The organism is Pantoea sp. XY16, from assembly GCF_025153065.1.
GTDB classification, from domain to species: Bacteria; Pseudomonadota; Gammaproteobacteria; order Enterobacterales; family Enterobacteriaceae; genus Pantoea; species Pantoea alfalfae.
On sequence record NZ_JANZNP010000005.1, the window covers coordinates 287,168 to 343,715 of the forward strand.

56 protein-coding genes and 2 pseudogenes (2 of these 58 cut by a window edge) are annotated in these 56,548 nt (G+C 52.8%); 25 read left to right on the forward strand and 33 right to left on the reverse strand.

Annotated features, from left to right (window positions below):
- Positions 1–52, reverse strand: the beginning of a protein-coding gene (locus N1689_RS09100) for a metal ABC transporter substrate-binding protein (protein ID WP_222925605.1). Its footprint begins 863 nt before the window's first position; 52 of the gene's 915 nt are visible here — the first part of the coding sequence; the start codon lies at positions 50–52; its stop codon lies beyond the left edge, outside the window.
- 458 nt (positions 53–510) lie between these two features.
- On the opposite strand from N1689_RS09100, the gene N1689_RS09105 reads away from it, so the two are divergent.
- From N1689_RS09105 to N1689_RS09120, 4 genes are all read left to right on the forward strand, one after another.
- A complete protein-coding gene (locus N1689_RS09105; RefSeq protein ID WP_161736760.1) occupies positions 511–804 on the forward strand; it encodes a hypothetical protein in 294 nt (97 codons plus the stop codon).
- Positions 805–1,050: 246 nt separating this feature from the next.
- Positions 1,051–1,296: a regulatory protein YcgZ gene (ycgZ, locus tag N1689_RS09110; RefSeq protein ID WP_033735314.1), complete on the forward strand. Its 246-nt coding sequence runs from the start codon at positions 1,051–1,053 to the stop codon at positions 1,294–1,296.
- 177 nt (positions 1,297–1,473) lie between these two features.
- A complete protein-coding gene (locus N1689_RS09115) occupies positions 1,474–1,767 on the forward strand; it encodes a hypothetical protein (RefSeq protein ID WP_150011759.1) in 294 nt (97 codons plus the stop codon).
- A 162-nt stretch (positions 1,768–1,929) separates the two neighbouring features.
- A complete protein-coding gene (locus N1689_RS09120; RefSeq protein ID WP_061060655.1) occupies positions 1,930–2,184 on the forward strand; it encodes a biofilm/acid-resistance regulator YmgB/AriR in 255 nt (84 codons plus the stop codon).
- A gap of 318 nt (positions 2,185–2,502) precedes the next feature.
- Here the strand turns inward: N1689_RS09120 and N1689_RS09125 are convergent, their stop codons facing one another.
- The 4 genes and pseudogenes from N1689_RS09125 to N1689_RS22100 all read right to left on the reverse strand — a co-directional run bounded on the left by N1689_RS09125 (position 2,503) and on the right by N1689_RS22100 (position 5,757).
- Positions 2,503–3,093, reverse strand: a complete 591-nt coding sequence (locus N1689_RS09125) for a TetR/AcrR family transcriptional regulator (RefSeq protein WP_161736761.1) — start codon at positions 3,091–3,093, stop codon at positions 2,503–2,505.
- 55 nt (positions 3,094–3,148) lie between these two features.
- A complete protein-coding gene (locus tag N1689_RS09130) occupies positions 3,149–3,724 on the reverse strand; it encodes a cytochrome b (protein ID WP_161736762.1) in 576 nt (191 codons plus the stop codon).
- Positions 3,724–4,766, reverse strand: a pseudogene (locus N1689_RS09135) (catalase family peroxidase). The gene N1689_RS09130 and the pseudogene N1689_RS09135 overlap by 1 nt, the downstream one beginning before the upstream one ends.
- Positions 4,767–5,451: 685 nt before the next feature.
- Positions 5,452–5,757 (reverse strand): SAF domain-containing protein, encoded by a 306-nt coding sequence (locus N1689_RS22100; RefSeq protein WP_371876256.1) that lies wholly within the window; start codon positions 5,755–5,757, stop codon positions 5,452–5,454.
- Positions 5,758–6,058: 301 nt separating this feature from the next.
- Here N1689_RS22100 and N1689_RS09145 point away from each other — a divergent pair, with 301 nt between their 5' ends.
- Positions 6,059–7,075: a substrate-binding domain-containing protein gene (locus tag N1689_RS09145; protein ID WP_260058653.1), complete on the forward strand. Its 1,017-nt coding sequence runs from the start codon at positions 6,059–6,061 to the stop codon at positions 7,073–7,075.
- Between the two features lie 140 nt (positions 7,076–7,215).
- Here N1689_RS09145 and N1689_RS09150 read toward each other — a convergent pair whose 3' ends face one another.
- Entirely contained in the window at positions 7,216–8,100 is an 885-nt protein-coding gene (locus tag N1689_RS09150; protein ID WP_253417952.1) for a LysR family transcriptional regulator, read from the reverse strand.
- Positions 8,101–8,199: 99 nt separating this feature from the next.
- Here N1689_RS09150 and N1689_RS09155 point away from each other — a divergent pair, with 99 nt between their 5' ends.
- Entirely contained in the window at positions 8,200–8,925 is a 726-nt protein-coding gene (locus N1689_RS09155; protein WP_260058655.1) for an SDR family oxidoreductase, read from the forward strand.
- A 39-nt stretch (positions 8,926–8,964) separates the two neighbouring features.
- On the opposite strand, the gene N1689_RS09160 is transcribed toward N1689_RS09155, so the two are convergent.
- The 4 genes from N1689_RS09160 to N1689_RS09175 all read right to left on the reverse strand — a co-directional run bounded on the left by N1689_RS09160 (position 8,965) and on the right by N1689_RS09175 (position 12,189).
- Positions 8,965–9,705 carry a YoaK family protein gene (locus N1689_RS09160; protein ID WP_161736545.1) on the reverse strand — a complete coding sequence of 247 codons (741 nt, stop codon included), beginning with the start codon at positions 9,703–9,705 and terminating at the stop codon, positions 8,965–8,967.
- 211 nt (positions 9,706–9,916) lie between these two features.
- The gene (locus tag N1689_RS09165; protein WP_135911024.1) at positions 9,917–10,246 is read right to left on the reverse strand and encodes a DHCW motif cupin fold protein; all 330 of its coding nucleotides are present in this window, start codon (positions 10,244–10,246) and stop codon (positions 9,917–9,919) included.
- Positions 10,247–10,271: 25 nt separating this feature from the next.
- A complete protein-coding gene (locus N1689_RS09170) occupies positions 10,272–10,964 on the reverse strand; it encodes an aspartate/glutamate racemase family protein (RefSeq protein WP_260058656.1) in 693 nt (230 codons plus the stop codon).
- 67 nt (positions 10,965–11,031) lie between these two features.
- On the reverse strand, positions 11,032–12,189 hold the full coding sequence (locus N1689_RS09175; protein WP_260058766.1) for an MFS transporter: 1,158 nt from the start codon (positions 12,187–12,189) through the stop codon (positions 11,032–11,034).
- Positions 12,190–12,326: 137 nt separating this feature from the next.
- Here N1689_RS09175 and N1689_RS09180 point away from each other — a divergent pair, with 137 nt between their 5' ends.
- The gene (locus tag N1689_RS09180; RefSeq protein ID WP_161736543.1) at positions 12,327–12,830 is read left to right on the forward strand and encodes a MarR family winged helix-turn-helix transcriptional regulator; all 504 of its coding nucleotides are present in this window, start codon (positions 12,327–12,329) and stop codon (positions 12,828–12,830) included.
- Positions 12,831–12,838: 8 nt separating this feature from the next.
- Here N1689_RS09180 and N1689_RS09185 read toward each other — a convergent pair whose 3' ends face one another.
- A complete protein-coding gene (locus N1689_RS09185; protein WP_161736542.1) occupies positions 12,839–13,441 on the reverse strand; it encodes a helix-turn-helix transcriptional regulator in 603 nt (200 codons plus the stop codon).
- 43 nt (positions 13,442–13,484) lie between these two features.
- On the opposite strand from N1689_RS09185, the gene N1689_RS09190 reads away from it, so the two are divergent.
- The 5 genes from N1689_RS09190 to N1689_RS09210 all read left to right on the forward strand — a co-directional run bounded on the left by N1689_RS09190 (position 13,485) and on the right by N1689_RS09210 (position 16,483).
- On the forward strand, positions 13,485–14,180 hold the full coding sequence (locus N1689_RS09190) for a B3/4 domain-containing protein (RefSeq protein ID WP_260058657.1): 696 nt from the start codon (positions 13,485–13,487) through the stop codon (positions 14,178–14,180).
- A gap of 115 nt (positions 14,181–14,295) precedes the next feature.
- Entirely contained in the window at positions 14,296–14,616 is a 321-nt protein-coding gene (locus tag N1689_RS09195) for a hypothetical protein (RefSeq protein WP_260058658.1), read from the forward strand.
- 374 nt (positions 14,617–14,990) lie between these two features.
- Positions 14,991–15,590, forward strand: coding sequence for a DUF1173 family protein (locus N1689_RS09200; protein WP_161736539.1), 600 nt, complete (start codon positions 14,991–14,993; stop codon positions 15,588–15,590).
- A gap of 147 nt (positions 15,591–15,737) precedes the next feature.
- Positions 15,738–16,196 carry an STM2901 family protein gene (locus N1689_RS09205; RefSeq protein ID WP_161736550.1) on the forward strand — a complete coding sequence of 153 codons (459 nt, stop codon included), beginning with the start codon at positions 15,738–15,740 and terminating at the stop codon, positions 16,194–16,196.
- Positions 16,190–16,483 carry a DUF1493 family protein gene (locus N1689_RS09210; RefSeq protein ID WP_161736538.1) on the forward strand — a complete coding sequence of 98 codons (294 nt, stop codon included), beginning with the start codon at positions 16,190–16,192 and terminating at the stop codon, positions 16,481–16,483. Before N1689_RS09205 ends, N1689_RS09210 begins: the two co-directional genes overlap by 7 nt.
- Positions 16,484–17,438: 955 nt before the next feature.
- On the opposite strand, the gene N1689_RS09215 is transcribed toward N1689_RS09210, so the two are convergent.
- Both N1689_RS09215 and vapB read right to left on the reverse strand, forming a co-directional pair.
- Entirely contained in the window at positions 17,439–17,855 is a 417-nt protein-coding gene (locus N1689_RS09215) for a type II toxin-antitoxin system VapC family toxin (RefSeq protein ID WP_161736537.1), read from the reverse strand.
- Entirely contained in the window at positions 17,852–18,082 is a 231-nt protein-coding gene (vapB, locus tag N1689_RS09220; protein ID WP_110332107.1) for a type II toxin-antitoxin system VapB family antitoxin, read from the reverse strand. Before vapB ends, N1689_RS09215 begins: the two co-directional genes overlap by 4 nt.
- Positions 18,083–18,390: 308 nt before the next feature.
- Between vapB and N1689_RS09225 the strand changes: the two genes are divergently transcribed.
- Positions 18,391–22,218: a pcar gene (locus N1689_RS09225; protein WP_260058659.1), complete on the forward strand. Its 3,828-nt coding sequence runs from the start codon at positions 18,391–18,393 to the stop codon at positions 22,216–22,218.
- A 500-nt stretch (positions 22,219–22,718) separates the two neighbouring features.
- On the opposite strand, the gene N1689_RS09230 is transcribed toward N1689_RS09225, so the two are convergent.
- Complete coding sequence (locus N1689_RS09230) at positions 22,719–23,042, reverse strand: hypothetical protein (RefSeq protein ID WP_260058660.1); 324 nt, start codon at positions 23,040–23,042, stop codon at positions 22,719–22,721.
- Positions 23,043–23,455: 413 nt separating this feature from the next.
- Between N1689_RS09230 and N1689_RS09240 the strand changes: the two are divergent.
- Together N1689_RS09240 and N1689_RS09245 are read left to right on the forward strand one after the other, a co-directional pair.
- A pseudogene (locus N1689_RS09240) lies at positions 23,456–23,754 on the forward strand (hypothetical protein).
- 49 nt (positions 23,755–23,803) lie between these two features.
- Positions 23,804–24,181, forward strand: coding sequence for a RidA family protein (locus N1689_RS09245; protein WP_161736867.1), 378 nt, complete (start codon positions 23,804–23,806; stop codon positions 24,179–24,181).
- A 25-nt stretch (positions 24,182–24,206) separates the two neighbouring features.
- Here the strand turns inward: N1689_RS09245 and N1689_RS09250 are convergent, their stop codons facing one another.
- From N1689_RS09250 to N1689_RS09260, 3 genes are read right to left on the reverse strand one after another with little or no spacing between them, the layout of a single operon-like run.
- Positions 24,207–24,734 carry a DUF4865 family protein gene (locus N1689_RS09250; protein ID WP_260058661.1) on the reverse strand — a complete coding sequence of 176 codons (528 nt, stop codon included), beginning with the start codon at positions 24,732–24,734 and terminating at the stop codon, positions 24,207–24,209.
- Positions 24,731–25,120, reverse strand: a complete 390-nt coding sequence (locus N1689_RS09255) for a tautomerase family protein (RefSeq protein ID WP_260058662.1) — start codon at positions 25,118–25,120, stop codon at positions 24,731–24,733. Before N1689_RS09255 ends, N1689_RS09250 begins: the two co-directional genes overlap by 4 nt.
- On the reverse strand, positions 25,120–25,425 hold the full coding sequence (locus N1689_RS09260) for a carboxymuconolactone decarboxylase family protein (RefSeq protein ID WP_161736861.1): 306 nt from the start codon (positions 25,423–25,425) through the stop codon (positions 25,120–25,122). The genes N1689_RS09255 and N1689_RS09260 overlap by 1 nt, the downstream gene beginning before the upstream one ends.
- A 96-nt stretch (positions 25,426–25,521) precedes the next feature.
- Between N1689_RS09260 and N1689_RS09265 the strand changes: the two genes are divergently transcribed.
- Complete coding sequence (locus tag N1689_RS09265; protein ID WP_260058663.1) at positions 25,522–26,403, forward strand: LysR substrate-binding domain-containing protein; 882 nt, start codon at positions 25,522–25,524, stop codon at positions 26,401–26,403.
- A 1-nt stretch (position 26,404) separates the two neighbouring features.
- On the opposite strand, the gene N1689_RS09270 is transcribed toward N1689_RS09265, so the two are convergent.
- The 3 genes from N1689_RS09270 to N1689_RS09280 all read right to left on the reverse strand — a co-directional run bounded on the left by N1689_RS09270 (position 26,405) and on the right by N1689_RS09280 (position 27,892).
- Complete coding sequence (locus N1689_RS09270) at positions 26,405–26,950, reverse strand: TetR/AcrR family transcriptional regulator (protein ID WP_253417926.1); 546 nt, start codon at positions 26,948–26,950, stop codon at positions 26,405–26,407.
- A 126-nt stretch (positions 26,951–27,076) separates the two neighbouring features.
- Positions 27,077–27,208, reverse strand: a complete 132-nt coding sequence (locus N1689_RS09275) for a hypothetical protein (RefSeq protein WP_255467310.1) — start codon at positions 27,206–27,208, stop codon at positions 27,077–27,079.
- A gap of 135 nt (positions 27,209–27,343) precedes the next feature.
- Entirely contained in the window at positions 27,344–27,892 is a 549-nt protein-coding gene (locus N1689_RS09280; protein ID WP_260058664.1) for a GNAT family N-acetyltransferase, read from the reverse strand.
- Between the two features lie 272 nt (positions 27,893–28,164).
- On the opposite strand from N1689_RS09280, the gene N1689_RS09285 reads away from it, so the two are divergent.
- Positions 28,165–28,782 (forward strand): pyridoxamine 5'-phosphate oxidase family protein, encoded by a 618-nt coding sequence (locus tag N1689_RS09285; protein ID WP_222925626.1) that lies wholly within the window; start codon positions 28,165–28,167, stop codon positions 28,780–28,782.
- 40 nt (positions 28,783–28,822) lie between these two features.
- Here the strand turns inward: N1689_RS09285 and N1689_RS09290 are convergent, their stop codons facing one another.
- The 3 genes from N1689_RS09290 to N1689_RS09300 all read right to left on the reverse strand — a co-directional run bounded on the left by N1689_RS09290 (position 28,823) and on the right by N1689_RS09300 (position 30,139).
- A complete protein-coding gene (locus N1689_RS09290) occupies positions 28,823–29,215 on the reverse strand; it encodes a VOC family protein (RefSeq protein WP_253418323.1) in 393 nt (130 codons plus the stop codon).
- Positions 29,216–29,501: 286 nt separating this feature from the next.
- Positions 29,502–29,867: a type II toxin-antitoxin system PemK/MazF family toxin gene (locus N1689_RS09295; RefSeq protein WP_253417922.1), complete on the reverse strand. Its 366-nt coding sequence runs from the start codon at positions 29,865–29,867 to the stop codon at positions 29,502–29,504.
- Complete coding sequence (locus tag N1689_RS09300; protein WP_260058666.1) at positions 29,867–30,139, reverse strand: antitoxin; 273 nt, start codon at positions 30,137–30,139, stop codon at positions 29,867–29,869. The genes N1689_RS09295 and N1689_RS09300 overlap by 1 nt, the downstream gene beginning before the upstream one ends.
- A 152-nt stretch (positions 30,140–30,291) precedes the next feature.
- Between N1689_RS09300 and N1689_RS09305 the strand changes: the two genes are divergently transcribed.
- Positions 30,292–31,485, forward strand: coding sequence for an MFS transporter (locus tag N1689_RS09305; protein WP_222925628.1), 1,194 nt, complete (start codon positions 30,292–30,294; stop codon positions 31,483–31,485).
- Between the two features lie 106 nt (positions 31,486–31,591).
- On the forward strand, positions 31,592–36,106 hold the full coding sequence (locus N1689_RS09310) for an ATP-dependent helicase (RefSeq protein ID WP_260058668.1): 4,515 nt from the start codon (positions 31,592–31,594) through the stop codon (positions 36,104–36,106).
- Here N1689_RS09310 and N1689_RS09315 read toward each other — a convergent pair.
- Entirely contained in the window at positions 36,090–37,019 is a 930-nt protein-coding gene (locus N1689_RS09315; protein WP_260058670.1) for a LysR family transcriptional regulator, read from the reverse strand. The two genes, N1689_RS09310 and N1689_RS09315, sit on opposite strands and share 17 nt — an antisense overlap.
- Positions 37,020–37,114: 95 nt before the next feature.
- Between N1689_RS09315 and N1689_RS09320 the strand changes: the two genes are divergently transcribed.
- Positions 37,115–37,969 (forward strand): aldo/keto reductase family oxidoreductase, encoded by an 855-nt coding sequence (locus N1689_RS09320; RefSeq protein ID WP_253417902.1) that lies wholly within the window; start codon positions 37,115–37,117, stop codon positions 37,967–37,969.
- A 39-nt stretch (positions 37,970–38,008) separates the two neighbouring features.
- On the opposite strand, the gene N1689_RS09325 is transcribed toward N1689_RS09320, so the two are convergent.
- From N1689_RS09325 to N1689_RS09340, 4 genes are all read right to left on the reverse strand, one after another.
- Positions 38,009–39,508, reverse strand: coding sequence for a carboxylesterase (locus N1689_RS09325; protein ID WP_222925632.1), 1,500 nt, complete (start codon positions 39,506–39,508; stop codon positions 38,009–38,011).
- Between the two features lie 18 nt (positions 39,509–39,526).
- A complete protein-coding gene (gene pagP / locus N1689_RS09330; protein WP_222925633.1) occupies positions 39,527–40,087 on the reverse strand; it encodes a lipid IV(A) palmitoyltransferase PagP in 561 nt (186 codons plus the stop codon).
- A gap of 303 nt (positions 40,088–40,390) precedes the next feature.
- The gene (locus tag N1689_RS09335) at positions 40,391–41,842 is read right to left on the reverse strand and encodes a sugar porter family MFS transporter (protein WP_161736873.1); all 1,452 of its coding nucleotides are present in this window, start codon (positions 41,840–41,842) and stop codon (positions 40,391–40,393) included.
- A gap of 199 nt (positions 41,843–42,041) precedes the next feature.
- Positions 42,042–42,944 carry a LysR substrate-binding domain-containing protein gene (locus N1689_RS09340; protein WP_161736872.1) on the reverse strand — a complete coding sequence of 301 codons (903 nt, stop codon included), beginning with the start codon at positions 42,942–42,944 and terminating at the stop codon, positions 42,042–42,044.
- 197 nt (positions 42,945–43,141) lie between these two features.
- Between N1689_RS09340 and N1689_RS09345 the strand changes: the two genes are divergently transcribed.
- The 4 genes from N1689_RS09345 to N1689_RS09360 are packed head-to-tail and all read left to right on the forward strand — an operon-like array spanning position 43,142 to position 47,111.
- Positions 43,142–43,891, forward strand: coding sequence for an SDR family NAD(P)-dependent oxidoreductase (locus tag N1689_RS09345; protein WP_161736871.1), 750 nt, complete (start codon positions 43,142–43,144; stop codon positions 43,889–43,891).
- Positions 43,892–43,945: 54 nt separating this feature from the next.
- Positions 43,946–45,244 carry an MFS transporter gene (locus N1689_RS09350; RefSeq protein ID WP_161736870.1) on the forward strand — a complete coding sequence of 433 codons (1,299 nt, stop codon included), beginning with the start codon at positions 43,946–43,948 and terminating at the stop codon, positions 45,242–45,244.
- Between the two features lie 12 nt (positions 45,245–45,256).
- Positions 45,257–46,099, forward strand: coding sequence for a transketolase (locus N1689_RS09355; protein WP_260058673.1), 843 nt, complete (start codon positions 45,257–45,259; stop codon positions 46,097–46,099).
- A 1-nt stretch (position 46,100) separates the two neighbouring features.
- Positions 46,101–47,111 carry a transketolase family protein gene (locus N1689_RS09360; RefSeq protein ID WP_260058675.1) on the forward strand — a complete coding sequence of 337 codons (1,011 nt, stop codon included), beginning with the start codon at positions 46,101–46,103 and terminating at the stop codon, positions 47,109–47,111.
- 1,090 nt (positions 47,112–48,201) lie between these two features.
- On the opposite strand, the gene N1689_RS09365 is transcribed toward N1689_RS09360, so the two are convergent.
- The 3 genes from N1689_RS09365 to N1689_RS09375 form a co-directional block, all read right to left on the reverse strand.
- On the reverse strand, positions 48,202–49,173 hold the full coding sequence (locus N1689_RS09365; RefSeq protein ID WP_161736379.1) for a ParB family protein: 972 nt from the start codon (positions 49,171–49,173) through the stop codon (positions 48,202–48,204).
- A gap of 7 nt (positions 49,174–49,180) precedes the next feature.
- Positions 49,181–50,380, reverse strand: coding sequence for an AAA family ATPase (locus tag N1689_RS09370; protein WP_033735792.1), 1,200 nt, complete (start codon positions 50,378–50,380; stop codon positions 49,181–49,183).
- 1,557 nt (positions 50,381–51,937) lie between these two features.
- Positions 51,938–52,867 (reverse strand): RepB family plasmid replication initiator protein, encoded by a 930-nt coding sequence (locus N1689_RS09375; RefSeq protein ID WP_003855845.1) that lies wholly within the window; start codon positions 52,865–52,867, stop codon positions 51,938–51,940.
- A 462-nt stretch (positions 52,868–53,329) separates the two neighbouring features.
- On the opposite strand from N1689_RS09375, the gene N1689_RS09380 reads away from it, so the two are divergent.
- Positions 53,330–54,700, forward strand: coding sequence for an aldehyde dehydrogenase family protein (locus N1689_RS09380; protein WP_260058678.1), 1,371 nt, complete (start codon positions 53,330–53,332; stop codon positions 54,698–54,700).
- A 3-nt stretch (positions 54,701–54,703) separates the two neighbouring features.
- Here N1689_RS09380 and N1689_RS09385 read toward each other — a convergent pair whose 3' ends face one another.
- Entirely contained in the window at positions 54,704–55,882 is a 1,179-nt protein-coding gene (locus N1689_RS09385; RefSeq protein WP_161736382.1) for an FAD-binding oxidoreductase, read from the reverse strand.
- A 92-nt stretch (positions 55,883–55,974) separates the two neighbouring features.
- On the reverse strand, positions 55,975–56,548 hold the 3' end of the coding sequence (gene zigA / locus N1689_RS09390) for a zinc metallochaperone GTPase ZigA (RefSeq protein WP_161736383.1). 656 nt of this gene lie beyond the right edge of the window; the window shows 574 of its 1,230 coding nt (coding positions 657–1,230); its start codon lies beyond the right edge, outside the window; it ends in the stop codon at positions 55,975–55,977.

A 56,548-nucleotide genomic window follows, 5' to 3' on the forward strand; every position in this document is an offset into this window, starting at 1 on the left:
TTGAGAGCAGCGCACTCAGTAACAGCGTGGTGATCTTTTTTATCGGGACCATTAGGCGGGCTCCAGAGGTGATTAAAAACAGAACATAATTAGCATAGGCTATTTTTTATAGCACAGGCTATAACTCTCGACCAGCAGTGAGATGTTAAGTTTCTTCAGCATTCAGGTTCAGGTGTCAGCTTTTGTAAAGCAGATCGGTTAGCCTCTGATATAAATAGGAATATTTTAGATAATGCGTGGCATTCAGCAGGCTTATAGTTTCGGGACAGGCGGATTTCTCTTCTGCCTGATTCCGTGCCACAAAATGAGAAAAGAGGTAATGGCATAGAAAAAGCGTTCAACTACGCTTTGCCATTCACAAAATGAAGTCGCATTACCGGATGACATGCTCGCAACAGACGCAGTAATTCCACAATTAAAATAATCTAATTGATAGGCCGAATTGATTAAGCCTGATGAATTTTTTTGCTACAGTTAATGTTACTTACCGCAATCACCCAGGAGGATATTTTGTATTTTTCCAGCGACGAAAAAGCGAATGTCATCATTGGCGAAGCCGCAATGAACCTGTTTAATGCTGGTCAGGAAGTGAACGTTGAACTGCTGATTCAAGAACTCCAGGTAATGGCTGACTCAGAAGTGAATGAGTATCGCCTTGAGCAGATGCAAACTGCGCGTCAATGGCTGACGGGATTCAAAACAATTGGTTCACGCACTACCCGTCCGGCAAACTGGTTATCCAGAAATGCGGGTATCGAACCGGCTATCAGCGCCTCTGCTGATGACATCTTCTTTAAGCATTAACACTCTTTCTTACCTTTGCCGGCCTGAACAATCAGGTCGGAACACCAGAGGGCTTGTTCCTGTACAAGAATATGGTACAATTTTCACTTCTTCACCACCTCCTCGTAACACCCTGTTTTTAAACAAATAGCACTTTTTGCACAAAAAAAATCATTCCAAAAATCCAAAATCCTGTACAAGTTTTAAAAAGATGTATAACTTGCGCATCAGGAATGCTATACATTTTCACCATCTGAGGAAATCATCATGCGTCAGAACGGACAAGGCCCGGAAACGATCAGCGATATTGCCCGTTACTTCAATCAGGCCAGCTCACCTTCGCAACAGGAAACATTGGGTTCGGTTGTAGTCGAAATTCTGCGCGCAGGTCATAGCCTCAGCCGTAAAGCAATTTGCAGTAAATTATTGAGCCGCCTTGAACTGGCTGCGACGCCAGAAGAAGAGAGCCATTTGCATGAATTAATCGCGATGCTCTTTCGTCGCGAAGATTAATACCCGCTTACGGCTTCAGATATTTCTATCGTCGCCTGCTCTTAGCCAACATTCAGGAAGATTTACCCATAGGACCGAAGCCCAGTACTGCTTAGCCGTATCTGGTGCAACAAGTTGCACCCGCTGACGTATACGGACCCGCAGCATGGCCATTGATTCGTAATCAGAGAAGCCAGTATGTACAGAAGTGAAGATGAGAAACTGACAGATGTCATGATCGGCGAAGCCGTCCTGACATTACTTAAGTCAGACAAACCGGTGTCGAGTAACGCCTTAATCGCGCAGCTTGAACTCATGGCTGCTAATGCCGATGACGACACTAAAGTGTCTGTGATTCGCAAAGCTATCACTGAAGTTCGAAACGGTATGGTTACCGCGCGTAAACGTGTGCAGGGCGACGGTGCTGAACGTGATAAGACCACGCATCGTATGAACAGCGATGGCCCACCTGATGGGTCTAAAAAGCACTGATAAAGGGTATTGTGTGCCTGTTACACACGGCTAGCGATAAGCGAAGCGGCAGCCTTAAAGCGAAATTTTTATTGGCTGGCTGGGCAAAACGAATACAGCGTCTACACTCGTTTTGTTTTCACCCATTGCGTATAACGAATTTTCCTCAGAGAAAGAAAAATCATGCAACACTCTTCATCAGATTTATCCATTATTGACTATTTTCGTAGTGAAGGCGATTTGCTGGCACCGGAAACCGAACTGCTGGGCGCAGTGATTCGTGACATTGTGGCTGATCAGGGACGTGTGACCAACAAAGCGATAATTCTTTATCTGATTGCCGAACTGGAATGTACTTCCGACGTTATCAGACTGGATGTGTTGCGCAGAACGCTGGAAATTGTGGTTGGCCGTACACCTGACGATACTGATATCTGATTACCTGTCCTGCGTTGTCGGCGATAACGCAGGTTCAGTGAGATTAATACTCCGCTTTTGAGGCAATTTTTGACGAATAACTAAAACCAATCCACCTACTATGTACAAAACGCCCAACCGTAGCTGCAAATCGTAAAGCAGGCCGCAACGGCCATAGGTCATAGACAGCCCTGACGTAGTTGTGCTTTCTCGCGCAAAATATCCCTCTCTGTTTTCCCAAAACACTCGTATCACTCTGCTGGGTGATAATCCGCGCCAATTTTATTTATTTACTGGTAACAGGCAAAAAATCACATAAAACTTATCATCTTCAAGGCATCATGGGGCTTTCACTAATCGTCCGATGACCGGTTCAACAATTTGCAGGAATACATCAGCGTTATTAAAAGCACGCGCAGAAATAATCGCACCATGCACCGTTGCCATTAGTGATTTTGCCTCTGTAGCGGCACTTTCTCGCAGGGAAAAGACGCCGTTCTTCTCGCCCCTGACCAGCACGTCAGTGAGCCAGTCAGTGAGATCGGAAAAATGAGCACTGACTTCCTGAGCCACTTCTTTGGGTAATACTGGCAATTCGACCGCCAGCATCACGCAAATACAGAAAGGCGAATTGTTCTCTTTTATGCAGGTCGCCCAGAAGTTCACATAGCTATTAATTTCGCCCAGTACATCACCGGCGAAGTGCTGGCTGGTGGCCGCCATTCCTGCGCGCGCTTGATGACGATAATCACTCACAACCGCCTGAACCAGATCCGCTTTGCCTGGGAAATGGTGGTGAATACTGGACTTGCGAATCTGCACCCGCTCGGCTAAATCGGCATAGCTGAAGCTGTTGTAACCGCCAGAGGTGAGCAGCACGCGGGTGTGATGCATAATTTCTTCGGCTTTCTGTGAACGTTCTGTACTCATGCATGCTCCCGGCAGCAACAATTAAATAACGTCAAATCTGTAAACGGCCCTGAACCTACTGACCGTCAGCCGGGTTGTCAAGCGCACCAGGGGCGAGGCGTTTGCGTGAAACCGTCATACTGCTGAATACACCATCGCGCAGAATCAACGCATGGAACAAGGCTGCGGCAAGATGCAACATGACGGTCATGAACAACGCCAGGGCCACCCAGCTGTGAAGCGGTCGCAAAACCGCAAACGCGTCGTTGCTGACCGGAACAATGGGCGGCAGTACCAGATGACCCAGCGTAACGGGATAGCCGCCCGCCGACAGCATCGCCCAGCCGATGAGCGGCTGAGCCAGCATCATGGCATACAGTGCCCAGTGTGAAAGATGTGCTGACAATTTCTGCCAGGCAGGGAGCGTGGCCGGCAGTGCTGGTGTAGCGGTGGTGAAGCGCAGCCAGAGCCGCACAATGACCAGCAACAGAATCATCAGACCCAGCGGCTTATGGATGGCCACCAGCAGGCCGTGCAATGTCGAAACCGTGGATACCATCGCGACGCCAATAAACAGCATGGCCATAATCGCCGCCGCCATCAGCCAGTGGATGATGCGCAGTGCCGGGTGAAAAGTGGTGATCTGTTTCATCAAGGGGCCACTGCCTGTTCATGGGTGCGGGCATTATAAGATTTGGCGTACGCTGACGAACGGGCATTCAGAAGCGGATCGTCCGATGCGGTTATGCCATCCGGCAAAATCAGCGGGTCATAATTAATGTCGTTACAGGCACCCTGCTGCTGTGGCGTCATTTTAGTGATGGTCAGCGTTCCGGCATTGATCTTCTGACGATCGGCAGGCCAGTCAATCGTTGCGTCATTGCTTTTATCACCCCCCCCGCGACGGTAATAATCACGTCCCATTTCTGCGGCCCCTGCGCCAGCCGCTGCTGCAGATCGCGTTGCAGGAAATCAGTGTGCTCTTTTTCTTTTTCATCCATCGGCTGATAGTCAGCGTGCGGCACCATACTCCAGCGCACCAGGTGTGGATGACCTTGTGAATCAATGAAATCAAAGGCGTTCAGGCTGTTAAATCGATCGCGAGTCCAGCTGGAAGCGGGCATATATTGTTTAGCCCAGGCAAAAAAGGGTTTGATCTCACGTTGCTGCCGTACAAAAGCCTGCATTTTGGCGGGGTCAGGTTTACCGGTTTTAGCATCCGGCAACGTGGCGCTTTGCAGATCGTAAAAGCCCTGAACGCTTTTCACCGGGAAAAACGGCATTGCATTCATGCCGGTGCGCCACTGCTCACCATTTTTCTGATTAAACGCCAGCGCCATACTGCGAACCGGTACCGCATAATCAGGCGCATTCGGATTACCGCCTGCGATAGCGAAACGGCCCACCACCGGCGTAACGCCGGGGGCGAACAGCGCCGCGCGTGACAGGCTACTGGCGTTACCGTTAGCCGAAAAGTCGCCTATGATACAGACGCCTTTAGCATGATTACGGCGATAGCCAGGGTGGTAACCGCCAGATTTTTCCAGAGCCGCCACCAGCTTGTCCGATGTCAGCCTGCTGGTCTCCAGCCACTCGCCTGCCCACAGGATCAGTGCGGTCAGCAGCAAAGGGACCCCCGCAATAAGCGCCAGTCGCATGATTTTCTGACGTGCAGCAAGAGAAGGTTTATTCATCAATACACTCTATATTGCAGAAGCTGAAGTCCACGCGCATTCCGTACCCTTTGCCTGCGATAACAGAAAAGCATTTATAATTACGACTGACACTTCCACTGAATCTACTAGTAGGTAGACAGGCAAGTTAAAGGAATGTCTTCCTTTTTTTTAACCTGCGGTGCTCTTGTTGCAAGTCTGATGAAAAGTGCTCACCCACAACAGGCCTTTGCCGTTTACAGATATCAAAGTGACCTACAAAACGCTGCCTGAGCGACTCGTTATGTTCGTCTTTGCCATTCCGGCGATTACGCAGGACATTCTCCCGGTCATAATCATTTCTCAAATCATACATAGTCAGAACAGTATGAGTAACACTTGAAACAGAAGAAAACGCTGCCACAGCCCGCTGAAATTAAAAATATTTTTCCTGGAAAGTTATAGAATAAAAACTTCCCAAACGCTTTTTTGTGAATAATGATTGCAGCCGATGAAATTAATTATTATGTTTTCATTTCAGGCCAACAGAAGATTATTCTGACTGAACTGACAAACCAAAAATATAACAGGGCTTAAAATGAATTTCTTTAATTCGCATATTTTATCAGCGCTGTTTACTGCGTCTTATTCTCAGTTAAAGTGGTGCTGCGGAGTTATGGCAGGAAGGGAAGGTTCTGGATGGCGCCCGCCATCGACGCCATCAACCTTAATGCATCTTGCGGGTAAAAAAGCCAATCGCTTCCTGGCACAATGCTTTCAGTTTACTGTCACGCGTCTCTTCGCTCAGGCGAAACAGAGCGTCCGTAATGTCGTGAAAATGAACAGGCTCCCCCGCCTTGATCAAATCACTGACGACCGCGCCAACCAGCGCACGGATCTCTTTTTCATTATCGTACTTCACACGACCTCCCGATGGTGTATGCATATACAGTCTAACATTATCGGGTGTCAAAAAACAAAAAAGCCATTTTAACGGAAATATAAGCGAAGCGGTAAACCGGTTATAAATCATCCAGCTTAAGACTTGCTCTGGAATTATCTAAGCCAGCACTATGCCCTTGCCAGTAAATAGTCAAAAGAGTGTCATCACTGCCTGGATCTGACTTTACCAATACCGGAAGTGGGGCGATTAAATATGTCGTTTGAGCGTAACGCTGAGTTTCAGGTTTATACAAACTGTTATTCCTGTCCCCGATGCCGCATTTTCTCTCTGCCGACCAGTCATACTTTGAAGAACGTGTTTCAGTTGAACCCCAGTTGTTAGCCGGTATTATGATAAAACTCTGGTTATCCTCTGCTGTCGTGAGTCCTGCATGGCTAAATACACCCTCAAACAAATCGCTGTCCAGTCGGGGCTTAGCCTTGCCACCATTGATCGTGCCCTGCATCAGCGTGGCAACGTTCATGCGCGCACTCAGCATCGGATTCAGCAGGCGATAGCGGACCTGGAACTGATGCAAAAAGCCGGGCTCGCCAAAGGCAGAACGATCTACTTCGACGTCATCATGCATACCCCTGACCGCTTTCAGCCACTGATTCGTGAGGCGCTCAGCAGTCAGATCGCCAGCTTTGCTGCTTTCAGACTTCAGCTGCGTTTCCACTTTGGCGCGAATCTCACAGCAGAAGCCATTAACGCGCTGCTGAACAAAAAGGCGCTTCACAGTCACGGTGTCATTCTGAAAGCGGCCTGCTCCGATGAGCTGAATCCCACTATTGAATCGCTGCTGAAACATCGCGTTCCGGTGGTCACCATGATGAGCGATTTACCCGACAGCGCGCGCCTGCGCTATATCGGCATGGATAACTTTGATGCCGGTAAGTTGGCGGCTTTTCTGATGTCAAAATGGCTGCGAGTCAGCCGTTCACATATTGTGGCGGTGACAGGCAGTCGCGATTTCATGGGTGAACAGGAGAGAATCCAGGGGTTTCAGCGTGCGATGCAGCAGTTTGCGCCTCAGCATCAGGTTAGCGTGGTGGCGGGCGGGTATGGCATCGATGCACGGATGCATCAGTCGATGACGCAATTCTTGCAGAGCCATCCGGACACGGATGCGGTCTATACGGTCGGAGGCGGCAATCCCGGCATCCTGCGTGCGTTTGCCGAACAAAAGCGGCATGTGAACGCCTGTATCGGTCACGATCTCGATCAGGAGAATTGTGCCCTGCTGCAGGCCGGTAAAATAGATGCGCTGATTGAGCACAATTTACAGCTCGACGCATTGCACGCCTTCAGAACGTTGCTGGAGTTCCACGGTTTCCTGCCCGCGTCTGAACCGCCCGTGCCCTACTCTAAAATCAATATCATCACCCGATACAACATGACAGCCTGAAGCACTGACACGCCGTAACCCCGTATAACGTCAAGACGTGCATTGCAATTTCGGGCTCTCTGAATGGCTCACCGTTTGACTGGCTGGAGCCGGTCAGTGTCTGCAATTTTAGCGCTGCTTAACAGGCATTTCTGCTCTCTTCATAGCCTGACATGATCGATCAATGCCCTGAGTTTAGGGGCCAGATTTTTACGGCTGGGAAAATAGAGATAGAACCCCGCAAAGGCAGGTAACCACCCATCGAGTATCGTCACCAGTTCACCGCATGCAATGTAAGGCTGAAAGGTCTCCTCCATGCCAAAGCTGATGCCGCCCCCGGCGCGGGCGGTGCGGATCATCACCCCCATATCATTGGTTGTGAGCTGCGGATTGACGGCGACATCAAACTCCCGTCCCTGCTCAGCAAACTCCCAGCGATAAGGCGCCATGCCTGGTCCTTTACGCCAGCCGATGCAGCGATGACTGACCAGTTCTTCGGGATGTTGCGGCGTGCCTGCACGCGCCAGATAAGAGGGTGACGCTACTGCTACCTGACGCTGCGCAGTGGAAACCGGCACCGCAATCATATCCTGCGCGATCACTTCTCCCAGCCGCACGCCTGCATCATAGCCCTGCCCGACAATATCAAACTCGTCATCGGTCACGGTAATATCCAGCTCAATCTGCGGGTAAGCAGTAATAAAGCTCGCCAGCAGTTCGCCTCCCAGCATCCGTTCAGCAATTGAGGAGATCGCCAGCCGTAACTGGCCACGTGGCTCAGCCGCCAGTTCGGCAATATCAGTGACGGCGCGGTTAAGCTGGTTAATCGCCGGAGCCACCTCCGCATAGAGCCGCTGTCCGGCTTCTGTTAGCTGAACTGAACGCGTGGTGCGCTGCATCAGCGTAATGTTGAGCCGGTTTTCCAGACGCCGCAGACTCTGGCTAATCGCCGGACGGGTCACGCCTAGCTGTTCCGCTGCCAGCCGGAAATTTCGGGTCTGTGCCACAATCACAAAAACTTCGAGGGCATTCTTGTCCGCATTCATTGGTCAGATTTAGTTACCAGTCTGTAAAACGTTTGGTGGATTATCTTTATAATGCAGCCGCCGTATGATCGCCAGTGACAACCTCACTGGAGAGACAAAATGACGAAGAAAGTGATTTTAATTACCGGTGCCTCAAGCGGCATCGGTGCAGGCATCGCGCGTGAACTGGCAAAAACCGATGCCATTTTGTTACTGGGCGCGCGGCGCGAAAGCCGTCTGGCCGCCCTGGCTGAGGAGCTGCGGTTTAGTGGTTCAGAGGTGGCGATCAAAGCGCTGGACGTTACGCGCCGCGAACAGGTGGCGCAGTTCGTGGCGTTTGCGCTGGAGAAGTGGGGACGGGTTGATGTGATGATCAATAATGCCGGTATTATGCCGCTATCACCGATGGCATCGCTCAGGGTCGAAGAGTGGGATCAGATGGTCGATGTAAACATCAAAGGGGTACTCTATGGCATCGCGGCGGTGCTGCCGACCATGCTGGGCCACCAGCGCGGACACATCATCAATATCGCATCAATTGGTGCGCTGGCCGTGTCACCTACTGCGGCAGTTTACTGTGCCACCAAGTTTGCGGTGCGGGCGATTTCTGACGGTTTACGGCAGGAGAATAGTCAGCTGCGGGTGACCTGTGTCCATCCCGGTGTGGTCGAGAGCGAGCTGACCTCAACCATTACCGACCCGACAGCTGCCGAGGCGATGCAGCATTATCGCGCTATCGCGCTACAACCGGATGCCATTGGCCGCGCCGTGCGCTATGCGATTGAGCAACCTGAAGAGGTGGATGTAAACGAGATTGTCGTGCGGCCAACCCGCACACAGCAGTAAACAACCGGCCCGCTGCGCGATGTGCAGCGGGCCGGAATATCAGTAAAGGCTTCTGCGGGTGCGCTGGACGGTGACGGCGATAGCCGTCAGTGCTACCAGCATCAGAAACACGCCCAGTCCCACCATCGCGTTAAACCCATAGCTTTTAAACAGCAGCAATCCGGCAATACAGCCGCTAAGGAAGGAGAACACCGTCGTCAGATGGGTGTGAAGAACCTTCTGGAAGAAGCGACGGTCGTCGGTTTCCAGATGCACAGCATGAGACGTATGCGCAAAAATCCACGACCCCAGCGCTATGCCTGCATCGGTCAGCGTACCGGTAATGTGGGTCGATCTGACGCGGCCATTGGAGAGCTGTGTCGAGGTTGCATTATGCACTCCCATCAAAAAGCCCAGCATTATCAGAACTTCCCCGTTAAAGCTTGGCCGGTAGAACATCAGCTCAAAGATCGACGCCGCCGTCAGCGCCGCACCTTCCGCCAGAATAATCAGACAGAAAATGGTGCGTAACTTATGCCTGATCCCCACCACTACCGCCAGCCGGGCAACGGTACAGCCCAGTACAAAGGCAATAATCAGCGCCATCAAAAACAGCATAGTGTGAAGATCGCTGGTGGTGACTTCCTGAGATATCTGCGAAGTGTTACCGGTCATATGCGATGGGAAAAATCCAAACGCCCCCAGCGCCATGGCATTAAGGATGCCGGCGGTGGTCGCCAGCACCAGCGCCAGCAGTCGGTCTTCAGTATGTGAACGAACTTTCTTCTTTTTTATCAGCACAGGCTTCCCCACATCAGGTGAATGCAAAACGTTCTTATAAGGCTTCAAGCATACAACCTGATGGAAATAATTCCTGTCAGAACCAGATAACTCTGATGAAATAAGCCATTAATTTTGCTGATTTTTATAAAGCAGATTCAGTTTACTTTTAAAAGTGTCAACGGCGCGATGATCCACCAGCGGGCAAGCCTTGCAAAAGCGGATTGCTAATTCAGTCGACGATAAAGAGTTGCGCACCTGTCGTTGTAAAAGAACGATGCGGTTCAGCCTCATCCGCGACCTGATAGCTGACGCCCGGAGTCAGCACGAAACGGCGGCCATCAGCCAGTTCAGTATGCAACTCACCCGCCATGCAGAGCAGAATATGACCTTTGGTGCACCAGTGGTCGGCGACATAACCTGGCGAGTAGTCGACCATGCGAACCCGGATGTCGTTAAATTTCATGGTTCGCCACGTCGCCTGTCCCTGTTCGCCGGGATGAATTGTCTCTTCCACCTGATCCCACTGCGTCAGGCCAAACGGCAGATTGTCTATTTTCATGCGATTCCCCTATTGAGGATAAGCGTTAAGTCAGAGCCTGGATAACGGCCTCTTCCGCGTGGATTAGGGTGGTATCAAACAGCGGCACGCTGGCATCGGTGGCATCAACCAGCAGAGTAATTTCAGTGCAGCCCAGAATAATGGCCTCAGCCCCCTGCGCCACCAGTGACTGCATAATCTCCCTGTAGCGACGACGCGACGAGGGATTGATTTCGCCCAGGCACAGCTCATGGTAGATCACCTTATGCACAAACAGACGATCCGCTTCATTGGGTGTCATCACCTCAAGACCGAACTGCTGTTGAAGACGCCCGCGATAAAAATCCTGCTCCATAGTGAAGCGCGTCGCCAGTAATCCGACCTTACGTATACCGGCCTGCTGAATGCGACGTCCGGTGGCATCGGCAATATGCAGCAGCGGTATATCTGTTGCGGCACTGATTTGCGCCGCCACTTTATGCATGGTGTTGGTACAGAGCACGATGAACTGCGCACCAGCGCGTTCCAGATTACGAGCCGCTTCAGCCAGAATCTCGCCCGCCTGCTGCCATTCGCCCGCAGCCTGAAGTTGCTCTATGCGCTGAAAGTCGACGCTCCAGAGCACCAGCTCCGCTGAGTGCAGGCCACCCAATTGCTGTTTAACCTGCTGATTGAGAATGCGGTAATAGAGCGCGGTAGACTCCCACGACATGCCGCCTAACAGACCAATCACTTTCACAATGCACTCCGGGTTCAGGGATTTTATTCCAGCATGCCAGATCGCCATTGATCGGCAACGGCTTTATTCAGGCTGCGCGGTTCTGCGGTCTGAAGCGCCAGGCAATCACCATCAGTACCACCACGCCAGCGCTCATGATCAGCCTGGCCTGAGTCATTGACGTTCCGCTATCACGCACCCAGCCTGCCAGCAGCGGCATCAGAGCCGCAATCAGGTATCCGCCACCCTGTACACGTGACAGCAGAATGCCCGCTTCTCTGGCACTGCGTGCATGATCCAGCGTAACGATCAGCGACAGCGGAAAGAGCGCACCGATGCCCGTACCCAGTAACAGTGAAGAGAGTATCGGCATCGTACCCGGGTAAAAGACCAGACTCAGCAGCCCCAGCAGCAACAGGCCCAGCACGCCGAGCAGCAGCGGACGGCGATCGGGAAAGCGATGTAACATCGCCGAGATGATGAATCCTGCCACCACTTCGGTTAACGTCAGGGCCGCGAGCAGATAGCCACTGTGGCGAGCACTCCAGCCCAGTTGAATATAGAATGGCGGCAGCCAGGCCAGCACTAACGTATAAGCACCCGTGCCAATGCCGAAAAAGAGCATCAGCAACAGGGTAAGCCGCACGGACATCGTCGCTGCATCAGAGGCCACGCTCACCTGCGGCGATCGCCTGACTAAAGTCAGCCAGATCAGCAGTGTTGCCAGCGTTAATCCGCCGGAAAGGGCCAGCGCGGGTTGCAGGCCCAGCCATGAAAACAGCGGGTCAGCACCGGCTGCAGTCAGTGCCGCGCCCGCCATAATGCCCGTGCTGAACAGCGCCATCAGCGTCGCCGCTGCTTCAGCAAAGCGTTGCCGGATAAGAGCGGGCATCAGCGCCTGTATCACGCCAATGCCTGCGCCCCCCGCCAGCGCGGTGAGCAGCAGTTGAGAGGGAGTAAGCGTAACGCCGCGCCACAGGCAAGCGACAGTCAGACAGAGCAAACCGGCGGCGATTCCCCTTACCGGCCCGATGCGGGCAATCAGCCACGGGCCAGAGAGTGCGGCCAGACCCATCATCGCCACCGGCAACGTGGTCAGCAGACTGAACGTCGTCGCCGACAGCCCGGCCTGCAGTTGCAACACCGGGAACAGCGGGCCGATAATCGCCAGCATTGGGCGCAGGTTCAGCCCGATAAGAAAAGCGATCACGGCAAACAGAATGGGGAACAACACCTTATTTTTCATCATTGACGCCTTAACAGAGGATTGACGACGACAGCAACGGGCTGTCATCATTTATCTTAACGTTAAGATAAATTCCCCCTGGTGTTAAGAGGCTGCGCACAACCCGACAAAATAACCACAGTATTTAAAGGTGATTTATGCATGACCATATTGATTTCGTTGTCAGCCAGTGGGACGACGCGATGCCCGACCTGGATACCGCTTCCATGCGTATTTTCGGCAGAGTGCTGCGGCTGATGAAACATCTGGCTAAAGCGCGCAGTGAGGCACTGGCGCCGTTTGGTTTTCAGGAGGGGGAATTTGATGTGCTGGCGACACTGCGACGGGCGGGATCCCCTTATCGGCTGTCACCCACGCAGCTCTACCAGTCACTGCTGGTGACCTCCGGCGCAATGACAAATCGCCTGAACCGGCTGGAGCAGCAGCACCTGATTGAACGTGTTGCTGCGCCAGAGGATAAGCGCAGCATGCTGGTCGGGCTGACACCACACGGGCAGCAACAGATTGAGCAGGCACTTCGTGCACATACCGCAATTCAGGAGGCGGTGCTGGCACCGCTGGCCGCATCAGAGCGCGCCGAACTGGAGGGGTTGCTGAAAACGCTGCTGCTTGCCTTTCCCGGCGAAGCGACAGCCGAATAAAAACGCCGTCAGCGCTGCAGTTCCGCCACCGTCATGGTGAAGATAACGGGCTGGTCATCGGCACTGGCATAGGCATGGGGCATATCGGTACGGGCCACCGCCGCACAGCCCTGCTGAACCATCAGCGTCTGCTCACCCACGGTTAGAGCCAGCATGCCCTGCTCGACGTGCAGCAATTCCAGCGTGCCCGACGAGTGCCCGGTGGAACTGAACACCTCGTCTGCAAACATCTGCCAGCGCCATAGCTCGATCATATCCGGCCCACGGGTGCCGGCCAGCAGCTGCGCACTCCCGCCCTGCTCACCGTGCCACAGCACGGGCATTTCGCTGTTTTCAATCAGCCAGACGTCAGGTGCATGCGAGATACTAACGATATCCGCTACCGAGACGCCCAGTGCGGCAGCCACCTTACACAAAATGGCGATGCTGGGATTGGCGGCACCCTTTTCGATCTCCACCAGCATCCCTTTACTGACACCTGCCCGGCGGGATAACTCATCCAGCGAGAGTTTCTGGCTTTTGCGCCAGCTTTTTATGCGGTCTGAAACAGCCTGATTGACAGTGGCGACATCAGCTCCGGCATCGGTCGTTATATTGACTTTTTTGGTCATCGGTCATTACTATGAAATAAATTAGTCACTGAGAGAGTATTCAATGTTATCTGTTCATCCGTCAATCGATCCGGCTATTTTCACACTCGCTCCTGGCTTTCGTGCCATGAGCATTGCGGTGGAAGCCACACCGATTACCCGACCAGAAGTTGCCAGCGAAGCACTGAGGAGCGCATGCCAGCAGGTATTAAATGATGATGCGCCGTGGGCAGACGCACATCTCGCCGCCTGGGCTGAGGTGTTTAAAGCCTTTGGTGCCAAAGCGAAACGTACGCCCTGTTCGGCTGAAGCATTGCGTAAGCGCGTGCTGCGGGATGGCACACTGCCCGCTATCGATCCGGTTGTCGATCTCTATAACGCCATCAGCATTCGTTATGCGCTGCCGGTCGGGGGTGAAAATATCGCGGCCTATGCTGGCAAGCCACGTCTGGTGATTGCTGACGGCAGTGAACGTTTCGATACCGTTAAAGAGGGCGAAGTCGTTTATGAGTTACCGGAACCAGGCGAAGTGATCTGGCGCGACGATCAGGGCGTAACCTGTCGCCGCTGGAACTGGCGTCAGGGCGTGCGCACCCGACTGGATGCCAGCGCGCAGCAGATGTGGTTCATTCTGGAAAGTCTGCCCGCTATGCCGCTTTCCGCGCTGCAACAGGCCAGCAACGATCTGGTTTCGGGATTACAGCAGATGATGCCGGGTGCGCAAATCAGTACGACGCTGATTGAAGCGCCAGCAAACTGAACATTGCCTCAACAGGGGCTGAACAAGGTTAACGGTGAGCAGAAATTGTGGCAGGATACGCGCCCTGCGTCTGGCCATACCCGGCTGACTTAACGGCACTCAACCGGTAACTAAAATGGCTAAAGTAAAATATATCCTGCCCCTGCTGCTGATCCTCGCCCTGGCCGCCTGGTGGTTTATCCCACACGACAGCGAGGAAGATAAGGCGTATTACGTCGCGGTGTTGTGCGCGATTGATCATGATAGTAAGCAGCCCCTCGACCAGCAGATGCGAAATGTTATTGAAGGCGGTAATTCTGACTATGCGCTGCAGAAATTAGCCTATAAACCGCGGCTGGGGCGCAGTGTGATTGGCCGCTGGGAGCAACTGAAGGCCGATGAGCAACAGCGCGCCGCGCAGGATAATCTTCTCTGCCAGCAGTTGCTGAAACGCTGATTTCTGGTGAGCGTGTTTATCTTATTATTCGAATAATTTCGCGCTGGTCATCATTATTGCTGCGCCCGCCTTGCCTTATTCCTCAGCACCTGAAATCAGCGTGGGTTTACCGTTTACGGCTGAAAAAGATGCATTAAAAATAGTGTCTGAACCTATTGATGGTGCTGAAAGAAGTCTCATTATGACAGCATACAGTTTCACCAATAAGCCGACTGCGGCGGCACTGGCTGGGTGAGCTGGCGCCTGCAGCAGACGGCTGCCCGGATTCGCATTGGTCGCGTTCAGCTGGAAGAATCTCTGCTGCTCATGGTCATGAAAGATACACCGCAGGTTATCGCTAACCGGGAACACCTGAGAGCGACCGGAAAGAACAAATGGCGACGTATCATCGTTTCTGTGCAGGCTGGAGTGAAGCCGGTGAAGCACGACGGAAGACTATACTGCCGCTGGGACTGTTTTCTGGTTTTCCAGATTTGGTTCTGCCTGAAGACGTTCGTCACCGCCTGGAGCGTAGCTTTAGCCGCGAGCCTGGCGACTGGCGCAGGGGGATGAAAGTCGTGATTATCGCTGAAACAGAGCCGCCGGAAACATCGTTCAGGCAAACAGACGGGCGTAGCCGGCCGACCAGCTGCATTATCGTGATTGATGTGGCGCTGATGACGGTCAGCCCACGCTTTATTCAGCTGGATTCCGGCTATGAGGGGGCTGTGGAAGAAAAACTGTGGCAGGAAAAACGCGCCTTTATCAAGCCTCTGCGCTACGACGGTGAAGAAGATGTGTTTCCGGATTTTGTGCTCAAGGACGTTCCTGGCGTGGATGCGCTTCCGATGGAAGTGTTCGGCATGAACTTGCCAGAGTACCTGCAGCGCAGGCAGGTAAAAACCTCTCACTATGATGCGGAATTTGGGCCCGGCCGTTGGTGGTACTGGGATGCTGCTGCGAAGTCAGACATGCCTGCATTTCCCTGCGCCTGACACTGGTGTCTTTTAACTGCAGGGAGATATGGCTGAAGTACCGTATCTGTTTATCCTGTGCCTGACTGGTTGTCAGGCCTGAACGCGGAAGGTATTGTTCAAGAAGCGTCAGGACGATAAATGAAGCTGAACCTGCAGGAGCTGGCAGTGGACACGACTGAAGAACTCAATAACACCTATTTCTACGCAGGCAGACCCAACCTCACCGCCGGTGAGCTATTTATCATGATTTTCTGTGAAGAAGTCGCCGAACAGCTGAGGATTGATGATTTCGGCGCGATCGTGGCCATTTTGTCCGGACGTAATGTCCTGACTACCCGCACCAAACCGCGCGATGCTCTCAAGGGAACCTCCTATGCCTCACGGGCAGCACGCAGGGTGTTCCCTAAAGCCAAGTTTCCCTTCGGCATTCAGCTGCCAACCATCGTAGGGGGATACCCGCCCCGGACCGCGCGTATTCTTTTTACGCATAAGCTCAGCACCTTTGTCGGACGGGCGATACACGTAGTGGGCTGGGTGATTCTGGCCAAAGACGTTGCCAATATCAGTTTCAATTCAGTCAGACTGAATAATGCCGTCGCCCGCGGGGAGGATAAGTTATGGTAGATGACACCCAGACATGCGTAATGGCACTCATTGAGCCGTGGAACGGTCGCTCACTGCTGACGTTCCGGAAAAAAACACTCACGCCAGAGACGTCGCTCAATCTGGACATGAAGCTGGACCCTGAAGATGCTGCGGAATGCCTTCAGAACGTCTTCGATGCGTTTGCAATGGATTCTGACCAGGTGAATTTTAGCCTCTACTATCCAGAAAACCCGCGCGAGGCCATCCCTCTTACTATCGAAATGTTGATCGAGTCAGTCCGGGCCAGGATATGGTGCTATGACTGATACATAAGATGTCAGAGACAGTTATTATTGTTAAGGAGCAAAAACCATCCACAATTACGTGCGCGAAGTGCAACGTGAGTTGAGGGCCCTTATTTCCACTTTTTAGCTGGAAATAGAACAGCTTGCCCGCTTCAAAATCAAAATCCTTCGACAGTATACTTGTTGAAGAATCTTCCAATTCATAGTGATCTACTTCGTCCAGAGCGGGGGCATCGTATTGCCAGAATTCACCATCCTGCTCCCGGATTTTGAGATACAGTGAAGGAACAAAGCAGAGCAAGTCCCTTATGCCTTTTCTCAGCGATTCTATGAGATATCCCTCTGGAAACTGTAGCGTCACGGACACCGCATCCCGACGTATCTGGTATCTGAAATAATTGTCACAGTAGTATCCCTGCGAGGGTAGTGTGCGGCTGAAAGTCGGTAATAGAGGGCTTCCTGCAGAGTGCGCAACGGCAGTGGTGGGTAATGTTTCACACTCTTTAGCCAGGGTATGCAGCAATTGTTTTTTATCCGGTGCAGGTAACCTGACCGCATAGGCCATTTCGAGCTCAATTATCAGTTCAACAATTTCCAGGGATGTGAGATGCAGGTCTCCAAGTGTGTAGTGTGACGGAAACGCGTAAGCTTTGATGCGTCTGGCCAGCAGGCGCAGGTTTTTCTCTTCGAGCGCAAATTCATAATGCTTACGTAGTGCATGCTCATCAGTCTTTCCGTTCGGGTTTAACGGAAGGTTATCGACCTGACAGATGTGATTAGGCAGAGCATAGCCAGGCGGGAAAGAAGATGCTGCTCATTATTTTTCTGAGCCTGCAGCAGAAAGACCCATACCAAGCGACAGTTTTGGTCCCGTTTTTGTGTTTTTCCTGCTTAAAGAATATCCAGTAATCGTTGAGCCGGATTGTCAATTTTCAGTTCATTCATTCTTTTAATATCCTGCAATTCATACCCGGGTTTAATATACCCAGTCTTCCAGAGCCAGATCCGGAACACGCGCAAATTCCCGCGTATTGTTCGTCACCAGCACGGCGCCAGCCGAGATGGCGTGCCCGGCAATCGCCGTATCGTTCGGGCCGATCGATGTCCCGGCCTGGCGCAGCGCCACTTTAATCTCCGTGGTGGCATCCACCGCGGCGCGATCCCAGGGCAGGACGGCATCGAGCCGGGCGCAGAACGCGTCAACCAGCTGTGCGTGTCGCGGCGAGGCCTTCGGGCCGGTGGCGCCGAAGCGCATCTCTGAGTAGGTGATGGCCGACACCACGATGCGGTGGCCGCGCATCACTGCCTGCTCCAGGCGCTTCAGTACGGCTTCCGGCTGCTCGCGCATGATGAACGAGCAGATACAGGTATCCAGCATATAGGTTGTGTTCACAGGTTAAATCGTCCTTCGTCGCTGACAACGTCTTCGCGCTCTGCCATAAAGTCCGGATCGGCCTTTTCGAGTTCAAGGTATGAGCCCCAGGTCGGCCGGGCGGGACGCAGGATGATGCTGTCCCCTTCCCGGATGATTTCGAGTTCGCTCACTCCTTCAAAATCCATGTCACGAGGAAGACGAATGGCGCGATTGTTGCCGTTTTTAAAAATGGATACGGTTCTCATGGTTACTCCTTCCGGTCGGATTTCCGACACTGTGCCGATACCGGCTATTTTTTGTGGCAGAACAGCGCTGCATAGATAAAGCATATGCAATGTATATGCAGATGTAAAGCATATGCATCTGTTAAGTATATGCATCACATATCCTGATTTGTCTCTTTTTATCGAAGATCCGAAAAAGGGCAGAACAGGAAAACCAATATGAGATTTGTTAAGCCTTGAATACCGGTGTCCAGACCTTCTAATCACGTTTAAATCATGAGCATTCAGCAGATATACTGAAGCAAACTTATTGAACTCTGGTACTCGATATGATGAAGACGCCAAGGCTGGCGGGGCTTCTGGCCCTCCTTAAGGCTGAAAATGAAAAAAAAAATGTGGAAACCTATGATTATGACGCGTTGACGCCGTCATTAATGGATGAAGAGGATGCGCAGCATTACGTGAATGCGCTGAACTATGCATGTCATCAGCAAGATATTAAAAACATCGCAGTTACCGGTCCTTACGGCGCAGGGAAAAGTTCTGTGCTTCTTACTTGGTCAAAATGTCGTGAGAACGACCTGAAAATTATGACGGTTTCTCTCGCCGATTTTGACATGATCCGGGCGACGGCTGAGACGGAAGAAAAGTCGGAAGAATCCGGCGCCAAGTCAGAGAAAAAGGCAAAACAACAAGAAAAATCAATAGAGTACAGTATCCTTCAGCAGATACTGTACAAAGCCCGCAAAAGCGAGCTTCCATACTCCCGCATCGAACGGATTGCGGACGTTACGCCTTCGCAGACACGCAAAATGGCCTGGGACCTGCTGACAACGGTAGGATCTGGTCTGTCCGGCCTTGTACTCCTTTTCCCAGCTTATTACGGGAAAAAACTTTCGCTTCCTGCGGGCTTTAGCGAGACAATCCTTCAGATACCGTCTGTCATACGTATCGGCCTTTTAGCCAGTAGCGCGTTTTTCATCACTTTTTATCTTGTTCTCAGTAAACTCCATAGAATTGGCATATTTGACCGACGCGTCAGCATAGATAAGATTGACCTCTCCAAAGGCGCCACTATATCGACCCGTCCTTCAGATCCTTCGCTGCTCAATGTGTTTATTGATGAAATTGTCTATTTTTTTGAAAAGCAAAAATACAATGTGGTTATTTTTGAAGATCTTGATCGTCATAATGACGGTGCTATTTTCATCAAGCTTCGTGAAATTAACCAGATCATCAATAACTGTAGGCCTGTAGAAAATCCTGTGCGTTTTATCTATGCTGTAAGGGATGATATATTCAACTCACCTGAGGCCCGTACTAAATTCTTTGATTTTGTCATGCCCGTTATCCCTGTTATGGATAGTCAGAACGCTACAGATCATTTCTCAGGGAAATTTCAAAAAAATGAACTTGAAGTGCCTGGTTTTGAACAGTGCATTGCGCGCCTCGCCATTTTTATTCCTGACATGCGCGTGCTAAACAGTATCTCCAATGAGTTCCGGCTTTACAGGAATTTGGTCAATAATGGTGAAAATATTATACGGCTTATTTCGCTCATTGCTTACAAAAATATTTGTTCTCGAGATTATCATTTAATAGATTCAAAGCAGGGTGTTTTATATGGTGTTATGAATGCACATATATCAGGAGAACTTTCTTCCATTTTTGAAGCTAGAATTAATGAGGAAATTAAAACCCTGAACCTTCAGGCTTCTGAAATAAATGATGAGCTTGCAAGCGATAAACCCGAAGTGATTCGAGATATATTACAGGTTTATATCAGTGAAAAAACACATCGACAGGCATATTTCAGCAATCATAACAATGCTCATTATACTCTTCATAGTGTCATTAATAATGAAGAGACCTTCTTATCCATGCTTAAAACTCCTGGGCTACATGTAAGAGCTTCTACATATAACATACAATTAGCTGGCATAGATACTTCGGAAGCTAGTGAAATTCTGAGAGAATATGAACGTCGCTGTAATATTCTTAGCTCAAAGGCAGACGGGAAGCTTTCTGCTCTTGAAGAAAGAGTGGAACATCTTCGCCAGCGTAGGCGCAGACTCCAAGCCAGCCGACCAGGAACGTTGATCGAAAGAATGGGAAGTGAAGGCTTCAGAACTTGGGTCTGTGACAATCTCCGCATCGAGTGCGGCCCTGACAACAGCGAAGGGTATAATGCTTCACAGTTGGATTTTATCTACTCTCTTCTGCGCTGGGGATACCTTTCGACGGACTATATGGCATACCGGTCGGTATTCATTCCAGGCAGCCTCAGCAGCAACGACAATGAGTTTATCCGTGCCGTCAGCGCTGGCATGGATCATACTCTCACAGTTGCGATGCCGCTGGAAAAAACCGCTAATGTCATTGCAAAACTGAAGGAGCTGGGGCTTCTTCTGCAGGACAATGCTTGGCACGCCGGTGTGCTTCGTTATCTGCATAAACACGACCAGCGTAAGCTACAGGAAGTTATTCAAATCCAGCTTGAAGAAGGTGAAGAACACCGGCTTGAGCAGCTTTACAAGCAAGTCTTCAGTAGCTGGCCTGCGTCAGAGAGCATCGCATACACACAGCTCATGGCTTCGGGTACGAATGCTGCTGCTGAATTTTTAAATCGTCTCCTGAAAATGTGCGATAAAAAATTGGCGATGAATTTGTTAGTGCTACTTTTTTGTTCCTCAGAGCCGAGCTGGATAAAGGAAGCAGTCGAAATACGGTATATGGCAGATAGAATATTCTCTGAGCATGACGACATCCCTGACGTAGTTCCGGACAATTATGCAAGCTCGTTCACTGAAAATCTCATGCGGACGCACGTTATGCTTTCCAGGATAGGAGACTGCAAATCCGAGCAAGGGAGGGAGATTGTTTCCATATTAGCAAATATTGATTTGTGGAAATATTCCAAAGACAATCTTTTAAACATGGTCAGCATACTCTCCGGTCATGATGAAACTGTTCATCGACAGTTCATGAAAGAGCCTTTTAGCACGCTTGAGACCTTTAATATTCCTCGGCTGAATAAAAAGATAAAGCAATATATCAATAATTTTATTACTGATTTTTTTATCTCTTCAGATGAGTTCGGCAGGGTGTCTGCTATATTAAACGATCCGAACCTGTCAGTTAATAACATCGAGAAGCTGGCGCGTGAAATGATTTTTTTAATTCCCGATGTCAGTAAGATCAATGAAAGAAGTGATGTTTTTCTTAAGTACAAAAATATTTCGGCCGAAACAAGTATCTATACACTGCTGCTTGAAAATAACCGTATTGAGTCCACCTGGCGGAATGTCTGTTATCTGCTTAAATTCAGTGATGAACTCAATCCATGGTTAGCCATATGGTTCGAAAATAATTACGATACGATAGCCGATATTCCTGCAGCATTGTCTTCTATTGATATCTATGAAAATTTAATAGAAAAAATTTATGCTTCGGGGGCTTTAAGCGACCAGGCCCGCATTAAAATTCTTTCTGCCATCCAGCTGACGCTGCTGTCGCTGCCTGAAACTCTGAACGCTGATCAGGCCGGTCTGCTGATTGATTACGGAAGACTCGCCCCTATCCGCAGCGTTTACCAGCAGCTGTACACGGCCTTTCATGAGGAAAATCACAACGCTGATACATTGCTTGCGGGGCTGGTCCTGCAGCACCCGAAGATGCTTGAAAAAGAGCCCGACTTCATTCTGATTCACGGCGGTGATTTAGACTATATGTTGGCAAGACAGCTGCTGACGAGCAAAGACCTGCCGGAATCCGTCCTCACTTCTACCCTGCAGTGGCTGTGGGGATATGACGTGGAGCTGTTTGAAGGGCCTCTGTTTATCAACTCTTCTACGCTGCTGCGGCTATCAACCCTTTTAAGGGATGAAAACATACTGCGTGCGCTACTGTTGCAGTCCCTGAAAGCGGGAGACGTTACGCACAATGTCATTGTGCAGGTTCTCGGCGCGTTAAGCGACCCCGTCGCCAGAGCTTTCATCAGCGACCTCAATCACCGGAGTATTGACATGAGTGAGGAAGATCTGGAGCTGGCACAGCGGCTGGAGTCAGCTGGCTTTATTCGGGCGCTTAAGGAGGAGAGTAAAGAAGGGCGGTTCCGTTTCGTTCCGCATAACAGTTCCGCATTCCGGCGAGAATAACGCATTCTGGATACAGTTCTGCAGGAAGCAAGGATTAATGCATTCCTGCAGAGTTTTAGGTTTTATCCATTAAAGTTGCCTGAAAACATAATACTGTACCACCAGATCAATTCCTGATTTATTCTCCGCACTTTGCATTCATCTCTTTTGTTAAAACCCCTGGATCCGAAAAAGGGCAGCACCGGATCTTTCTTCCCTGGTGTCGGTTTTTTGCGCATGGCACTACATATCGTGTCTCTGTCAGCTGCATTAACCACTACATATGGTGTAATGACGCGAGCCAGGGCCGTCTGCGCCGGGCTTTTCCCCGCCCCGCCGCCGTGTTACGCTTCCGGTTAATGCTATAAATTGAAAAAGTCGGATCATGACAGGATGGGCATCAGGTAATTTCGAGTGGTTTATTTAAGCAAACTATTGGTAACCAGGAATAAAATAAGCACACTCATATTATCTTTGATTAATTTTTACATATTGAGTAAATCAGCCCTTCTGTAAGAACGCTATGAATCCTCCGGAAAACTGTTACGTTCGAATCCATGAAAGCCCATGATGATTTCAGCTACGCCTTCGAGAAAATCCTGTACGGAATTACTTCCTCTGAAAAGAGAGACGCAGACTTCGCGAACGGAACCGCGCTGAAAATATTCAGCAGAAAATATGCGGAGTTCCGTCAGGTGCTGAGCGACGCAGGTGAACTCGGTGACCACGAGTGCGATCTGGACACGTTTGCGCATGGCATTGACGTTCTGCAGGGCTATTTTGACGGCACTACCGGCGGCCTGACCGAGCGCCTGCCGGTATAGTATTGCATCGTCTGATTTCACTGTCCGACCCGCAGTACGTGGACCAGCAAGAGCTGATGGTCTCCACACCGAAATTTTTGCTTAGGCGCTGTCATGCTGAGACCGACCGTACCGAGAAAAGTCAGGCTCTGGGCCGTGACAGACATCGCAGTGTGCATCTGGCTGAACGAGGCTGGACGGGATTACATTTTGATTACTTTTCAGCAGTAGCTACGCCATACATATGCTCTATGCGGACATTCCAATGAGGATGCTGCAGAGCATGATGTGGCACAAAAGCGTTAATTCGACAAATGTCTATAAGAAGGTATTTGCGTTGGCGGCAGGGTGCAGGGTGCAGGGTGCAGGGTGCAGGTTCAGATACTATCGCCATACTGAAAAGGGTATGAGGCTGTTAATCATACGAAAACAAGTGTTATAAATGGCTAAAATATATTCTTCCGCTGCTGCTTATCCTCGCCCTGGCTGGCTTTTAATCCCGCACGACAGTGAGGAAGACAAAGCGTATTACGTCGCGGTGTTCTGCGCAATTGATCACCAAGGTCAGCAGCCGTTCGACCAGCAGATGCGAAATGTTATTGAAGGCGGCAATTCTGACTATGCGCTGCAGAAAATAGCCTATAAACCGCGGCTGGGACGCAGCGTGATTGGCCGCTGGGAGCAACTGAAAGCCGATGAGCAACAGCGCGCCGCGCAGGATAATGTTGTCTGCCAGCAACTGCTGATGCGCTAAGTGGTGGCGGAGAGTAATGTCTGATGATTCACATGATGAAGGAGAAAATATGACCCTGCCAGAACGCAAAAATTATCCGCAACTGGACGAAGTAAAAGCGCCTTATGTCCACGCAGTGAAACATGGCGAGACGCTGTATGTCTCAGGGCTGACCGCTTTCGGTACGGCGGCTCAGCAGGGAGATATGGTTGAACAGGCAGAAGCCATTTTTGATCAACTCAGGGCAGTTGCCGTAGCTGAGAATACGTCGCTCGCAGCGCTGCTGAAAGTCACGATATTTATCACCTCTTTCACAGAGATCACCGCGCTGCGGGAAGTGCTTTATCGCAACTACGGCGAACATCTGCCCGCCAGCTCGCTGGTACAGGTCAGCGGACTGTTCTCCGCTGACCTGCGCATAGAGATTGAAGCCATTTTTGCCCTCTGAATGGCACTCCGCATCAACGCCGCTGCTACAGCCGCAGATCTGCAGCGGCAGCGCCTCGCGCCAGATAACCGATGCGATAGACCTCCGGACCGGACGCTGGTCGCTGCTGAGATGCGTTAACCGTTAATCCCTGCCAGCGGGTCACATCCCAGGCGCTGAAGCCTGCTTTCACCGGCAGTGCTGCCAGGTTCGTATGTGGCGAAATCGTCCAGCGGTTTAGTGTCATAAAACGGGCTTCAGCCAGATTAGTGGTGAAAGTCGGTTCCTCAAACGCCAGCCAGCTTTCGATGATCGGCCAGCCAAAATCCCTGACCAGCGTCGCAAAGCCCGGGCTTTGCAGGAAACGCTGCATGCCACTCGCCTCCCGCCAGAAATAGAGCGGCGCATAGCGATTTTCATTGAGTACTCCATCCTCACGGCAGGCGTAAAGATACGCTTTTGCCACCAGCCCTGGAAAGCCATCCAGCCGGGCTCCGTTCAGACTGATGCGCTGTTCGATGATGCCCATGTCATAGTCAGCGGGCAGCGTAAAGCGATAGTGCATGATAATCATAACGCCGCCTGTGCCAGCATCCGGCCGCCGCTAAAGCTCCACTCTTCGGTGCTGTTAAACTGAATGATGATCATCACATCATCAGGATCGATTGCCATCTTTGTCTGAAGTGCCGCGCAAAGTGCGTGATAAAAGCGTTGCTTCTGTTGCCGGGAACGCGAACGGCCTGCCGTCACCTGAAACAGCACGAAATTTTCGCTGCGGCCTCCGCTGAGATAACGGCGATCAAACACACGCTGAGAGCCAGGCAGCATCTCAATGATCTGAAAACAGTCCTGCTCTGGAACGTCAAATTCTGCGACCAGCGCCTGCTGCAGCAGCGTGGAGAGAAGATGAAGATCTGCATCGCTGTAACCTTGCCGCAAGGTGATCCGGGTGAAGGGCATCAGTGATTATCCTCCAGATAGCTCAGCGCGGTAACGGCAGCAGGCCAGCCTGCATAAAATGCCAGATGCGTGAAGCTCTCCACCAGTTCATCCAGCGTCAGTCCATTTTGCCGGGCGTAGTTAATGTGCCACGGCAACTGCTGGACGCGCCCCAGCGCAGTTAGGGTTGCCAGCGTCAGCAGGCTGCGCTCACGTGATGACAGCAGGCCGCGCTGCCAGATATCATCAAACAGCACCTGCTGCGTCAGTTCAGCCAGTTTTGGCGCGCGCTGCGCCAGTGTTTCCCGATCCAGTGATTTTTTCATTGCACGCTCCTCGTTGGTCAGAGAGAGTGTCACTCAGTCCGTTAATCCTGAAAATCAAATTAATCAGCATCCACTATCCTCATTTTAAGGACAATGATGAACAAAGTACCCGAATCGCTCGATATGGATGCGCTGCGCAGTTTCGTGGCGGGTATTGATGCGGGCAGCTTTGCTCTTGCGGCACAGCACCTCTGCCGGTCAACCTCAGCCGTCAGTGCGCAGCTTAAAAAACTCGAGCAGCAATGCGGTACCGCGCTGGTGATGAAAAAAGGGCGGCATCTGCAATTAACCCGCAGTGGCGAGCAGTTGATGAGTTACGCAAGACGTCTGTTGTCACTGAACGATGAGACCTTGCGGGCCGTGAAAGGCGAAGCATTGCAGGGCGAAATTCGCATCGGCATGCAGGAGGATTTTGGCGAGGCGCTGATGCCTGCCATTCTCGGCGCGTTTAACCGGCAGCATCCGGGCGTGATGCTGACCGCTCGCGTCGACAGAAATCTGGCGATCTTAACGGCACTGGCTCGTCATGAGCTGGATTTAGCGCTCCTGTGGCAGGCGGAACAGCAATCCGGCACGCAGGTGATCGGTCAGTGTCCGTTAGTCTGGATACAGCATCCGGCATTTGATCTGGCGGGGATTCTGCAGCGTGGCGAACCGCTGCCGCTGGTGGCATTTGAGGCGCCTTGTGTGATGCGATCCCGCGCTACCGGGGCGCTGGATAAGGCAGGCATTCCGTGGCGCGTGGTGTTTACCAGTCACAGTCTTAGCGGCATCTGGGCCGCGCTGCAGGCCGGGCTGGGTATCACCCTGCGCACCCGCGCGGGGTTGCCGGAGGGGCTGGTGACAGAATCACAGCGACTGCCGCAGCCTGGCCATCTGGGTATTGCGCTGGCCCGCTCAGACCAGAGTGACGATCCCGCTCGTGCGCTGTTGCAGCACCTGATCACCGAAGCCGCCCTGCCCTACGTTCAGGGCTGAGTTAAAATGCCTGCTGAATCAGCAACGAACAGTATTCCGCTGAAACGTCACGATCACCAAACAGTATGTGGAACATCACGGGCGCGACAGCGACATCGACGAGGCGATCAACGTCAAAACCCGCTTCGTCGCGCGCGATGGCCCGGTTATTCAGGGTTTCAAGATGCTGATAGGTGAATCCACAGCATTTATGGCTGGCCGCTTCAGCATGACTGCCAATCACATCGGCAAGCAGTTCACGACCCACTTTCGAGGACATCTCTTCAGCATACTGCTGAAGGAACGCGGTGAGATCGCCGATCATCGAGCCGGTATCTTCCGGATCGGCAATCGGTCGCATCCTCGCCACGGCCACATCCGCCAGCAACTGGGCCAGATCGCCCCAGCGTCGATAAATCGTGGAGGGTGTTACACCTGCCTGTTCGGCGATCATCGGTACGGTAATGGCGGAACGATCCCGCGTTTCCAGTAGCCGGTTAACGGTATCATGCACTTCCGCCTGAATACGGGCGCTGCGCCCACCCTGCCGAATCATCTCCCTCGCCATCTCGTTCTCCTGCTTTTTCAGCGTCAACGTTTTGGTTAACGCAACGATGTTGCATTAACAGATAGCGGCAGTGTACCGCATCTCTGGCTGAGCAGGCGCTAAAGTGTGCTATTGGGCGTGTGACACTCAGGGCTGAAGTTTACTCAGGCCTGCTTTGACTGGCTCTCCGCTGAAATGAGACGAACGGTTGTCTGATGCGCCTATCCACAACAAACTGACTGCCATTACCGCTGAAATAAAAATCGTACGAATATCCATAAATCCTCCCCTAATTAAGGCGGTTAAGGTAATCCAGTGAGCAGGAAAGTAATCGCGGGATAAGAGAGGGTTTCTCAGAGGTTTAAGGCAGTAAGAGGACGCAGACAAAACTGCGCCCGACTGGCAAAGAGGAAATCAGACGTTAAGCGCGTTACCAGCGTCAAGCCATTCACGTCGGCTGAGGGCATACATCAGGCTGGGAGGCAGCCCTTCGAGATCGTTAACCTTTTTCAAAAACGTTAAGCCTGCTTTTTCCAGCACCCGGCGCGAAGCCAGATGGTTTTCACGCACCACGCCCGTGATGACGCTGAGTCCGGCCTCCTCAAATCCGTAGCGAATGGCTCTGCGTGAAAGCTCAGTGGCATATCCTTTACCCCAGGCATCTGGCTCAAACCGGTAGCCGAGATTATTAGTCTGACGGCCGTCAAACTGGCTTCTGAAGACGCCACCAAAGCCGATAATTTTTTCCGGATGGGCTTTCTTGAATATTGTCCAGTCGCCGAAACCCTGATTCCGGTAGCTATCCTGTATGCGCTCCATGGCCTGAACAGCATATTCCCTGTCAGGCCACGGGCCTCGCGGGTTAAATTTATGCGTTTCCGGGTCGCCATAAATTCTGAAAAGGTCGTCAAGATCCTCACGAAGGGTAAATCTGTAGAGCAACCGCTCTGATTCCCAAAACATCCTTTGCTCCTTTTGGATACTGATCAGGTTAATCCTTTATATCAGCAGGTTGTTCTGATACCAACACCTGGGTTTAACAGGTCTGGCCCGGTAATCCCTTTCTGTCTAGCCGGGATTGACGGATCACAGTGAATAGTGATCACAAAGGACGACGCAGTGGCTCTGACTCTGCAGTTATTGGTGTTAAAGTCCTGGTTAAACCTGCGCGTCGGATCTGTGGTGTCTTATCGTCAGCGTCCTGAGGATCTGATCAATAAAAGGAAAGTGCAAACATGCCTGAACAGAACAGCTTAGTGACGGAACTGACCGAACTTGAACGTCTTTACGGCACTGTCGCCCGGCCTTCTGTGGCTAAGGTGACCGATCATATTCATCCCGCCTATCGTCCGTTTATAGCCGCCTCGCCTTTTGTGGCGCTGGCAACATCGGGACCGGAGGGGCTGGATGTTTCACCGCGCGGCGATCCGGCCGGATTTATCGAAATCGAAGATGATTACACCCTGCTGCTGCCGGACAGACGTGGCAATAATCGCATCGACAGCCTGCGTAATATTTTAAATGACAATCGGGTTGCGCTACTTTTTCTCATCCCCGGCATCGGCGAAACGCTACGTGTGAACGGTACGGCGGCGATCAGTACCGACCCGGCGCTGCTTGAGCGCTTTGCGGTCAACAATCAGCAGCCCAAAACCGTGCTGCGCATCCACGTGGAGAGCGTTTTCTTTCAGTGCAGCCGGGCGATTATCCGCTCCGGGTTATGGAATGCTGAAACGCAGATTGCGCGGCAGTCGCTGCCCAGCACCGGCTCGATTCTGAAACAGATTGCGGAAATCGATGGCGATGCCTATGACAAAGCGCTGCCAGAGCGATTAAAGAACTCGCTTTACTGATCGCCGTTGGTGACCAGCCGATCCTGCCCTTGCGAGAGTGTTACGCAATGCTCTCCAGTATCTGCTTTGCCTGAAGGTAGTCGTAAGAGGTCACTTCAATCTTATTATCACTGAGATCGCTGAAATAGACGGACATCGACACGTCGTGGTCACTGACGCTGAAAGGGATTTTATTCTTACTGAGTACAGGCAGGAGTTCGTTAAAGGATGACGCGGCCACCCCGAAAGCTACCGTGTGACCAGGTGGCTGGGATTTTCTGAGGAAAAGAGAGAGGGATGCACTGTTATTCCTGATGACAAGTGGACCGCCCTGCTCAAACCAGAAGTACAGTGCATCATCGCGGGAAAAGCCCAGGATTTCGTTATACCATTGCTCTGCCTGCTCAATATTTTCAACATAAAGATGGATATGATCGATCTCAGCTATCTTCATCATCTGGCTCCATGATTGTTTTTAACAGTGAGACTGGTCGAAACAGTATTGATAGACAACCCGCAGAGCACATAAAAACACGTTGCAGGAAAGAGACAGAGAAGAATAAAGGACAATGGCCTGACGAGAAAAAACACAGGCGAAGGAGGCAATTGAGGAGCATCACGCTTTAGTGGCTATGACGCTTTCATCAGGTCACACACTTACAGTTTAAATGAGGCCTGTATGCCTTCCCGGATTGAATAAATCAGTAATTTATTAAAATCTTGCTGTCGCAGAGTTTTATTTATCGCGGGTCGATAAGGTCTATAACCAGAGACAATATTTCATCCATAACATATGGCTCTACCCTGGCAGCATAGCTTGCCTTACTCGCTGTCAGGTCAAGCGAACGCACCTGATAACACAGCGCCACGCCGGTCACCTTGCCGGTATCTGTGCTGTTACCGTCCAGAAACACAGTGACTCCCTGTGAGCGCGACGCAACGCCGCCGCTTGTTACCGGCACACAAACTGCCGTCCCCAGAGCTGCAACTAACTCGCGCTGAGAGATAACAAGATAATAATGCGGCCCTTTAAACTCACGCCCTTCAACCGGATCACCATTAACGTGCCAGATTTCGCCCTTCTGCGGCACCCTCCTTGAAACCATCAGATATGCTCCCTTCCCTGCGGCGCGTCATTCAGTCCGTCGACGGCCTCGTCGTTATAACTCTGGATTTCAAGCTGATCAATACCGGCCAGCAACTGAGCAACGGTCCGGCGTCCGCGTGGTACACGCGTAACCGGCACTATATTCACGGATTCGCCCTCAGTGGTCACGTCCAGCTCAATGCCGACGGTCCAGCCTGCTCTGGCAGCAATCTCACCGGGGATAGTCAGCACGACAGCTCCGCCCTGCTGACGAAGTTTTGTTGATGCCATGCGTCCTCCGGTGTGTAACTTAGTAACACATAGCTTAGCTTAAGGTGACACTAAGTCACATCGCAATAAACGTTAAAGCAAAGATATTGCATTAAGCTCAGAATCACCGTATACCTTATTAAAAGCTAATCCTTTGCATTAAGGCGACTCCCATGAACCCCATCCTGACAGCGCAGGCGGCTACCCGCACCACGCTTTTTAGCTTTACCGGTGCGGCGCTGATCTCAGCCACCAGCAGTGCGCCAACGCCGCTCTACCCGCTTTATCGCAGCCTGTTTCATCTGACGCCGACCATGCTGACGCTGATCTTTGGTGCTTATGCTTTCGCGTTGCTGGCCGCGCTGCTGACGGTGGGTAAAGTGTCGGATTATACTGGCCGACGTCCGCTGATGCTGCTGGCACTGGCGATTAACGTGGTCGCGCTGATGATCTTTATGGTGGCCAGTTCGGCCCCAACCCTGATTGCCGCCCGACTGGTACAGGGCTTTGCTACGGGTATTGCACTGCCGACCTTCGGTGCCAGCCTGATTGACGCCAGTAAAACCCGAGGACCCCTGCTCAATTCGTTCACCGCGTTTCTCGGGATGACGCTCGGCACGCTGACAGGTGGCATTCTGGTTAGCTTTGCCCCTTTCCCTACGGTCACGGTTTACGCGCTGCTGATGGTGCTGATGATAGTCGCGATGGCGCTTCTGCCACTGATACCTGAAACGATTGCGCCTCAGCCTGGGGTACTGGCCGCGCTGCGGCCTCAGGTCAGCATTCCGCGACGCGCACTGGGTCCGTTGCTGAAGGTGACGCCGGTGAACATCGCAACATGGATGCTGGGCGGATTTTATCTGTCACTGATGCCCACGATGGTGGCAAATGCAACCGGCCTGACATCGCCGTTTATCGGCGGCTCGATTGTGGCAACGCTGATGCTAAGTGCAACGGCAGCCGTATTACTCTTTCGTCCGTTGCCGCCCGCGCGGGCATTAGTTATTGGAACCCTTATGCTGATGGCGGGTGTCGGTGTCACACTGACAGGCCTTTCCCTGCACAGCGTGGCCCTGCTCTATATCGGCACCGCCATTGCGGGTCAGGGGTTTGGATCGATTTTCTCCAGCGTGCTGAAGATCATTATGCCGTTAGCAGAGAGTCATGAACGGGCCGGGTTGTTCTCCGCTTTTTTGATCAAAAGCTATCTCGCCTTTGCCCTGCCCGCGATTGCGGCCGGTATTGCCGCACCCCATATCGGGCTGACCAACACCGCCTGGCTCTATGGCATGACCATTATTATGCTGGCGCTGGTGTCACTCCTGGCGGTCAGAGGTCGCGCTTTAGCTGGCACGGCCTGTTCTTAAACACCACTGATGCGGCCAGAGATCGGCCGCGTCATCCACAAACGGCGATTTTCACTTACACTCAACGGATTAATTCCAGGCGCAGTCACTGCGCGATGCCGTGAGTATGATGTCGAAATCCAAGTCTGATACGGTCCTGGCCCGTTTTTCACCCGCCATCCGACGCTGGTTTTCTGCTGCCTTTGCTGCGCCGACGCCGGTGCAAAAGGCGGCCTGGCAGGCGATTGCCAGTGGAGAGCATGCGCTGGTGATCGCGCCTACCGGTTCCGGAAAAACACTGGCGGCCTTTTTGACTGCCATCGACACGCTGTTTCAGGTCAGAACTGACCAGCCTGCTCCCACACGCGAAACGACCACCCGCATTCTCTATATTTCACCGGTCAAAGCGCTGGCAGCCGACGTGCAGCGCAACCTGAATCTGCCGCTGACAGGCGTTTACGCCGAGCGGCAGGCGCTGAATGAGCCAGAAATCACGCTGAATATCGGGATGCGATCCGGTGATACCCCCAGCGCGGAGCGCGCCAGGTTGTTACGTCGCCCGCCCGATATCCTGATCACCACACCCGAATCGCTGTTTCTGATGCTGACTTCCAAAGCACGCACCACGCTACAGGGCGTCACCACGGTTATTGTTGATGAGGTGCATGCGGTGGCGGGTTCAAAGCGCGGTTCCCAGCTGGCGCTGAGCCTGGAGCGGCTGGACGCGCTGCTGCCACAGCCCGCCCAGCGCATCGGGCTTTCTGCCACGGTGCGACCGGTTGAACGGGTAGCGGCCTTTCTCGGCGGCTGTCAGCCGGTTCAGGTGGTTAATCCTGCCGCCGATCGCACGCTGCACCTGACGATCGAAGTGCCGGTTGAGGATATGACCGATATTGCCAGCGCCGATGACCTGACCGGTGAAGCGAGCACTGCAAGCGGATCGATCTGGCCACATATCGAAGCGCGCATTCTGCAGCAGGTAATGGCCCATCGCGCCACGCTGGTGTTTGTGAATTCGCGCGGCCTGGCAGAAAACCTGACGGCGCGGCTCAATGCGCGTTACCTGGCGAAGCAAACCGCTGATGAACGGGATGCAGAGCGCGCCGACGAAATTATAGTCCGATCACACCACGGTTCCGTCTCAAAAGAGCAGCGAGGCGAGATTGAAGCTGCCCTGAAGCAGGGCAGACTGCGCTGCGTGGTGGCGACCTCCAGCCTGGAACTGGGCATTGATATGGGGCCGGTGGATCTGGTGATTCAGGTCGGCGCGCCGCTGTCAGTCGCCAGCGCCCTGCAGCGTGTGGGTCGCGCCGGACATCAGGTTGGCGGCATCTCCACCGGCATCCTGTTTCCCCGCACCCGGCGTGATCTGCTGGATTCAGCCGTGATATTACAGTCGATGCGGGCGGGTCACCTCGATGCGCTGGCTCCGCCCCGTAACCCGCTCGATATTCTGGCGCAGCAAACGCTGGCGGCGGTGGCAATGGATCCTTTGCAGGCCGATGATTGGTATGCGCAGGTCTGCCGGGCCGATCCATTTCGCACTCTCTCCCGTCGGCTGTTTAATGCCACGCTGGATATGCTGGCGGGTAAATTTCCGTCAGATGCCTTTGCTCAGCTGCGGCCACAGCTGGTATGGGATCGCCAGAGCGGACTGCTGACGGCGCGACCTGGTGCTCAGAATCTGGCCGTGACCAGCGGCGGTACCATTCCCGATCGCGGCATGTTCAGCGTCATCCTGCCCGAAGGCGAAGAGCAGGCGGGCTCTCGTCGGGTCGGCGAGCTGGATGAAGAGATGGTCTATGAGTCTCGGGTCAACGACATCATTACTCTGGGGGCAACGTCGTGGCGCATTCAGCAGATCACGCACGATCAGGTGCTGGTGGTTCCCGCGCCAGGCCGTCCCGCCCGTTTGCCCTTCTGGCGCGGTGAGGGCATTGGCCGTTCTGCCGATTCAGGTGCCAGCCTCGGGATGTTTCTGCGTCACCTGAACAGTGCTTCACCGGATGCTGCGCAACAGCAGCTGCACGCGCTGGGGCTGAATGCCCGTGCAGTGACAAATCTGCTGGCTTTGCTGGCTGAACAACGTGTCGCGACCGGCGTACTGCCCGACGATCGCACGTTACTGATTGAACGCTGCCGGGACGAAACTGGCGACTGGCGGGTGATTCTGCACTCGCCATGGGGAAAGCGGGTCAATGCGCCGTGGGCGCTGGCAATTGCCGCCCGGATCCAGCACCGCCTGGGTATTGATGCTTCCGTCGCAGCCAGCGATGACGGCATCGTAGCCCGCTTTCCCGCCAGCGAAGGGCATCTGCCCGGCGCTGACCTGTTTATATTCGACGCCGACCAGCTCACTCAGGACGTTACGGAGAGTGTCGGGCAATCAGCACTGTTCGCTGCCCGCTTCCGGGAGTGTGCCTCTCGCGCACTGCTGCTGCCGAGGCGCAATCCGGGTAAGCGCTCACCACTCTGGCAGCAGCGGCTGCGCGCTGGTCAGTTGCTAGCCGTCGCCCGACAGTATGATGATTTCCCTATCCTGATCGAAACCGCACGCGAATGCCTGCAGGATGTGTACGATCTGCCTGCCCTGCACCAGCTGATGGAACAGCTGGCACAGGGAGACGTAAAGCTGGTTGAGGTGATGACCGAACAGCCCTCTCCTTTCGCCGCTCCACTGTTGTTTGGCTATGTCGCAGAATTTATCTACGCCAGCGATGCTCCACAGGCTGAACGACGAGCCTCACTGCTGGCGCTCGACAGTAATCTGCTGGGTGAACTGCTCGGCCAGACCAGCAGGCGTGATTTGCTGGCACCTGACGTGGTTGAGCAGATCGGAAAGGAACTGCAGCGCATTGATTCCCGCTATCAGGCACAGCACGCCGAAGGCATTATCGATCTGCTGCGCGATCTCGGTCCGCTCTCCGTTGCCGGTATTTCGGCGCGGTTCAGTGGCAATCACCAGCAAATCGCAGAAGCCGTGTCGCAGTTTGCTGCCGCCCGGCGCGTGATCCCGGTGACGGTCGCTGGTGAAGCTCGCTGGGCCGTAATTGAAGATGCGGCTCGCCTGCGCGATGCGCTGGGCACTGAGCTGCCTGACGATCTGCCCGACACATTTCTGGAGACGCAGACCGATCCACTACGCGATCTGGCGAACCGCTACGCTCGCACCCATACGCTGTTCACCGCCCGACAGTTGGCAACTCATTTGGGACTGGGTGTAGCCGTAGTGAATGCGGTACTGCTACGCCTGTATCAACAAGGTAGCCTGCTGAACACAGATACGGCAGCGGACACATCGGAAACGGAGTGGGTTTCCTCAGAGATCTTCAAAAGGTTGCGCTTACGTTCACTGCAATCAGCACGCGAAGCAACCCGGCCGGTTTCACCCGCCGCCTGGGTCAGCCTGTTGCTGACGCGGCATGGCCTGATTAACCACGCGCATCAGGGTGTCAGCGGGCTGCTGCGGGTGATAGAGCAACTGGCGGGCGTGCCATTACCTGCTTCTCTGTGGGAGTCACAAATCCTGCGCGCCAGGATTGCCGACTATCAGCCTGCGATGCTCGACGAACTGTTAGCCAGTGGCGAGGTGATCTGGTGCGGACATAGAGCGCAGGGACAGAATGATGGTCTGATCTCGCTGCACCTCACCGAATTCGCTGCTGAGACGCTGCCGGAGGCAGACGCCACACTCCCTCTTACGCCAATCCAGCAGGCGATGCTCGACGCACTGAGCCGCGGCGGCGCATGGTTTGTTCATGAGATTATGGCGCAGATGGGCACACCAGAGACACAACCCACCGACGTCTATGACGCCCTGTGGCAACTGGTGTGGCGGGGCTATGTCACGGCAGATAGCTGGATTGCGGTACGTGGGCTGCTGACCACGCCCGGCGTGACGCGTTCACGACCAGCACGCACTCTGCGCACCCGCTTTGGACAGCGCTTTACGCCTGGTGCTTTGCCCGCACGGCGGCCAGCGGTCAATACGCTGGCCGGGCGCTGGTCAAAGATTAACCGGCAGGAAATTGCGCCTGCCCGACTGGCTCTCTCGCTGGCAGAAAATCTGCTTGATCGTTATGGGGTGATCACGCGAGGCAGTGCAGTTTCAGAGCAGATCCCCGGTGGGTTTCCGGCATTGCAGCCCGTACTGCGCAGCATGGAAGATGCTGGGCGACTGCTGCGCGGACAGTTTGTTGCCGGGTCAGGTGGTGCGCAGTTTGCTGACCACCAGACCATTGAGCAGCTTCGGGCGCTGGCCGAAGCCCCGGCCAGTGGTACTGAGGCGGTGGCGCTGGCTGCACTCGACCCCGCCAATCCGTTTGGCGCGATGCTGAGCTGGCCGCTTCATGCCAGCGGCATACGCCCGACGCGTCGTCAGGGCGCGCGGGTCGTGATCGCCGGCGGCGCGCTGATGCTCTTTCTGGCACCAGGAGGAAAAGAGTTGCTGACGTTCAGCGACGACCTCGCACAGCTTGAGACCGCAGTCGCGGCGCTGGGCGTGGCGCTGAAACGTGAAAAGCCCGCAAGTTTTACGCTGGAGACGGTAGATGGTAAAGCGGTATCGCAGTCACCGCTGCTTAACGCATTGCGACACGCCGGTTTTTCACGGGTGCCGCAGGGATTTAGCTGGTATAGCTGACAGGTTTTTCGCGCGCATTTATTTCGCGCACAAAATCGATAAACGCCTGAAGCGGAGCCGGAATCAGACGGCGATCGTTGTAGTAAAGCCACGGACCGGAAAAGGTCAGCCACCAGGGTTGCAGTAGCGGTTCCAGCCTGCCGTTGTCCAGGGCCGGTCTGAGCCACTCATCAAACAGATAGATCACACCACTTCCGGCAATCGCGGCCTCTACAGCCAGATCCGTTGCCCCGCCGACGGTCACCACCAGCGGCCCGCGGGTTTCAACGCTGACCTCTTTCCCTTCGCGGCTGAATGTCCAGTCAGCCATGATGCCGCTGGCATAACGGCCACGCAGACAACGATGATGGATCAGATCGCGAGGGTGAGCCGGTCGGCCATGTTCCGCAAGATAAGCCGGAGAGGCGGCCAGCGCGAACCGCTGCTGACGGGGGCCAATGGGCATCGCCACCATATCCTGCTCCAGCCGCTCTTCATAACGAATCCCGGCGTCGCAGCCGTCACGAAAGACATCCTGCACGCTGCTCTCAGCCACGATTTCCAGCTGAATATCGGGATAGCGCCGCAGAAATTCCGGTACCAGCCCGGGCAAGACCAGCCGGGTGGCGCTAACCGGGACATTCAGCCGCAGCGTGCCGCCTGGCATGTTGCGATAGCGATTCACCGCATCGAGCGCGGCATTAACTTCATTCATGGCGGGCAACAGACGTTCCATCAGCGCCCTGCCCGCTTCAGTTAATACTACCGTGCGTGTCGTCCGGTGAAACAGTCGGATACCCAGCTGCTGTTCTGCCCGCCGCACCGCATCGCTCAGGCGTGACGCGTTGCTGCCTGTAATACGAGCGGCTTCCCGAAATCCTCCCGCTTTTGCCACCGCCACGACAGCATCCAGCAGCGCCATATCGATTGCCATTGTGCATCATCCCGTACAGTCTGTCCTGATTTCACCGGATAGTTGCACAGCTAAATCACCGTTACAATTGATCTACATTCACGCAGGAGGTTTTCATGTCAGACATCACCATGACTTATCCGTTAGGCGATCGTGAAGTTAACCGTCTCGGCTACGGCGCAATGCAGCTGGCCGGGCCAGGCGTATTCGGGCCGGTAAAAGATGAAGCAAAGGCAATTCAGGTTTTACGCGACGCCATTGCGGCAGGTGTTAATCATATCGACACCAGCGACTTTTATGGCCCGCACGAAACCAATCAGTTAATCAAAAAGGCGCTCCATCCTTATCCGCAGAATCTGACAATTGTGACCAAGGTGGGTGCACGCCGCGATGCAAAAGGCGGCTGGCTGGCGGCGATGGAACCTGAAGCGCTGACTCAGGCGGTGGAAGATAACCTGCGCAATCTGGGGCTGGACGTGATTGAAGTGGTGAACCTGCGCAGTATGCTGCATCCGGCGAAGCCCAAAGAGGGTTCTCTGGCACCCCAGCTGGAGTCGCTGCTGGCGTTACAGACGCGCGGGCTGATTCGGCATATTGGCCTGAGCAACGTCACTGCCACGCAAATTGCCGAAGCCCAGGCGATGACGCCCATTGTCTGCGTGCAGAATATGTATAACCTGGCGCATCGACAGGATGACGGGCTAGTGGATCAGCTGGCGCAGCAGGGCATCGCTTATGTGCCGTTTTTTCCGCTCGGCGGCTTCTCCCCATTACAGTCGGATCGGCTCAATGATGTTGCTGCGTCACTGAATGCGACCCCGATGCAGGTCGCGCTGGCCTGGCTGCTGAGGCGCTCGCCCAATATTCTGTTGATTCCCGGCACTTCCTCATCTCAACACCTCAAAGAGAATCTGGCCAGTGGCAGCCTGCAACTGTCGGATGAGGTAATGGAAAAGCTGAACGCGATATAATCACAGGCCCGCATGTTGCGGGCCTGTGGCTTTATTGATTCAGAAACTGCTGAGGCAGGTGGCCAGTTGCGGCTTATCACTGCAACCGATGTGGTGATCGATTCGGTTAATCATGTAAGGGTAAAACGGGTTAGAGGTCGCGCGCATAATCGAGTCCAGCCCCACAATCAGCACTGCACTCTCGCCGCGCAGTGACAACGTACCAAAACTGATACCAAACTCATTTTTGTTCACAGGCGCACTGCCGTAAAGACCATCCTCAGCCGGGAACGGGATCGCCACGTGCGACAGCGAGTAAAGCCCGGCCGGATAGTTGATGGCCAGTGGCTGAATCCGCTCCTGAATCTCACCGGCAGGCACGCTTTTGGTCACCATTTCCAGCGACGTGGCGGCAGCATTGGTTATCACCGTGGAGGAATAATGCCGACGGGCCGCGGGTAAGAGCTGGTTAACTGCCGTGTAAGAGGAGTGGCGGAATAACGGGCTGACGCTGACCGCCTGATTGATATCGAACAGCACCAGTTCGCTGCCGTTCACTGGCAGATAGTTATAGAGCGAGCGGATGACCGACGGCGTACTGACGGTGGAATCCATCACCGACTGAAAGGTCAGCACGGGCGGGAAACCTGAGAGCTGCTGATTACGCGCGTAGTGCTGGATCTCTTTCTGCAGCGCCTGCGTCAGCAAATAGGTCTGCCGGGCAGCGTGCACCGGAAAAGAGTTATATTTAAACGGATTAAACTCCGGCACGATATTCAGCCAGGCTGTTTTCGAGAAGGCCGGGAAAACAGAGGGCAATCCGGCAATCCCGGCAAACCGCGCAAAACGGGTGACACCGATCATCGGTGATAACAGAATCAGCTGCTGCGGACGACGCAACGTGGCGTCGCCCAGACTGTCGAGCGCATATTTTACCGCCAGCGCCCCACCGTTAGAGAATCCCACCAGATGCAGCGGCGTCTGAGTGCCCGCCAGACGGGTTGCTTCGCGCACCGCTAAGCGTGTAGCCGCCATCCAGTCCTGCCAGTCAACATCAGTCAGGCCAGCAGGCACCGTCCCGTGACCCGGTAACCTTATCGCTACGGCCACATAACCCTGCTGGCGATAGGTTTCTGCGATATGACGCAGACTGTAAGGACTGTCGGTCAGACCATGTAACAGCACCACAGCACCGCGCGGCCTGCCCTCTGGTTGCAGAATATAGGAACGGTTCCAGTCCTGGGTGAAATGGCCCGGATAGATCATGCTGCCGGAGAAATATCGGTTGAGCGGAGTTTTCTCATCCGCATCCAGTTTGTCAGTGACCTGGTGCTTCATCTCATCAAACAGATGATGTTCAGCGTTAAGATAATCGGTGTAACCGGCTTTATCGAGCTGTTCAACTGTCAGCTCATGTGGAATCCAGGTGTGCCAGCGATGTAATTCCGGGCCACGTTCCGCCTCATAGATGCGAATAATCAGTAGCAGCAATAACAGCAAACCCACGATAAGCATTGAACGCCAGAGTCTGCGCGTGGCAGTTTTAAACTTCCGGGCCATAAATCCTTTCCTGAAAAATTAAAAGGCTAAGCGAAACCACGCGAACAGCACATTGCCATTATTGTAGGTGCCGGGAATGTAAGTGAACTGGACGTTCACCGCTTTGTAACCCGCAGAGAACAGCGGCAAAATAATCGGCAGCGGAATGTAGTTGCCAAAGTCATCACGCGCGGTGATACCCGCTGTTAATCCGGCACCGAGCCGGAAGTCCTGACCGGAGCCTGGATACCATCCCTTCTCCCAGCCATAACCGATAATAGGCTGCCACTCATTGTGCGAATCTTTAAATGCCATCGCGTAAAGTGCACTCCAGTTGCCGCTGTCGCTATAGCGGGAAACCCCCAGACCACCGCCCCAGGGATTTTCGTTATAGTTATCGGTTTTTTCTTTGTCATACATGAAGCGAGCGTGCCAGCTAATAAACGGCAGGTAGAGATCGGTGTGCTGAGGCGCATTCCAGGTTTGTGCAACATCGTCAGTGAACGCATTCCACCAGGATGAAACCGGCGCATTTTCAGCATGCAATGGCGTGGCAATCAGCAGAGCAGCCACCACTGCCACAGAGTTTGATATGTTCATGGTGCATCCCGGTCAGCATGCGGAGCAGATGAAAAGTGAGTATAGCGCAGAGCCAGATTCAATCTTTGTCAACGGTCATGGTTCGCTTAAACGGCTGTTTCAACCGTCAGCGACATCTGAGGGTTAAGCCAGATTCTGGCGATTTCAGCCTGAAATCGCCAGCGATGTCCGGAAACCATCTCCAGAACTGTGCTGATTACAGTGAATGACGCCTGCTTAACTGACAGAAAGGGATACGACGTGAGGGAGTACAGATAAGGGAGGAAACCGGATTCAGCCGACGGGCCGAATCCGGTAGAGGGGTTAACAGGCTTCAGCCTCCTTCGGCTTTTCACCAAACTTCTCTTTCATGTGTGACTCAATCTCTTCCAGACTTTTACCGCGGGTCTCGGGCACCATCGCCATCACGAAAATTAGCGAGCCAACGTTAATCGCGGCAAAGATAAAGAAGGTCGTGCTGCCGGCATATTCCATGATCGGTGGGAAGCCGAACGCGACCACAGCATTGAAAATCCACTGTAATGAAACTGCGCCACCGGTTAACACACCACGCAACTGCATCGGGAACAGCTCGGACATCATCAGCCAGTAGACCGGCGAGATGCACATCTGCATGCAGAACAGGAACAGCAGAATACAGCCCAGGGCGAGATAACTCTGCATCAGGCTCGAACTCATAAAGGTCATCACGCTGCCCAACAGGATCTGTGCCGTAATCACCAGACACAGACCGGTAATAAGCATGGTACGACGCGGGAAACGGCTAATCGCCCAGATACCGACAAAGGTCGCCAGAACAGAAACCACACCGTTACCGATAGTCGCAGCAATGGAGGCGCTGGTGCCCAGGCCGGTCGACTTCAGGATGATCGGCGTGTAATACATGAAACCATTAACACCGGTAAACTGCGCGACAAAGCCGAGACCGACACCAATAATCATCAGGCGGATAACCCATTTCTCACGAATCAGGGTTTTCGCATCCGGCCCGCGTTCAGCTGCCTTCGCCTGCTTCTTCATCTGCGCCATTTCATGACGTACTTCACGTGGCGTTTCACGCAGATACTTCAGAATCTTTTTTGCCTCTTTCAGACGCCCTTCAGCCACCAGCCAGTGTGGCGATGCCGGAACGAAGAACGTGCCAACAAACAGCAGAAAACCAGGCACCATTGCAATGGCCAGCATGTAGCGCCACAGATGCTCATCATGCAGGAGATAGCTCAGAAGCGTACTGGCGACATAGGCGATGAGCTGTCCGGTGACAATCATCAGCTCATTGCGGCTTACCAGCGGCGCACGAAGACGTGGCCCGGCAATTTCCGCAATAAACACCGGCACGGTTGATGAGCCACCGCCGACAGCGATGCCCAGCAGGAAGCGCATGGCCACCATCACATTGACGGAAGGTGCCAGTGCCGTACCGAGCGAACCCAGTACAAAAATGACCGCCAGGGTGCGAAGGGTAATACGGCGGCCAAAACGGTCCGAGAAGAAACCACTGAGGAAAGAGCCGATAGCGGCACCGAACACCAGCGAAGAGGCAACAAGCCCTTCCGTGAATGAGTTCAGTCCAAGCCCCCCCTGGTCAGGTGGTGAAGTCATGTAAGGTAATGCACCCGAGATAATTCCGGTGTCATAGCCAAAAGCCAGCGCGCCCATGGTGGCAACCAGCACCACTAAAAAAATGCGCTGGCGTACCGTATCCGCAGGCGCGTGATCGCCCGCTTCCCCAGCGTCTGGTGTATTTGTACTCATAATATTCCTGCCATTAAGAAGTTAAACATCCGTTTGATTAAATTTCATACGGAATAGAAATGGAACATATTTACCGATTGGGTAAAGAAGTGTAGACGGTATTTAAAAGTTAGCTTTGGCAATGCGACTTTTAAGGTATGAATAATTACCAGCAGAAATAAACCCGCGTCATAGTGACGGGGCGGAATTTATTTTAACATCAGCTTAACGTTCTGAGTTCTTCCTGTATCCAGCTCAGGAAATGTGCAACACGAGGAAACTGCGCAAATCCACGCGGATAGACCAGATGGTGGGCGCTGACGGGCAGGCTATGCTGCTCAGTCAGCACTCTGACCAGTTTCCCGCTGCGCAGATAATCCTCTGCCAGCAACTCACTCTCAAAAATCAGACCGTGGCCTAACATTGCTGCCTCAAGACTCATATAAGAGCGGTCAAAGCGAAATAACCACTCCTTATCCGGCTGAGGAAGTTGCTGCGACGCAAACCACTGCGGCCATTGAATAAGCGGTGACTCCGATAATATCAGCGCGTGATGCATCAAATCCGCGGCCTGACTGACAGGATGCTGTTTCAGATATGCCGGTGAGGCCAGCACCGACATTTTTTCATGGCGGAGAGTTTTAATCTCAAACGCGTTCCAGTCCGGGAAGCCGTGACGTATCGCAATATCAATATTGTCCCGGCTGAAAGAGAGATTTTCATATGAGCAGGAGAGGGTAAGCTGAAACTCTGGATAGCTGTTGCGGAACTTATGGATGCGTGGCAACAGCCAGAGCAGACCGAAGCTGGGTGCGCAGTGGATCCTGAGGTTACTGCGCGCTTTCTCATTACTGATGCGCGCCGTGGCCTGCGCCAGGCCCAGCAATATCGGGCCGATCTCCCTGAGGTAATGTTCTCCCGACAGCGTGAGCGCTACGCCTTTTGCCGAACGATTAAACAGAATACAGCCCAGTTCCCGCTCCAGTTTAGCCAGCTGATGACTGGCTGCCGAGGGGGTAATATTTAATTCTTCAGCCGCCCGCGCGACATTACCAAAATGGGCCACCTGCTCAAAAACCCGCAGTGATTTAATTGAAGGTAAGTGCTCCGGCTGCTTTTCCATCCGCCTCTCCACACAGAAATTATGTGATGTGTGCCCATTTTTAAATCGCAGATTTGTTAACTGCATCAAACCAACAAATTCATTCAGCATCAAATGAATTTTTCTGCATTGCCAATATTAATCGCTTTATCAATTCTGATTGTGACCCTGCCGGTAGCGATACCGAACCACTAATAATTATTCTTCTGGAGTGGATAATGTTACTTGAAAACAAAGTTGCGATTATCACGGGTGCCGCTTCTCAGCGCGGCATTGGACGAGCCACAGCCGCCTGTTTTGCTCAGCATGGCGCGCGCGTGGTGATACTCGATTTAGATTTACAGGCGGCCCAGGCCAGCGCGCTTTCGTGTGGCGACGGGCATCTCGGCCTGGCCACCGATGTGACCGATCCGCTTTCTGTTCATCGTGCTATCGATCAGGTACTTGAGCACTACGGCCGTATTGATGTGCTGGTCAACAATGCCGGGATCACTCAGCCGGTTAAAACACTGGAAATCGGCATCGAAGATTACAACCGCATTCTGGATGTCAATCTGCGCGGTACGCTTCTGATGTCTCAGGCGGTTATCCCAACGATGCAGCAGCAAAAAAGCGGCAGTATTGTCTGTCTGTCATCTGTATCAGCTCAGCGTGGCGGCGGCATTTTCGGCGGCCCGCACTACAGCGCAGCGAAAGCAGGCGTGCTTGGCCTGACAAAAGCGATGGCGCGCGAATTCGGCCCGGACCAGATTCGTATCAATGCCCTCACGCCCGGTCTTATCCAGACCGATATCACCGGAGGCCTGTTACAGGATGAACGCCGCCATGCCATTCTCGACGGCATACCTCTCGGCCGCCTCGGAACCGCCAGCGACGTCGCGAATGCGGCGCTCTTCCTCGCCAGCGATCTCTCCGGTTATCTCACCGGCATCACGCTGGATGTGAATGGCGGCATGCTGATCCATTAATCAGCGCCCTGCCCCGCCCGCACGCCTTGCGGGCTAACTTCGGGAGTGAACACCATGACCACGCTTAATCTGAGCGCAGCCTCTGCTGCGCGCGATATCACCTATCGCAAAATTGCCTGGCGACTGATGCCCTGGCTGATGCTCTGTTATCTCTGCGCTTATCTTGATCGTGTAAACGTTGGCTTCGCAAAATTACAGATGATGGATGATTTGTCACTCAGCGAAACGGTCTACGGACTGGGTGCCGGGATCTTTTTCATCGGTTACTTCTTTTTTGAAGTGCCCAGTAATCTGATTCTGCATCGGGTCGGTGCACGTCGCTGGATTGCCCGCATTATGATTACCTGGGGTGTTATCTCAGCTCTTTTCGCCTTTGTTGAAACCGCATGGCAGTTCTACCTGCTGCGCTTTCTTCTTGGTGTGGCAGAGGCCGGACTTGCACCCGGTTTACTGCTCTACCTGACCTACTGGTTTCCCTCTCACCGTCGCGCTCGCATGACGGTTTTGTGGTTTGTCGCGATCCCACTTTCCGGGATGATTGGCGGCCCACTCTCTGGCTGGATCATGGCGACCTTCTCAGGCTTTCACGGATGGGCGGGCTGGCAATGGATGTTTATGCTGGAAGCTATCCCTACCCTTGTTATGGGATTTGTCGTGCTGCTGGTTCTGAAGGATCGGGTGGAACAGGCAGAGTGGCTGGATGACGATGAAAAACGCCGGGTGCGTGCCGATCTCGACGAAGATAATCAGCAGAAAGCCTGTCATGGCACGGTGAGAGCCTTTATTGCTGACCGTCGTCTGTGGCTGCTGGCGCTGATCTATTTCTGTGTGGTGATGGGCCAGTATGCATTAACGTTCTGGCTACCGACGCTGGTAAAAAATTCAGGCGTCAGCGAGCCTCTGCATATCGGATTACTGACCAGTCTGCCTTACCTGTGCGCCATTATCTTTATGCTACTGGCCGGACGCAGTGGCGATCGTCATCGTGAACGTCGCTGGCATCTGATTGTTCCGATGCTGGTCGGCCTCTCCGGACTCACGCTGGCAACGCTGCTCAGCCATAACGTCTCCCTGTCATTACTCTCCCTCTGTATTGCCGCTGCGGGCATTCTTTCCGCCTCATCGCTGTTCTGGATGCTGCCGACCAACCTGCTGGGTGGCGTCTCTGCTGCCGCAGGCATCGCTGCGGTGAACTGCATTGCCAATCTGGCCGGTTTTTTCTCGCCGTGGCTGATTGGCTCAATCACCACTGCAACCGGTTCCCCCGCGTCGGGAATGTATTTTATTGCTGCCGTTCTGCTGGGTGGTGCGCTATGCGTACTGCGCATTCGGGCTGCGGATGTTAATCGTTAATCTGGAGGTTATATGACTGACTCTCATCACAGTTCACACACGCTCTCATTACCGCAGCGTGCCATGAATATTCGCCGTCATGCCTTATTAATGGGGCAGATTCAGGGACAGGGCTATATCGGTCAGGCACTGGGTGCAGCCGATTTACTCGCTGTCAGCTATTTTCACGCTATGAATTACCGCGCCGATGAGCCTGAGTGGGAAGAGCGCGATCGCTTCTACCTGTCGATTGGTCACTACGCCATTGCGCTTTATGCCGCGCTGCTGGAAGCGGGCGTCATACCGGAGAAGGAACGGGAAACCTATGGCACCGATGAGAGCCGCCTGCCGATGTCCGGCATGGCCGCCTATACCCCAGGCATGGAGATCACCGGTGGTTCATTAGGTCAGGGACTAGGTATTGCCGTGGGTGCCTGTCTGGGGCTAAAGCAAAAAGGCTCACAGGCGCGAATCTATAACCTGCTTTCTGATGGCGAGCTGAATGAAGGTTCAACATGGGAAGCGGCCATGTCAGCCTCACACTGGCAGCTTGATAACCTGATCGCCATTATCGACGTCAACAATCAGCAGGCCGACGGTCACAGCAGCGAGATTCTCGCGTTCGAACCGATAGTGGACCGCTGGCAGGCTTTTGGCTGGTATACCCAGCGCGTTGATGGCAACGATATTGCTGCTTTGCAGAATGCCTTTGACGCAGCACGCAGTTGGCCTGAACCGCAGCCGCGCGTCATCATCTGCGATACCCGAATGGGTAAAGGCGTGCCGTTTCTTGAGAGCCGGGAGAAAACCCACTTCATCCGTGTTGATGCCGATGAGTGGGACAAAGCCCTGACCGCACTTGAGCAAGGAGTCTGATATGAGTTCACAACCGCAAAAAAAACGGCTGACCACTTCCGCCATGATCGCCTCGATTGCTGCTGAGGGTCAGCCCACGGTTTCTGCTCCCTTCGGGCATGCTCTTGTCGCTCTGGCAGAGCAGCGCTCAGATGTGGTGGGCCTGACAGCAGATTTAAGTAAATACACCGATCTGCACCTGTTTGCAGAAGCTTTTCCGCAGCGCTTTTACCAGATGGGAATGGCGGAACAGTTACTGATGAGTGCCGCAGCGGGCATGGCACGCGAGGGCTTTATGCCTTTTGTCACCACCTATGCTGTATTTGCTTCCCGCCGCGCCTATGATTTTATCTGCATGGCCATCGCCGAAGAGAATCTGAACGTAAAAATCGCCTGTGCGCTACCGGGCCTGACCACCGGCTATGGGCCAAGCCATCAGGCGACTGACGATCTGGCTATTTTTCGGGGTATGCCAAACCTGACAATCATCGATCCCTGCGATGCGCTGGAGATTAGCCAGGTCATCCCGGCGATTGCCGAACATCAGGGGCCGGTTTACCTGCGCCTGTTGCGCGGTAAGGTTCCGCTGGTACTGAATAAATATGATTATCGCTATAAGCACGGTAAGGCTCAGCGTCTGCGAGCGGGCAAAGATGCAGTTATTATCAGCAGCGGATTAATGACCATGCGGGCACTTGAAGCCGCTGAGGTGCTGGAAAAGCAGGGCATTGAGGTTGGTGTAGTTCACTCTCCTGTGATTAAGCCTCTGGATGAAGAGACCATCCTGCGAGAAGCAGGGGAAGCGCTGCATCATAACCAGCTGGTTATTACAGCAGAGAATCATTCAATCACGGGCGGGTTAGGCGAGGCAATTGCGGGTCTGCTAATGCGGAATCATGTGACGCCACGCTTTAAGCAGATTGCCCTGCCGGACGCATTCCTGGCTGCAGGCGCTTTACCGACGTTGCATGACCGTTATGGCATCTCTGCCGATGCGATGGTCAGGCAAATAACAGCCTGGCTTGAAGCCTGATTCATAGCAAAACCGGGCCTGGCCCGGTTTTGTATCGTTTTTACCGCACCAGATACCTATCCTGTTATCGCCTTCATCGTACGCATTCCGCAGGCAATGTGACGATTGCCGTGATCAACGCTGGCTGCGCATCAACAGGTTCTCATGGATTCGCCAGCCATTTATCTATGCCGATCATCCTCTTTGACTCCCCATTCACTGTAAACAGCTTTCCGGTAGGTCATGTCCCTTTCCTGAGTGGCACGGTTATCTATTTCTACCGTTGAGCACATGCTTTCATCGGGTTTACTCAATACAGTGAATCTGTCTGAAGTAGCCGATTTCAGATAGCTGGCGCGATCACGTCCAATCCTGCTCATGTCGTTCGCATCAACAGAAAAATAATTTTAGCCGGATGAGAAAGTTATCCACTTTTTCTGTGGATAAGTGAGGGATATTTTCTGAGTATCTTTTTTCACTCTGAGAAGATGCCTTTGCTGTTAGCAGGCTGCACTGCAATTAAGATCTCAATAAAGCAGTTATAAGCGGTAACCAGGATGATTTTTAGCAGGTTGCGTGGCGATTTCAGGCTGAAATTTATAGTTATTTCCCATTATAAACAGTGAGTTAATGGTTAAATTTCGCTGGCGGATAGCATAGCTGTAAAAGGGCTTGCAGAGAAAGCATCAGCCGATATGAAGCAGTTGCGCAGGAACTAAGGTCTGGTGAGAAGTAACTGGTCACTAATGAACCAGCACCTGAAAATCTTTGCTTGCAATTCGTGATGGCTGAATACGCACAGGCAGCATCAGAACCCTTTAGGGGTGACAACAGAATTTGAATCCGCTTTTGCCATTACAGGCAATTCATGGATTCAAAGGCTGCCAGTAACGCTGGCGACATGTTTCAGGGTAATGGCGATTTCACAGGAATCAGATTAAATACCAGCTTATATAATTTCAATAAATTCAGTTATTTACATTTAAAATTACTATTGAAAACCTGGCGATTTCAGTCTGAAATTCGGGTTTTATGCATCTTCCAGCATATTGAGTTAATCGGGCAATAAAAAAGCCAGCGTCAGACGCTGGCTTTTTTGGATGCATGTAAATCAACGATTGAGATATTTCTTCAGGGTCTCAGCAATGACTTTATCCAGCTCTTCCTGCAACTCTTTCGACTGCCGGTTAAATTCATAGCTGAACATCCGACCGCGTACCTTCTTACGTGCAAAACGATCTTTATCAGCAAAAGACCAGAGCGCAGTCGCCTGTGTTTTATCTTTCTCAGGCTCTTTCATCAACGTCTGGCTACCCTGTCGAATCAGACGCAGAATGTGATTTTTCAGCTCATCCTCGGCAAGCCCTTCGCGGGCGCAAACCACATCTATCTCCCGCGAGATAGAATTAATCAGAGCTTCAACGCTTTGCCCAGATTCACTCAATTTGTCAGCCGCCTGTAACAGCGCTTTGTAATCAGGATAAGTCAGCTCAGCATGATTAGGGAAAAGTGAAATCAAATCGGACGGAACGCTGGCTGCCTGAAGAGCACGTGTGACCTTCGCCTGCGATAATCCCTGATTTTCAGCGATCTCTTTTTGCGACAGACCACCATCTTTTAACGCCAGCAGGCGCATTCCTACTTCCCGCAGATTGTGTTCGCGTGCCGTCTGAATATCCTGCGCCAGTCTGCGGGCTTCATCGGCAGTAATAGCGGCATCAGTGACCAGTACGTCCAGCCCGGTTTTGCAGTAAAGCGCAGCCGCACGCCGACGTGAACCGTCAAGAATCTCAATGCGGTCATCGCGCATTACGCCAATGGCCGGGAAGAACTGCTGAAGCTTAATGGTGCGGATAATATCCCGCAGTGAATCGGGTGTCAGCCCGGCCTGATCGCGACCATTGGTTTCCATTGTGACGAATGTCTTGTTTTCAACATCACTGGCGGGAATGCGTTCAAAACGAAACAGGGCGCGCTTGCCCGTAGCCAGAACGAATGTCTGATTATGCTGACTATCTGGCGTCTCATTTTCCAGCGGAGTCTGGCTGAAGGTTCTGCCAATCGTGATTCTTTTTGCGCTCATACAAACCTCAGTTCAGGCGAATAAATTCGATACGGTCAAAGACGGCTTTTGCAAAGTCCTCTGCAGCAGATCTTGCATTTTTCAACGCTTCACTGCTGCCGACATAAGTCGAAGGATTTGCGGAGATGACCGTATCAAAGGATTCGCCGCAACGTTCGAAGCCATCAAGGCGGGGAAGGGCTGCATCAAGCATGTCACCACCAAAAATCTCTTTTGCCAGGCTATGACAGAGCTTATGGTCTGCTTTATTCGATAGCTTAGACATGAAGCCAATGTTGCCCTGCAGGCGACAGGTGGCGCCGGAATCCTCAATGATCGCAATCAGTTCCGGCAGACGCGTCAGGTATTTAAGCGTGGAATGAAAGTCGACCTGAGCCGGTGGTACCGGCGTCATCAGCAGATCAGAGGCCGCAATGGCGTTCTTCAGGAAAGCATCAAGATGCGGGCCGCTGTCGATAAAGATAAAGTCATAATCTTTCTTCAGTTTGGCAATGACGTTGTCATACAGCACGGCATGAACATTTTGCTGCGGCAAATGTTCAGCGCAAAGCTGGTCCCAGCTTGAGGCGATAAAGGCGTCATCAATTGAGGCAGGCAGCACATCGACACCCGGAATAATCGACGGAACGATAAATTCGTTCACAAGCTCATCACGGGTGACATTCTGCAGCATTGCCTGTGCCGCTGTCGCTTCCACCAGCCCTACTGAACGTTCATGGTTTAAAAACATGGTTGCTGAGGACTGTGGATCAAGGTCAATCACTAAAATACGTAAATCTTCAAACAGCAGATGAGGATGGGCACGAAGTGCATGAGCCAGCGAAACGGTAGAAACCGTTTTAGACACGCCGCCCTTCAGATTACCAACAAAAATGGTGTAAGCATCACTGTGGCGATCGCGATATTTCGGCACGCCTCGATGATGATAGATATCGATAATGTTCTGAATCGACATCGCATATTTAACAGAAGATCCGGCCGCACGTTTATCAAACTGATAACCACTTTCTTCCATCTCATTTACAGCATAATCAACGCTGGCTCGTGTCAGTTTGGGCAACTTTGCTAACGCCGCTTTGGCGTAAACCTGATAGTACGTATTTTCATGCAATTCCTGCTTTTGCGCCTGAATCTGATCGGTAAGGCTTAGTAGCATGCGTTCAGAACGCTGTGCAACTTTCATCACCTGCTTGTCATCGTTAGCCATCGTTGCTCCAAACATGTAGGATTTATGACTTTATACAGAATTCCTGCACGTGAGGCAATAAATTATCTTTTCCACATAATCTTCGTTTTTATGTAACACCACGGTTTTTGTTGCGGTTCATCACACTATTACTTCTGGCCTGCCAATTTACGCAATTCAAATGCGAACAGCGTTCACTATAATCAGCAGAACATTCACTGTAATCAGTAGAAATCGATCCGCAGAGTGAGCAGGGAAAATGGATTGTACAAAGCGCATTGATGCGTCTGAATGTTCACTGTAATCAGTAAAGTCAGTTCTGTATCAGGTGGCTTACCGGAGGACTTATGGTAGTGGTGCAAAAGACAAACCGCATTCAAAAGCCCATGCGGTAAAGCCGGGCTGATGCCTGGCGCTGAACGAGCCAAACGTTCACTGTAATCAGTAGGGTCATTTCAAATACCCATGCAGAAATCACGTTCACTGTAATCAGTAAAGTTGCGCATGAAATAGCAGGACAGGAAGCTGAACCGAATAAACGTTCACTGTAGTCAGGGGTGGGGAGCGGGTAAATTCTGTCTGGTTCATTAAAGCATCGGAAGCTGATGAGATAACAGACAACTGCAGTCCGGGAGCCCCAATGGATCAGCGGGGATGTAAAAGTCTGTACGATAACGTTCACTGTAATCAGTAACCCAGGGGATAGCGAACATTCACTATAATCAGTAGAAAAGGAACCTTGCCACCGTACATTCACTGTAATCAGCAGAAGCGTCAGTTCAGTTCGACCGGAATTGAGGATAGTAAGGCTGCGATTCGGAAATGGATACCTCCGTGGACATTGCTTCTGGTAACGCTCAGGCCAGCAGACATCAACACCTGCACTTGATTATGTCATCACTGCTATCCCACAAATATTCACTATAAACAGTAGAAACAGCAAAGCGTTGCGTCAAATTTAAGCTAACATTCACTATATTCAGCAAAGTATTCACTGTAATCAGTAAAGCAGCATTCCTGAGTTTAATCGTGGAGAAGACAGCTCCGCGCTACAACATTCACTGTAATGAGTAACCGACAGGGGAATACGCAGCACGTCGGTGCTACGACGATGCCAGTCGGCAAACATTCACTGTAATCAGTAACAGTGTCACGCTTGCAGTAATGATAAGTTAAAGCCCTCCATACAGGACGCACGTCAGCCGTGATGAACATGAGTACTGACATTCACTGTAATCAGTAAGCTGCTCAACGGGAATCAGCAAAAAGAGGCGCTGTCCTGCCTGAATCAGAACGTTCACTGTAATCAGCAAAGCCGATTCTGGAAGGAACTAATCGATTAGTATGTAAGCACACACTTACTTCTTAAACCTTATGGCAAAGCACGACAGGAAAAGAGGGGAGGAGGACATGATTTAAAACGTGCCCGTTTTACTGATTACAGTGAACGTTACTGATTGCAGTGAACAGAAGTGGAGTACTGATTACAGTGAATGTGAGAGGAAGGATGCAATGTCACCGGCCACGATAAAAGTGACACTGCCACGCAGAAATGCTGATTACAGTGAACGTCAGGAATTAATCCTCAAACTCAATCTCATCCAGTGAATCGATGCTCTCCAGATTACCGATGCCATCAAGTTTAGGTGTGCGGCTATGAATAATGAAAAAGACTGAGCGGCCACGCTTCACTTCTGAATAATCCAGATAACCAATCTCTTTCAGTTGCTCCATCGCACGCCGCACCACATGATTCTGCGTGGTGGTCTTTGAGCCGAGATTAAGACGCATACGCAAGCGTGCCAACGATATCGGTGCCGGATTGGTCGGCAGGCTCTCAAGGAAGGTGTAGAGCGCCTGTGCAGACTCTTTACGCTTGAGGCGGGAGATTGCCCGGAGCTGAAGCAGCACCTTGTGGTCGAAGTTGTAGAGTTCGAACAACTTAGGGTCGGCCTGAATCCGCACAATATCTTTTTCACGGTCATAATAAGCAGACTGAACAAGGTGGGTATGATACGCCTTGCCGTTGCCTTCAAATGAGAGCGTATTGGTCGCAATGCGGCGCAGAGAGGCATCCAGGCGCTTACGCAGCGCGGCAGACGAGTTGGCAGAGGGAATGCCGCACATCTTCACAAAGTCGATAAACGGCAGTGTGACGGTATCGCCTTTGGTCGGATAGCGCGAAAAGGACTGAATAATGCCTGCCCAGGTTTTGAAATCGTTATCCATATCCAGCCGTGCGCCGGTAATGGTAATCTTTTCGTAGCCTTCCGCTTTCACCAGCGTCAGATTCTTCAGCTCTTTCGTCGCATCCGTTGATGCCATAGCGCCGGATTTACCACGTGCGGTTGATTTCAGCGTCGGCACGAACAGTCCAAGACGCATCAATGCCACCGGCTGAACGGTATTATTCTTGTTGGGATGAAGCTGAATAACTTCGCCACTGTTTTTGGTCACTGACAGAAAAGGTTCAAGTAACGCTTTGTTTTCGTTGTCTTTATCTGCCATGGCTTAGGATCTTCATTCTGTGGATGAAAGGGATCGTTTTCTGACTACAGTGAACATTAGCACTGTTTACAGTGAACATTCTACCTGGTACAGTGAATAAAGTACTGATTACAGTGAACACTTTACTGATTATAGTGAACGCGATCACCCTTTGAGCCCTTGCGGGGTGCGGCCTGCGACGATCGGGGATCTCTTAGGATCTCTCTATGATCTATTAAGGATCGTTTTTTAGGATCGGGTCAGTGTATAAGTGGATAACTGACTGGCAGGTATGATTTTCAGACTCACAGACAGGTTGCGTAATAGCCCCATCTTCGCAACCCCTTCACACTTCCTGAACATCGCCTGTGCAATTCTGACATTCTCAATCGATAAACAACTTCCTCACTATTATTCATTTTTCATCATTAACTACAGCGTGTATCGTTTCTCAATTACTGAACGAATGAGGAATACAGCACCATGACTGAACATGCTCTATCACGTAACCCGGCAACAGGTGAAATTCTGGCACGCTATCCTCTGCAGAACAGCACCGAACTGGAACAGACACTGACAGAAAGCACTTCCGCTTTTGCAGCATGGCAGCACAGCAATATGAGTGACCGGGTGCGCGTATTACGTCAGCTCGGCGAACAGATCCGTCTGAGAGAACAGGATCTTTCTCGCATGATTACGCTGGAAATGGGTAAACCCATTGCACAGGCTCGCGCTGAAGTACTGAAATGTGCAAATTTGTGCGACTGGTATGCAGAATATGGCCCGGCAATGCTGGCCGATCAGCCCACTCAGATTACCGATGCGTGGCAGCGATTCCGTCCCATTGGGGTGATCCTGGCTGTCATGCCATGGAATTTCCCCCTGTGGCAGGTTCTGCGGGGCGCAGTCAGTATGTTGCTGGCAGGCAACACCTATCTGCTTAAACACGCGCCTAACGTCATGGGAAGCGCCACACTGATGGCTGAACTGTTCAGGGCAACCGATCTGCCTGCTGGCAGCTTTAACCTGATAAACGTCGACAACGACGGTGTCTCCGTCGCGATTAAAGATGACCGCATTGCTGCCGTCGCGGTTACCGGCAGCGTACGGGCAGGTGCAGCCATCGCGGCTCAGGCAGGTGCAGCGCTCAAGAAAACGGTACTGGAACTGGGTGGATCCGATCCCTTTATCGTGCTGGCGGATGCCGATCTTGATGAAGCGGTTAAATCTGCCGTTATTGGACGTTTCCAGAATACCGGGCAGGTGTGTATGGCTGCCAAACGCTTTATTGTTGAAGCTCCAATCGCTGAAGAATTTGAAAAACGCTTCACTGCCGCGGTCCAGGCACTCACCATGGGCGATCCGCTGGATGAAAGCACTTTTCTGGGTCCGATGGCACGCGCCGATCTGCGCGATGAACTGGATGGACAGGTGAAAGCAACACTACGTGAAGGTGCGCGTCTGGTGCTGGGTGGCGAGAAGGTGGCAGGGCAGGGTAACTACTATGCGCCAACCATTCTCGCTGATGTTACCAGCACCATGACCGCGTTCAGGCAGGAGCTGTTTGGTCCGGTCGCGGCCATTGCCGTAGCACGGGATCCTCAGCATGCGCTGGAGATTGCCAATGACAGCGAATTTGGCCTCAGTGCTACCGTCTGGAGCGGTAACGAAGAAACTGCTGATCGGCTGGCACTGCAGCTGGAAGTCGGTGCCGTGTTTATTAATGGCAACGGCGCGTCCGATCCGCGCGTTACCATTGGTGGCGTCAAGAAAAGTGGCTATGGTCGTGAGCTGTCACACTTTGGTGTGCACGAATTCTGTAACGTGCAGACCGTGTGGAAAAACCGCCGCTAGTTTTTACTGCGCTGCCGGAAGATAGGCAGGCGCCGTTTTAGCGACCTCACTGAGCGGGCGCAGCAACCGATGCGGGGCAAACCCACTCAGCATCGGTGAAGGTGTACCGCTCAGCATCTCCTCAGCCACCAGTCTGCCCAGTAAGGGGGCAAGGGTCATGCCACTATGACTGACCATCAGATAAACGCGTGCTGACTCACTGATGTAGCCCAGTGCGGGCAATCCATCTGCCGGGCGCGATCGCTGTCCTGTTTCAATCCGCTCAATTCTCGCGCCTTCGGTGTTTTTAAACAGCCGCCGCAACCGACGCAGCATCTCTTTGCCAATCAGTCCATCCGGCGAGACCGGCCGCGCAGGATCGGCGTGCTGATCCAGATCCAGCGCCTGCAGCATCAGGCGACCACCTCCATCCGGCCGCACATTCAGTTCCGGGGTAATCAGATTGCATCTAAGTGGGATCGGCAAAGGCTGCGTCTGCGCCAGAAAACTGCAGGCAACAGGATCGGCGCGGTTCGCATCGGTCATCGCCAGTTCAAGCCCGCACTGACTTATCAGTTCCGGCGCCCAACGGCCGGTTGCCAGCACCAACTGATCGCCGCGCCATTCATCCCCACTGGCCAGCGTAAGATGGACATCCTGCGCCGATTCAGTCAGCGTCGTCACTTCATTATTGCAGACCAGCTGCCCGCCACTGGTACGCAGATCAGCCAGCAGAGAGGCGATAAACAGGCTGGGATAGAGCAGGCACTCCGAAGGGAAAGACCAGGCGTGCTGAACGCGGGGATCGAGCCGCAACTCAGGCATTGCTCCCAGTAGTGCGGCGCGGCTACGTTTCTCTACGGGATAATCGAGCGTCGTAAGCTTTGCTGCGCGCTGCGCCAGCTGACGCAGGGATAATTCATCGGCTGCCCACTCCAGCGTGCCGGTTTCCAGCAGCCATCGGGGCGATGCAGGATGACTGGCCTGCCAGCGCTTATGCTCGTCTATCGCATGGGCATTAAGATCATGGTAGCTGGTGGGTTCTTTGCCGTTGGCATTGACCCAGGCGTAGCTGATCTGACTGGTTCCGTTGCCAGGATAGTTTTTATCGAAGACGGTGACCTGTGCGCCCCGTCGCGACAATGACTGCGCGACGGCTAAACCCAGCACGCCTGCACCGATTACAGCAATACGTTGTGGCATATCTGGTCTCTCCTGAACAGGGATTAGTGAAAAACTGCTACCCGCCGGTTCGCTTACTATTGCGAAGTCAAAGAAGTACGTCAACCGCTACGTCAGGCGGTGGTTTCATCGAACCACGCGGGCACCGGATCGGCCAGAGTGATCCACTGTTCAGGCCCCGCAGCCATCTCCTGTGGTGTCAGCAACGCATGATCCAGCGCGGCACGGACGCTCTTCTCGTCCATCTCAATGCCGATAAAGACCAGCTCCTGGCGCGCGTCGCCGGTACCTTCCTGCCACTGTTCAGCGATAAAGTTGAGCGAATCCGCATCCTGTGGCCATTCAGTTCGCGGCACGCTGACCCACCAGCGCCCGGCATAACCCTGACGTGCCACTGCGCCCGCCTGCGACCACATCGCGGCATATTCCGGCCGACTGGCCAGCCAGAAGTAGCCTTTAGAGCGGATAACGCCATCAAGCTGGTGGTTTACTGCATGCCAGAAACGCTGCGGATGGAACGGACGACGGGCGCGATAGACAAAGTTACGAATGCCATACTCCTCCGATTCCGGTTGATGCTCACCGCGCAGGGTCTGCAGCCAGCCGGGTGCCTGCGCTGCCCGGTCAAAATCAAACCGGCCGGTATTCAGCAGGCAGTCCAGCGGAACCTGCCCAAACTCACTGTTC

What these genes read in the sequence shown, in the direction of transcription:
- ycgZ (WP_033735314.1), top strand. Translation starts at nt 1,051, where the DNA reads ATGCGTCAGAACGGACAAGGCCCGGAAACGATCAGCGATATTGCCCGT.
- N1689_RS09115 (WP_150011759.1), top strand. Translation starts at nt 1,474, where the DNA reads ATGTACAGAAGTGAAGATGAGAAACTGACAGATGTCATGATCGGCGAA.
- N1689_RS09120 (WP_061060655.1), top strand. Translation starts at nt 1,930, where the DNA reads ATGCAACACTCTTCATCAGATTTATCCATTATTGACTATTTTCGTAGT.
- N1689_RS09125 (WP_161736761.1), bottom strand. Translation starts at nt 3,093, where the DNA reads ATGAGTACAGAACGTTCACAGAAAGCCGAAGAAATTATGCATCACACC.
- N1689_RS09130 (WP_161736762.1), bottom strand. Translation starts at nt 3,724, where the DNA reads ATGAAACAGATCACCACTTTTCACCCGGCACTGCGCATCATCCACTGG.
- N1689_RS22100 (WP_371876256.1), bottom strand. Translation starts at nt 5,757, where the DNA reads ATGATTTATAACCGGTTTACCGCTTCGCTTATATTTCCGTTAAAATGG.
- N1689_RS09145 (WP_260058653.1), top strand. Translation starts at nt 6,059, where the DNA reads ATGGCTAAATACACCCTCAAACAAATCGCTGTCCAGTCGGGGCTTAGC.
- N1689_RS09150 (WP_253417952.1), bottom strand. Translation starts at nt 8,100, where the DNA reads ATGAATGCGGACAAGAATGCCCTCGAAGTTTTTGTGATTGTGGCACAG.
- N1689_RS09155 (WP_260058655.1), top strand. Translation starts at nt 8,200, where the DNA reads ATGACGAAGAAAGTGATTTTAATTACCGGTGCCTCAAGCGGCATCGGT.
- N1689_RS09165 (WP_135911024.1), bottom strand. Translation starts at nt 10,246, where the DNA reads ATGAAAATAGACAATCTGCCGTTTGGCCTGACGCAGTGGGATCAGGTG.
- N1689_RS09175 (WP_260058766.1), bottom strand. Translation starts at nt 12,189, where the DNA reads ATGAAAAATAAGGTGTTGTTCCCCATTCTGTTTGCCGTGATCGCTTTT.
- N1689_RS09180 (WP_161736543.1), top strand. Translation starts at nt 12,327, where the DNA reads ATGCATGACCATATTGATTTCGTTGTCAGCCAGTGGGACGACGCGATG.
- N1689_RS09185 (WP_161736542.1), bottom strand. Translation starts at nt 13,441, where the DNA reads ATGACCAAAAAAGTCAATATAACGACCGATGCCGGAGCTGATGTCGCC.
- N1689_RS09190 (WP_260058657.1), top strand. Translation starts at nt 13,485, where the DNA reads ATGTTATCTGTTCATCCGTCAATCGATCCGGCTATTTTCACACTCGCT.
- N1689_RS09195 (WP_260058658.1), top strand. Translation starts at nt 14,296, where the DNA reads ATGGCTAAAGTAAAATATATCCTGCCCCTGCTGCTGATCCTCGCCCTG.
- N1689_RS09200 (WP_161736539.1), top strand. Translation starts at nt 14,991, where the DNA reads ATGGCGACGTATCATCGTTTCTGTGCAGGCTGGAGTGAAGCCGGTGAA.
- N1689_RS09210 (WP_161736538.1), top strand. Translation starts at nt 16,190, where the DNA reads ATGGTAGATGACACCCAGACATGCGTAATGGCACTCATTGAGCCGTGG.
- vapB (WP_110332107.1), bottom strand. Translation starts at nt 18,082, where the DNA reads ATGAGAACCGTATCCATTTTTAAAAACGGCAACAATCGCGCCATTCGT.
- N1689_RS09225 (WP_260058659.1), top strand. Translation starts at nt 18,391, where the DNA reads ATGATGAAGACGCCAAGGCTGGCGGGGCTTCTGGCCCTCCTTAAGGCT.
- N1689_RS09245 (WP_161736867.1), top strand. Translation starts at nt 23,804, where the DNA reads ATGACCCTGCCAGAACGCAAAAATTATCCGCAACTGGACGAAGTAAAA.
- N1689_RS09250 (WP_260058661.1), bottom strand. Translation starts at nt 24,734, where the DNA reads ATGATTATCATGCACTATCGCTTTACGCTGCCCGCTGACTATGACATG.
- N1689_RS09255 (WP_260058662.1), bottom strand. Translation starts at nt 25,120, where the DNA reads ATGCCCTTCACCCGGATCACCTTGCGGCAAGGTTACAGCGATGCAGAT.
- N1689_RS09260 (WP_161736861.1), bottom strand. Translation starts at nt 25,425, where the DNA reads ATGAAAAAATCACTGGATCGGGAAACACTGGCGCAGCGCGCGCCAAAA.
- N1689_RS09265 (WP_260058663.1), top strand. Translation starts at nt 25,522, where the DNA reads ATGAACAAAGTACCCGAATCGCTCGATATGGATGCGCTGCGCAGTTTC.
- N1689_RS09270 (WP_253417926.1), bottom strand. Translation starts at nt 26,950, where the DNA reads ATGGCGAGGGAGATGATTCGGCAGGGTGGGCGCAGCGCCCGTATTCAG.
- N1689_RS09275 (WP_255467310.1), bottom strand. Translation starts at nt 27,208, where the DNA reads ATGGATATTCGTACGATTTTTATTTCAGCGGTAATGGCAGTCAGTTTG.
- N1689_RS09280 (WP_260058664.1), bottom strand. Translation starts at nt 27,892, where the DNA reads ATGTTTTGGGAATCAGAGCGGTTGCTCTACAGATTTACCCTTCGTGAG.
- N1689_RS09285 (WP_222925626.1), top strand. Translation starts at nt 28,165, where the DNA reads ATGCCTGAACAGAACAGCTTAGTGACGGAACTGACCGAACTTGAACGT.
- N1689_RS09290 (WP_253418323.1), bottom strand. Translation starts at nt 29,215, where the DNA reads ATGAAGATAGCTGAGATCGATCATATCCATCTTTATGTTGAAAATATT.
- N1689_RS09295 (WP_253417922.1), bottom strand. Translation starts at nt 29,867, where the DNA reads ATGGTTTCAAGGAGGGTGCCGCAGAAGGGCGAAATCTGGCACGTTAAT.
- N1689_RS09300 (WP_260058666.1), bottom strand. Translation starts at nt 30,139, where the DNA reads ATGGCATCAACAAAACTTCGTCAGCAGGGCGGAGCTGTCGTGCTGACT.
- N1689_RS09305 (WP_222925628.1), top strand. Translation starts at nt 30,292, where the DNA reads ATGAACCCCATCCTGACAGCGCAGGCGGCTACCCGCACCACGCTTTTT.
- N1689_RS09310 (WP_260058668.1), top strand. Translation starts at nt 31,592, where the DNA reads ATGATGTCGAAATCCAAGTCTGATACGGTCCTGGCCCGTTTTTCACCC.
- N1689_RS09315 (WP_260058670.1), bottom strand. Translation starts at nt 37,019, where the DNA reads ATGGCAATCGATATGGCGCTGCTGGATGCTGTCGTGGCGGTGGCAAAA.
- N1689_RS09320 (WP_253417902.1), top strand. Translation starts at nt 37,115, where the DNA reads ATGTCAGACATCACCATGACTTATCCGTTAGGCGATCGTGAAGTTAAC.
- N1689_RS09325 (WP_222925632.1), bottom strand. Translation starts at nt 39,508, where the DNA reads ATGGCCCGGAAGTTTAAAACTGCCACGCGCAGACTCTGGCGTTCAATG.
- pagP (WP_222925633.1), bottom strand. Translation starts at nt 40,087, where the DNA reads ATGAACATATCAAACTCTGTGGCAGTGGTGGCTGCTCTGCTGATTGCC.
- N1689_RS09335 (WP_161736873.1), bottom strand. Translation starts at nt 41,842, where the DNA reads ATGAGTACAAATACACCAGACGCTGGGGAAGCGGGCGATCACGCGCCT.
- N1689_RS09340 (WP_161736872.1), bottom strand. Translation starts at nt 42,944, where the DNA reads ATGGAAAAGCAGCCGGAGCACTTACCTTCAATTAAATCACTGCGGGTT.
- N1689_RS09345 (WP_161736871.1), top strand. Translation starts at nt 43,142, where the DNA reads ATGTTACTTGAAAACAAAGTTGCGATTATCACGGGTGCCGCTTCTCAG.
- N1689_RS09350 (WP_161736870.1), top strand. Translation starts at nt 43,946, where the DNA reads ATGACCACGCTTAATCTGAGCGCAGCCTCTGCTGCGCGCGATATCACC.
- N1689_RS09355 (WP_260058673.1), top strand. Translation starts at nt 45,257, where the DNA reads ATGACTGACTCTCATCACAGTTCACACACGCTCTCATTACCGCAGCGT.
- N1689_RS09360 (WP_260058675.1), top strand. Translation starts at nt 46,101, where the DNA reads ATGAGTTCACAACCGCAAAAAAAACGGCTGACCACTTCCGCCATGATC.
- N1689_RS09365 (WP_161736379.1), bottom strand. Translation starts at nt 49,173, where the DNA reads ATGAGCGCAAAAAGAATCACGATTGGCAGAACCTTCAGCCAGACTCCG.
- N1689_RS09370 (WP_033735792.1), bottom strand. Translation starts at nt 50,380, where the DNA reads ATGGCTAACGATGACAAGCAGGTGATGAAAGTTGCACAGCGTTCTGAA.
- N1689_RS09375 (WP_003855845.1), bottom strand. Translation starts at nt 52,867, where the DNA reads ATGGCAGATAAAGACAACGAAAACAAAGCGTTACTTGAACCTTTTCTG.
- N1689_RS09380 (WP_260058678.1), top strand. Translation starts at nt 53,330, where the DNA reads ATGACTGAACATGCTCTATCACGTAACCCGGCAACAGGTGAAATTCTG.
- N1689_RS09385 (WP_161736382.1), bottom strand. Translation starts at nt 55,882, where the DNA reads ATGCCACAACGTATTGCTGTAATCGGTGCAGGCGTGCTGGGTTTAGCC.